This is a genomic window from Paenibacillus sp. GM1FR (genome assembly GCF_002803315.1).
GTDB classification, from domain to species: Bacteria; Bacillota; Bacilli; order Paenibacillales; family Paenibacillaceae; genus Paenibacillus; species Paenibacillus amylolyticus.
The window spans coordinates 980,414-1,038,084 of record NZ_MKZL01000011.1 but is presented as its reverse complement, the minus strand read 5'-3'; the positions used below and the strand labels follow the sequence as shown (position 1 = coordinate 1,038,084).

General features: G+C 44.6%; 55 protein-coding genes and 2 riboswitches (2 of these 57 running past the window's edge). Of the genes, 16 read left to right on the top strand and 39 right to left on the bottom strand.

Annotated features, from left to right (window positions below; genetic code table 11):
* Positions 1 to 563 carry the 3' portion of an RNA polymerase sigma factor gene (locus PAEAM_RS10400; protein WP_100527435.1) on the top strand. The gene continues 28 nt to the left of window position 1, outside the view, so only the last 563 of its 591 coding nucleotides appear in the window; the start codon falls outside the window, past its left edge; its stop codon occupies positions 561 to 563.
* Positions 541 to 1,494 carry a hypothetical protein gene (locus tag PAEAM_RS10395; RefSeq protein WP_100527434.1) on the top strand — a complete coding sequence of 318 codons (954 nt, stop codon included), beginning with the start codon at positions 541 to 543 and terminating at the stop codon, positions 1,492 to 1,494. Before PAEAM_RS10400 ends, PAEAM_RS10395 begins: the two co-directional genes overlap by 23 nt.
* A gap of 2 nt (positions 1,495 to 1,496) precedes the next feature.
* On the opposite strand, the gene PAEAM_RS10390 is transcribed toward PAEAM_RS10395, so the two are convergent.
* On the bottom strand, positions 1,497 to 2,009 hold the full coding sequence (locus PAEAM_RS10390; protein WP_100527433.1) for a hypothetical protein: 513 nt from the start codon (positions 2,007 to 2,009) through the stop codon (positions 1,497 to 1,499).
* 232 nt (positions 2,010 to 2,241) lie between these two features.
* On the opposite strand from PAEAM_RS10390, the gene PAEAM_RS10385 reads away from it, so the two are divergent.
* A complete protein-coding gene (locus PAEAM_RS10385) occupies positions 2,242 to 2,892 on the top strand; it encodes a hypothetical protein (protein WP_100527432.1) in 651 nt (216 codons plus the stop codon).
* 69 nt (positions 2,893 to 2,961) lie between these two features.
* On the opposite strand, the gene PAEAM_RS10380 is transcribed toward PAEAM_RS10385, so the two are convergent.
* The 17 genes from PAEAM_RS10380 to PAEAM_RS10300 form a co-directional block, all read right to left on the bottom strand.
* Positions 2,962 to 4,278 carry a hemolysin family protein gene (locus PAEAM_RS10380; RefSeq protein ID WP_100527431.1) on the bottom strand — a complete coding sequence of 439 codons (1,317 nt, stop codon included), beginning with the start codon at positions 4,276 to 4,278 and terminating at the stop codon, positions 2,962 to 2,964.
* A 376-nt stretch (positions 4,279 to 4,654) separates the two neighbouring features.
* A complete protein-coding gene (locus PAEAM_RS10375) occupies positions 4,655 to 6,238 on the bottom strand; it encodes a sigma-70 family RNA polymerase sigma factor (RefSeq protein ID WP_100527430.1) in 1,584 nt (527 codons plus the stop codon).
* A 233-nt stretch (positions 6,239 to 6,471) separates the two neighbouring features.
* Positions 6,472 to 6,930, bottom strand: coding sequence for a spore coat protein GerQ (gene gerQ / locus PAEAM_RS10370; protein WP_036613981.1), 459 nt, complete (start codon positions 6,928 to 6,930; stop codon positions 6,472 to 6,474).
* Between the two features lie 75 nt (positions 6,931 to 7,005).
* Positions 7,006 to 7,428: a cell wall hydrolase gene (locus tag PAEAM_RS10365; protein ID WP_076217086.1), complete on the bottom strand. Its 423-nt coding sequence runs from the start codon at positions 7,426 to 7,428 to the stop codon at positions 7,006 to 7,008.
* A gap of 160 nt (positions 7,429 to 7,588) precedes the next feature.
* Positions 7,589 to 9,274, bottom strand: a complete 1,686-nt coding sequence (locus tag PAEAM_RS10360; protein WP_133120427.1) for a hypothetical protein — start codon at positions 9,272 to 9,274, stop codon at positions 7,589 to 7,591.
* Between the two features lie 204 nt (positions 9,275 to 9,478).
* On the bottom strand, positions 9,479 to 10,228 hold the full coding sequence (locus PAEAM_RS10355; protein ID WP_017688133.1) for a glucose 1-dehydrogenase: 750 nt from the start codon (positions 10,226 to 10,228) through the stop codon (positions 9,479 to 9,481).
* 147 nt (positions 10,229 to 10,375) lie between these two features.
* Positions 10,376 to 10,768: a DUF2500 domain-containing protein gene (locus PAEAM_RS10350; RefSeq protein ID WP_100527428.1), complete on the bottom strand. Its 393-nt coding sequence runs from the start codon at positions 10,766 to 10,768 to the stop codon at positions 10,376 to 10,378.
* Positions 10,769 to 10,977: 209 nt separating this feature from the next.
* On the bottom strand, positions 10,978 to 11,547 hold the full coding sequence (locus PAEAM_RS10345; RefSeq protein WP_100527427.1) for a hypothetical protein: 570 nt from the start codon (positions 11,545 to 11,547) through the stop codon (positions 10,978 to 10,980).
* Positions 11,548 to 11,800: 253 nt separating this feature from the next.
* Entirely contained in the window at positions 11,801 to 12,511 is a 711-nt protein-coding gene (locus PAEAM_RS32475; RefSeq protein WP_100527426.1) for a collagen-like domain-containing protein, read from the bottom strand.
* Positions 12,512 to 13,175: 664 nt separating this feature from the next.
* Positions 13,176 to 13,640 (bottom strand): C39 family peptidase, encoded by a 465-nt coding sequence (locus PAEAM_RS10335; protein ID WP_243391294.1) that lies wholly within the window; start codon positions 13,638 to 13,640, stop codon positions 13,176 to 13,178.
* 323 nt (positions 13,641 to 13,963) lie between these two features.
* A complete protein-coding gene (locus PAEAM_RS32260) occupies positions 13,964 to 14,164 on the bottom strand; it encodes a DEAD/DEAH box helicase family protein (protein WP_243391293.1) in 201 nt (66 codons plus the stop codon).
* Positions 14,165 to 14,307: 143 nt separating this feature from the next.
* Positions 14,308 to 15,054, bottom strand: a complete 747-nt coding sequence (locus PAEAM_RS10325) for a class I SAM-dependent methyltransferase (protein ID WP_100527424.1) — start codon at positions 15,052 to 15,054, stop codon at positions 14,308 to 14,310.
* Positions 15,055 to 15,163: 109 nt separating this feature from the next.
* Positions 15,164 to 15,589, bottom strand: a complete 426-nt coding sequence (locus tag PAEAM_RS10320; RefSeq protein ID WP_100527423.1) for an NUDIX hydrolase — start codon at positions 15,587 to 15,589, stop codon at positions 15,164 to 15,166.
* Positions 15,590 to 15,646: 57 nt separating this feature from the next.
* The gene (locus PAEAM_RS10315) at positions 15,647 to 16,426 is read right to left on the bottom strand and encodes a phosphotransferase family protein (protein WP_100527422.1); all 780 of its coding nucleotides are present in this window, start codon (positions 16,424 to 16,426) and stop codon (positions 15,647 to 15,649) included.
* Between the two features lie 61 nt (positions 16,427 to 16,487).
* Complete coding sequence (locus PAEAM_RS10310) at positions 16,488 to 18,281, bottom strand: serine hydrolase domain-containing protein (RefSeq protein WP_100527421.1); 1,794 nt, start codon at positions 18,279 to 18,281, stop codon at positions 16,488 to 16,490.
* A gap of 419 nt (positions 18,282 to 18,700) precedes the next feature.
* A complete protein-coding gene (locus PAEAM_RS10305; protein ID WP_100527420.1) occupies positions 18,701 to 18,910 on the bottom strand; it encodes a hypothetical protein in 210 nt (69 codons plus the stop codon).
* 147 nt (positions 18,911 to 19,057) lie between these two features.
* The gene (locus PAEAM_RS10300; RefSeq protein ID WP_165789872.1) at positions 19,058 to 20,335 is read right to left on the bottom strand and encodes a WD40/YVTN/BNR-like repeat-containing protein; all 1,278 of its coding nucleotides are present in this window, start codon (positions 20,333 to 20,335) and stop codon (positions 19,058 to 19,060) included.
* A gap of 337 nt (positions 20,336 to 20,672) precedes the next feature.
* Here PAEAM_RS10300 and PAEAM_RS10295 point away from each other — a divergent pair, with 337 nt between their 5' ends.
* On the top strand, positions 20,673 to 21,602 hold the full coding sequence (locus PAEAM_RS10295; protein WP_036613729.1) for an L-lactate dehydrogenase: 930 nt from the start codon (positions 20,673 to 20,675) through the stop codon (positions 21,600 to 21,602).
* A gap of 272 nt (positions 21,603 to 21,874) precedes the next feature.
* On the opposite strand, the gene PAEAM_RS10290 is transcribed toward PAEAM_RS10295, so the two are convergent.
* From PAEAM_RS10290 to PAEAM_RS10270, 5 genes are all read right to left on the bottom strand, one after another.
* Positions 21,875 to 22,795 carry a tyrosine-type recombinase/integrase gene (locus PAEAM_RS10290; protein ID WP_047843346.1) on the bottom strand — a complete coding sequence of 307 codons (921 nt, stop codon included), beginning with the start codon at positions 22,793 to 22,795 and terminating at the stop codon, positions 21,875 to 21,877.
* Positions 22,796 to 22,894: 99 nt separating this feature from the next.
* The gene (locus PAEAM_RS10285; protein ID WP_100527418.1) at positions 22,895 to 23,974 is read right to left on the bottom strand and encodes a hypothetical protein; all 1,080 of its coding nucleotides are present in this window, start codon (positions 23,972 to 23,974) and stop codon (positions 22,895 to 22,897) included.
* A gap of 259 nt (positions 23,975 to 24,233) precedes the next feature.
* Positions 24,234 to 25,670, bottom strand: coding sequence for a branched-chain amino acid transporter BcaP (bcaP, locus tag PAEAM_RS10280; RefSeq protein ID WP_100527417.1), 1,437 nt, complete (start codon positions 25,668 to 25,670; stop codon positions 24,234 to 24,236).
* Positions 25,671 to 26,190: 520 nt separating this feature from the next.
* Positions 26,191 to 27,570 (bottom strand): amidohydrolase family protein, encoded by a 1,380-nt coding sequence (locus PAEAM_RS10275; protein ID WP_100527416.1) that lies wholly within the window; start codon positions 27,568 to 27,570, stop codon positions 26,191 to 26,193.
* A 111-nt stretch (positions 27,571 to 27,681) separates the two neighbouring features.
* Complete coding sequence (locus tag PAEAM_RS10270; protein WP_100527415.1) at positions 27,682 to 28,233, bottom strand: CGNR zinc finger domain-containing protein; 552 nt, start codon at positions 28,231 to 28,233, stop codon at positions 27,682 to 27,684.
* A gap of 143 nt (positions 28,234 to 28,376) precedes the next feature.
* Here PAEAM_RS10270 and PAEAM_RS10265 point away from each other — a divergent pair, with 143 nt between their 5' ends.
* The 6 genes from PAEAM_RS10265 to PAEAM_RS10240 all read left to right on the top strand — a co-directional run bounded on the left by PAEAM_RS10265 (position 28,377) and on the right by PAEAM_RS10240 (position 34,410).
* A complete protein-coding gene (locus tag PAEAM_RS10265) occupies positions 28,377 to 28,877 on the top strand; it encodes a DinB family protein (RefSeq protein ID WP_100527414.1) in 501 nt (166 codons plus the stop codon).
* Between the two features lie 84 nt (positions 28,878 to 28,961).
* A riboswitch (FMN riboswitch) is annotated at positions 28,962 to 29,115 on the top strand.
* 138 nt (positions 29,116 to 29,253) lie between these two features.
* Positions 29,254 to 30,234, top strand: coding sequence for a DMT family transporter (locus tag PAEAM_RS10260; protein ID WP_074095439.1), 981 nt, complete (start codon positions 29,254 to 29,256; stop codon positions 30,232 to 30,234).
* A 325-nt stretch (positions 30,235 to 30,559) separates the two neighbouring features.
* Positions 30,560 to 32,056, top strand: a complete 1,497-nt coding sequence (locus PAEAM_RS10255) for an amidase (protein ID WP_165789888.1) — start codon at positions 30,560 to 30,562, stop codon at positions 32,054 to 32,056.
* Between the two features lie 135 nt (positions 32,057 to 32,191).
* Positions 32,192 to 32,800, top strand: coding sequence for a DUF1989 domain-containing protein (locus tag PAEAM_RS10250; RefSeq protein ID WP_076250280.1), 609 nt, complete (start codon positions 32,192 to 32,194; stop codon positions 32,798 to 32,800).
* Positions 32,801 to 32,939: 139 nt separating this feature from the next.
* Positions 32,940 to 33,566: a LysE family translocator gene (locus PAEAM_RS10245; protein WP_017688112.1), complete on the top strand. Its 627-nt coding sequence runs from the start codon at positions 32,940 to 32,942 to the stop codon at positions 33,564 to 33,566.
* Positions 33,567 to 33,648: 82 nt separating this feature from the next.
* Positions 33,649 to 34,410 carry a YqcI/YcgG family protein gene (locus PAEAM_RS10240; RefSeq protein ID WP_047843355.1) on the top strand — a complete coding sequence of 254 codons (762 nt, stop codon included), beginning with the start codon at positions 33,649 to 33,651 and terminating at the stop codon, positions 34,408 to 34,410.
* 56 nt (positions 34,411 to 34,466) lie between these two features.
* Here the strand turns inward: PAEAM_RS10240 and PAEAM_RS10235 are convergent, their stop codons facing one another.
* The 4 genes from PAEAM_RS10235 to PAEAM_RS10220 form a co-directional block, all read right to left on the bottom strand.
* Positions 34,467 to 35,813 carry an amino acid permease gene (locus PAEAM_RS10235; RefSeq protein ID WP_100527412.1) on the bottom strand — a complete coding sequence of 449 codons (1,347 nt, stop codon included), beginning with the start codon at positions 35,811 to 35,813 and terminating at the stop codon, positions 34,467 to 34,469.
* A gap of 624 nt (positions 35,814 to 36,437) precedes the next feature.
* Positions 36,438 to 37,331 (bottom strand): aldo/keto reductase, encoded by an 894-nt coding sequence (locus tag PAEAM_RS10230; RefSeq protein ID WP_100527411.1) that lies wholly within the window; start codon positions 37,329 to 37,331, stop codon positions 36,438 to 36,440.
* 134 nt (positions 37,332 to 37,465) lie between these two features.
* Positions 37,466 to 38,239: an SDR family NAD(P)-dependent oxidoreductase gene (locus tag PAEAM_RS10225; protein ID WP_100527410.1), complete on the bottom strand. Its 774-nt coding sequence runs from the start codon at positions 38,237 to 38,239 to the stop codon at positions 37,466 to 37,468.
* A gap of 78 nt (positions 38,240 to 38,317) precedes the next feature.
* A complete protein-coding gene (locus tag PAEAM_RS10220) occupies positions 38,318 to 38,806 on the bottom strand; it encodes a GNAT family N-acetyltransferase (protein WP_036613700.1) in 489 nt (162 codons plus the stop codon).
* A 193-nt stretch (positions 38,807 to 38,999) separates the two neighbouring features.
* On the opposite strand from PAEAM_RS10220, the gene xerS reads away from it, so the two are divergent.
* Complete coding sequence (gene xerS, locus PAEAM_RS10215) at positions 39,000 to 40,091, top strand: tyrosine recombinase XerS (RefSeq protein WP_279303085.1); 1,092 nt, start codon at positions 39,000 to 39,002, stop codon at positions 40,089 to 40,091.
* Between the two features lie 224 nt (positions 40,092 to 40,315).
* Here the strand turns inward: xerS and mobB are convergent, their stop codons facing one another.
* Together mobB and PAEAM_RS10205 are read right to left on the bottom strand one after the other, a co-directional pair.
* Positions 40,316 to 40,861, bottom strand: coding sequence for a molybdopterin-guanine dinucleotide biosynthesis protein B (gene mobB / locus PAEAM_RS10210; protein ID WP_076317636.1), 546 nt, complete (start codon positions 40,859 to 40,861; stop codon positions 40,316 to 40,318).
* 15 nt (positions 40,862 to 40,876) lie between these two features.
* Entirely contained in the window at positions 40,877 to 42,166 is a 1,290-nt protein-coding gene (locus PAEAM_RS10205; RefSeq protein WP_076250628.1) for a molybdopterin molybdotransferase MoeA, read from the bottom strand.
* A 200-nt stretch (positions 42,167 to 42,366) separates the two neighbouring features.
* On the opposite strand from PAEAM_RS10205, the gene PAEAM_RS10200 reads away from it, so the two are divergent.
* Positions 42,367 to 42,657: an HNH endonuclease gene (locus tag PAEAM_RS10200; protein WP_100527409.1), complete on the top strand. Its 291-nt coding sequence runs from the start codon at positions 42,367 to 42,369 to the stop codon at positions 42,655 to 42,657.
* Between the two features lie 112 nt (positions 42,658 to 42,769).
* Here PAEAM_RS10200 and PAEAM_RS10195 read toward each other — a convergent pair whose 3' ends face one another.
* From PAEAM_RS10195 to lpdD, 5 genes are all read right to left on the bottom strand, one after another.
* Positions 42,770 to 43,510 carry a DUF4247 domain-containing protein gene (locus tag PAEAM_RS10195; RefSeq protein ID WP_017688102.1) on the bottom strand — a complete coding sequence of 247 codons (741 nt, stop codon included), beginning with the start codon at positions 43,508 to 43,510 and terminating at the stop codon, positions 42,770 to 42,772.
* A gap of 12 nt (positions 43,511 to 43,522) precedes the next feature.
* Positions 43,523 to 44,029, bottom strand: coding sequence for a DUF4178 domain-containing protein (locus PAEAM_RS10190; protein WP_076210134.1), 507 nt, complete (start codon positions 44,027 to 44,029; stop codon positions 43,523 to 43,525).
* Between the two features lie 23 nt (positions 44,030 to 44,052).
* Positions 44,053 to 44,454, bottom strand: coding sequence for a DUF350 domain-containing protein (locus tag PAEAM_RS10185; RefSeq protein ID WP_036613690.1), 402 nt, complete (start codon positions 44,452 to 44,454; stop codon positions 44,053 to 44,055).
* A 95-nt stretch (positions 44,455 to 44,549) separates the two neighbouring features.
* On the bottom strand, positions 44,550 to 45,221 hold the full coding sequence (locus PAEAM_RS10180; RefSeq protein ID WP_100527408.1) for a PspA/IM30 family protein: 672 nt from the start codon (positions 45,219 to 45,221) through the stop codon (positions 44,550 to 44,552).
* A 111-nt stretch (positions 45,222 to 45,332) separates the two neighbouring features.
* Positions 45,333 to 45,674: a prenylated flavin chaperone LpdD gene (lpdD, locus tag PAEAM_RS10175; protein ID WP_100527407.1), complete on the bottom strand. Its 342-nt coding sequence runs from the start codon at positions 45,672 to 45,674 to the stop codon at positions 45,333 to 45,335.
* 153 nt (positions 45,675 to 45,827) lie between these two features.
* Between lpdD and PAEAM_RS10170 the strand changes: the two genes are divergently transcribed.
* Entirely contained in the window at positions 45,828 to 46,619 is a 792-nt protein-coding gene (locus PAEAM_RS10170; RefSeq protein ID WP_100527406.1) for a polysaccharide deacetylase family protein, read from the top strand.
* Positions 46,620 to 46,726: 107 nt separating this feature from the next.
* On the opposite strand, the gene PAEAM_RS10165 is transcribed toward PAEAM_RS10170, so the two are convergent.
* From PAEAM_RS10165 to PAEAM_RS10155, 3 genes are all read right to left on the bottom strand, one after another.
* On the bottom strand, positions 46,727 to 47,401 hold the full coding sequence (locus tag PAEAM_RS10165) for a 3D domain-containing protein (RefSeq protein WP_076317631.1): 675 nt from the start codon (positions 47,399 to 47,401) through the stop codon (positions 46,727 to 46,729).
* Between the two features lie 2 nt (positions 47,402 to 47,403).
* A riboswitch (cyclic di-AMP (ydaO/yuaA leader) is annotated at positions 47,404 to 47,598 on the bottom strand.
* Between the two features lie 218 nt (positions 47,599 to 47,816).
* Positions 47,817 to 48,539 (bottom strand): amino acid ABC transporter ATP-binding protein, encoded by a 723-nt coding sequence (locus tag PAEAM_RS10160; protein WP_036613682.1) that lies wholly within the window; start codon positions 48,537 to 48,539, stop codon positions 47,817 to 47,819.
* Entirely contained in the window at positions 48,526 to 49,989 is a 1,464-nt protein-coding gene (locus PAEAM_RS10155) for an ABC transporter substrate-binding protein/permease (protein WP_100527405.1), read from the bottom strand. The genes PAEAM_RS10160 and PAEAM_RS10155 overlap by 14 nt, the downstream gene beginning before the upstream one ends.
* 182 nt (positions 49,990 to 50,171) lie before the next feature.
* Between PAEAM_RS10155 and PAEAM_RS10150 the strand changes: the two genes are divergently transcribed.
* Both PAEAM_RS10150 and PAEAM_RS10145 read left to right on the top strand, forming a co-directional pair.
* Positions 50,172 to 51,347, top strand: coding sequence for a M20 family metallopeptidase (locus PAEAM_RS10150; protein WP_100527404.1), 1,176 nt, complete (start codon positions 50,172 to 50,174; stop codon positions 51,345 to 51,347).
* Between the two features lie 267 nt (positions 51,348 to 51,614).
* Complete coding sequence (locus PAEAM_RS10145; protein WP_100527403.1) at positions 51,615 to 53,381, top strand: alpha-glycosidase; 1,767 nt, start codon at positions 51,615 to 51,617, stop codon at positions 53,379 to 53,381.
* 142 nt (positions 53,382 to 53,523) lie between these two features.
* Here PAEAM_RS10145 and glgA read toward each other — a convergent pair whose 3' ends face one another.
* Positions 53,524 to 54,966: a glycogen synthase GlgA gene (glgA, locus tag PAEAM_RS10140; protein WP_100527402.1), complete on the bottom strand. Its 1,443-nt coding sequence runs from the start codon at positions 54,964 to 54,966 to the stop codon at positions 53,524 to 53,526.
* The gene (gene glgB / locus PAEAM_RS10135; RefSeq protein ID WP_100527401.1) at positions 54,963 to 56,969 is read right to left on the bottom strand and encodes a 1,4-alpha-glucan branching protein GlgB; all 2,007 of its coding nucleotides are present in this window, start codon (positions 56,967 to 56,969) and stop codon (positions 54,963 to 54,965) included. The genes glgA and glgB overlap by 4 nt, the downstream gene beginning before the upstream one ends.
* A 193-nt stretch (positions 56,970 to 57,162) precedes the next feature.
* On the opposite strand from glgB, the gene PAEAM_RS10130 reads away from it, so the two are divergent.
* On the top strand, positions 57,163 to 57,671 hold the beginning of the coding sequence (locus PAEAM_RS10130) for a glucose-1-phosphate adenylyltransferase (RefSeq protein WP_100527400.1). Its footprint extends 718 nt past the window's final position; 509 of the gene's 1,227 nt are visible here — the first part of the coding sequence; its start codon is at positions 57,163 to 57,165; the stop codon falls past the right edge of the window.

Below are 57,671 nucleotides of genomic sequence, written 5' to 3'. Positions count from 1 at the left end.
CCTCAGATTTCCATAATTTAGGCTCTTCACTTCAAGAAGAAGTGTATTATGAATATTATAATATGGTACATGGTCTTATCGTTTATATCATCAAGGAGCGTGCTGCAGCAGAAGATATTATTCAGGAAGCTTTTATCAAAATCATTAAAAACAAACCCATCTTTGAAGACGAGGTCAAACTGAAAGCCTGGCTCAAGGTTGTCACACGGAACACAGCTATTAATTATCTGAGAAAAAATAAAAATAACCGTAACCAATTGGATACGGATAGTGTTTTTATAGATATGGAGACAATGAATCAGACGGCAGCTTCCGTGGAAAGCATGGTAGAAACGCAGATGATGGAAGAGTCCATTGAATATTATCTCAGACAGCTCAAACCGGAATATCGTGTATTGGTGGAGTTACGGTGGAAAAAAGGTCTCTCCTACCGAGAGATGGCTGAACTGCTGGATACCTCCGAAGACATTGTGAAGCAACGCTTGTTCAGAGCCCGTGGCAGTATCAAGAAGAAATTACATAAGGAATGGGGTGGAAGCATTGAGCAAAGGCAAGTCCGATAAAAACGTGGAGCAATTCGATTCAGAGCTGGAAGACGAATATTTCGACGCTGCGTTTGACCTGGCTTTTGATGAAGCTTTCCATCAGGCCGTCTCTGCCCCTTCCGCCTCCCATACCGAATCCATGCAGCAATCCTGGCAGAAGGTAAACAGGGAAATTAACAGAATCGGTTTACGTAAAAAAAGAATACGTACCTTGCGACTTTCAATTGTCGTAGCTACGTCCGTGACCATCGGAGCCGTTATTTTCAGCCTGCCGTCCGGTACGCAAGCGGTGTCCCCTTTTGTGCAATCCATCAAAGATTGGGGTAATGGCATGAAATCCATTGTCATCGAGGATCGCACGACCCATCTGGGGGCTGATCCGTCAACAGCCAAAACGCCTCCACCACCGGAAACCAGCTTAGACGACATTCTTAAAGTACAAGAAGAAGAAGCTCTTAATACACCTTCGTATGAGTTATCGAGCCATCTGTTTCGTCCAGTACTTGTTACGGAAGATATTGCACGCGAAGGGTTCATGGGTGACTTTCTGTTATCCAATGCCATTCCCGAGCGATTCAACAAGGTCAAATTCGAACTCGTGCTTGATACTGAAAACCCTGTGAATCCAGACGATTATTATGAGTCCAACCAAATGAGAGTTCAATATACCAGTGAAGGCAAGAGCATAGAGGATGAGATCATCCAGTTTGATTATGTCCATGTCATGCCTGGCGAGAAAATTGAAGGGGCCATGCTTCGTGATATGAGAACCGTAAAGCTGGCGGATGGCTCGGAAGCACTGATGTATATCGGCCCACCCTATAACTCCTTTCAGTGGATGATGGGTTCCAACAATATGAGTCTGTTTGGCACCCTTTCGGAAGAAGAAATGACTGCTATTGCCAACGATTTTCAAGAGCAGAAGTTTCCAGGCAGCACCCGTCGATAAGATCAGAATAACACGGTGCCAGAGACATGTTTGCTTGTTTCCGTGGTACTTCCATCATACGCTGTATGAATACTGGTAACGCGATAATAATATCCTGGCATAACGGTCCAATCCGATGCGGCATTCAGTAAGTTTGTATTCGTTGCATTGTTGGAACTCGTTTTGAAAGTTACCCATGCTGTTCCTGTCCAGCGCTCAAGTCGATAATCTACGGCAAGTGTCTTCATTGCTGTATATGTCATGGTCTTGGTATTGACGATAGCCGATAGTCCACCCCCAGGAATGACTGCACCGACCGCTTGATAGATATGTCCAAGTTCTCGAGTGTTAGCAAACGAATGGATGGATGGTTCTGGCGGTGGCGGAGCTGTAAGGGCACCAGAGGACACGTTGATCATCGGGCTTGCAACGGCTGGTTCGGACGTAGGTATAGCCAAGATTGTTGGCACCATTAACAAGGCAACAAGGGTTATTTTTAGTATAGATGCTGCACTCTTCGTTTTCATTTTCCGCATATTGATCCATCCTCCGGTTCCATATTTGATTTTGTGTAAGGGTATAAACGGACGGATCGGGTGACAGGTTTCAAAAAAAATTAGACGCTCCGATGTTTCTGTCGGCAGCGTCTTTTGTCTATGCTTGCATCTCCAGCATGGTTGAAACCTAAATTATTCCAGCCCGTATGTATTGGGTAATGGATACACGAAACCATATTAACCAACAAGATTTGCAAATGAGGGGTATAACTTGAGTAAATTTCAATCCAAATCCAGAAGGCATCGTCACAGCTCCAATCCGAATCAACTACATATCGAAGTTTCCGGCTCGTTCAAACGTTGGCTTGTTATCTTGGTGAGTGCGCTTACCGCAGGGACCTTAATATATTTCTTGGCTACAGCTCGGGAAAGCTGGATAAGCATGGGGATTGAACGCTATGTATTGCCCTTTATGATCTGGGGACTTGTACTGTCCCCCGTCCTTGCTTTTCTTTTACTCAAGCAGAGCGGACGAACCCTTTCCCATGTCAAATTTTTACGTGTTTTCGGGATTGCTTTCTGCCTTCTGCCTCTGGTACTTCTGTTTTATGTGTTACCCGTAACACTTGGCATGGTGAATGATCACCTGACCCAGTTTAAGCAAAATCCCGTGTTATCCACCATTAAGGTGGGGGACTACAATTCTCACGAGGTTACTTTTGTCGATACGCCTATGTACGCCATCATCACCATTAAGACACCGACAACAACCCAATCCACTCGAAAAAAGCTGAATATCCAGTATGATCTTGCTCCGGGAGAGAATGTTTACGTCACTTATAAGCGAATTTCTATCGAGAACAGCTTGGTCACGGAGAATCGTTACGCCGATATTGTCATTCATGCACCCAAAGAATCATGAACATGCAAAGAAGCTGTACGATGACCATTACGTCAACATACAGCTTCATTTGTTACAATTTCGATCCGGCTACGCGCCTTCTTCTTCAACCAACAGTTCCAGCTTAATCACATTCACTCGGGAAATCCGCTTATGCTCTGTCTCTTGAATGACAAATACATAACCCCCATACTCAACCGATTGACCGACCTCAGGTGGAATGGCATCTACTCTGGAGTATAACCAGCCCCCGATGGTATCGTAATCGGCACGATCCATCTCCAGTCCGAATCGTTCGCTGACTTCTTCAATCAGCATCAATCCATCAATAGAGTATTCCATCTCATCCACTTGTTCAATGACAGGACGCTCATGGTCGAATTCATCCTGAATCTCGCCTACGATCTCTTCCATGATATCTTCAAGTGTGACAAGGCCGGAGGTTCCGCCGTATTCATCAATCAAAATCGCAATCTGTGTCTTGCTACGCTGCATACGTTTGAGCAGATCACTGATTAGCGTGGTATCTGGCACAGCCAGGATGGGCCGGATCACGGAGATGGTATCCGTAAGTTGGGATCGCATCAGATCCTTAATGTGAATAAAGCCGATAATATGATCCTTGTCTCCGTTATATACCGGATACCTTGTTCGCATACTCTCACTGGCAATCTCCAGATTCTCCAGCATGGACTCATTGGCATTCAGACAGATCATTTCCGTCCGCGGAATCATAATTTCACGGGCGGTTGTATCCGTAAAATCAAATATATTATCAACAAGTGCTAATTCAGTGTTATCAATTAAACCGCTCTTATTGCTTTCTTTCATCAGAATGCGTATTTCATCTTCGCTATGTGCGGAGTCCATCTCCGAAGCTGGTGCCATTCGGAACAGTCTCAACAAGCCGTTAGCCATACCGTTCAGTGCCCATATGAATGGATACATTAACTTGTAGAAGAACGTTAGCAAAGCCGCAGACCACAACGTGATCGTCTCAGACTTTCGAATTGCCATCGTTTTGGGAGCAAGTTCTCCCAGTACAATGTGCAAGATCGTAATAATCACAAATGCAATGGCAATAGAGATTCCATGAACGTAGACTGGTCCCAGTCCCAATGCGGTAAACATCGGCTCTAACAGATGTGCAATTGCCGGTTCTCCCAGCCACCCGAGTCCCAGTGAAGCCAAAGTTATACCTAGTTGGCAAGCTGACAGATATGCATCCAGATTACGTACGATATTGGAAGCATAGATGGCATTTTTGTTGCCTGTTTCCACCAAAGCCTCAATCCGGCTTCCACGAACTTTCACCATCGCAAATTCCGCCGACACAAAGAAACCATTCATTAATACAAGTAAACCAATGATTACTAAATTTAAAATACTCGGTAAGGGGTCACTCAAATTTTCATCCTATTCGCCGTCATTCTTCGGCAAATAGGTCCACCTCCTTCGAAAATGTAGGATATTTGCCATTCTGCCGCTCATATGCAATTTCAACTTCCCAATGCTTCCACCTCCACCTTGTTCTGTCGAATAAAAAAGATATGCTTCTTTTATTATATAATTCTAAACTACACAGTCAATCCGTGTCCTATGACAACGAAATGGCACAAACGCCTTTTTTCTTTAACAAAAGTCTCGATTACGCTGTTTTTTTAACATTTCACAAACAATGATCTACCAGAACCAAACCAAAGAGAGCATCCTCGCTCATGCTTCCGCATGGCTGGATACTCTCTTTTTGTAATACGTTATTTCCTCAGATTCTATCCGTTAATTACGATGTCGACTCAATCTCCACTACGGTTTCCGAAGCGGTATTCCAACGCCATCTGGCTAGTTTCCCGCTTGGGTTATACAATCCACCAATCCAGAATTCATCCTGCTTCAGTAGTGCCCAATCGACTTCTCCATTCAACACCTGAATTCCGAGTTCCGTTAGCGACAGGACTCCGTCACGGAATTTTTCATCATGCTGCTTGAAATTAGGAAAAGTGGTTGCACCGGTCATCTGAAGAAGGGCATGAGGTCCTTCTGTCATTCGCTTCAGATGTGCCCAGTATTCAAGATCACCCATCCCGAGAATATGCAGCTTGTCCCCTACCTCGCGAAATAATGGATACGGATGCTCCACACCTGCTCTTATGGTCTCCAGTGTTGTCTGTTCAATGAGTCCCAGACCGTTCGATACAGATGGCAGACGGGACAAATGTGCCTTAAAGGCAGCTTTCGCAAAGGGTAGCGCAGAAGTGTCTGCCTGCAAGTAATTCAGATGATGCCGGAAATCAGTCGACGTATAGGCTTCCCAGAACTGCGCACCGGCTTGTAACTCGTTTTTCTCAATCACATGCCAACTGCCGGACAGACGTTCAATCTGTGTGGAGGTAAGCTGTCCCAGTCCTCTAAAGTGCTCAATCTCTGGATACGAGTCAATACAGAGCAGATTCAGTTTTGTATTCTGGAGTGCTTGTCCTCTGAAATAATGCAATAGATACGATAACATCGTCTGATCATAGAGATCGTATTCGAACCATAAAACAATTTCTTTGTATTTTTGAAACGAATGCACCTTGAGTTCAAGCTCCTCAATCTTCAAGTATTCCGCCTGTGGAATGCCCAACTGCTGCTCTAACACGGAAGCCCGATTCTGCCGCTCTTTCGTATCTCCCATCTCTTTGGCTACCGGGCCGAACGTATACAACTCTCTCCATACCAGGATGTCTCCCTGAATTCCACTTTCTCTTAAACGATTGGCAGCGTGATCCCCATTCATAATGTGTAACAATCCTTTTCCCCCTTCATACAAGTCACTGAATACAGACACCAGATCCCTTACTGGCATAGAGCGCTTAAGTTTGGATCGGGCATCGAACAGTCTTTTCTTTAATGCAGGTACCTTCACCCCGAGGAAATCCGATATTTCCTTGAGCGAGTATCCTTCCAAATAAAACAGTTCAACAGCAATCCGCATCGATGATGGCAGTATTGCAATAGAATCACGCAGCGTACGATGCATTTCGTTTTGCACCGCTTGTTTTTCCGGATTATGCGCCTGATCCTCTTCATGGAATACATGCTCCAGCTCCTGAACTGGAATCATGGTATGTTGCTTGCGTCTTAGCCAGCGATAACATTGCCTCTCCACGATCACCTTGAACCACCCGGGAAAAGCCTCAGGAGCTTCCAGCTTGGACAGATTGCCAAAGGCTTCAGTAAACGCCTCCTGTACGACATCTTCAGCCCAAAATGTATCTCCTAAACGATTGTAGGCAACAGCAAGAGCCATCCCGCGATATTGAGACATCAGTTGTGCGTAAGCTTCGGTTTCGCCCTTCATCGCTCCTTCAATCCATGAATTCAATGCTATGGACTCCCTTCATATAAGCATGCTGCTTGTTCTATTCATGTATAAGTGCCATGTTATCACCAAAAGGTTACGTATAACTCTAAACCTAGAGTAACCTCCGTATATATGTTTATGTAAAAAGCTGTCCTGTCTGCGGATTACCTCCACATTCAGGACAGCGAAGTAAATCAGTATGTGTTAGACATGTGACATGTCAGTTATCAATCAACATGATGAGGTGCCAATGATTATCTGCTTGGAGCTTGCGGGTAATTGCCTACTACGCCCGGATATTGATACAACAACGGCTCATCAAATGTAGCATAGTCGAAGTTGACCATCAACAGCATGATTCGTCTACCTGTCTTTGGGTCACTGATGATAATATGGTCACGTCCCGCTGCTTCAATGATACCTTGGAATATGCGAGCGTTCCATTCTTTGTTGCCTTCATATGTCATGTAGAATGTACCGAATTTACCAAGATTCAAACGTAAAATATTCTCAATGTATGACTGCTCAAACTGTGGAGCCGTTGTTGTAATCACTGCACCTGTTGGTGTCATTGGGCTTCCACTGGATACGAGTGGGGGTACACTTGTGGAGCTTGGTGATACCATCCCTGGCGTTGGTGACATGGCAGGCATTCCGTTACCGATTTTGTAAGACGTACCTTGAACCTGAGAATTGGCTTGTTGACCCAACACGGAATTCGCTTGCTGACCCAGTGTTTGAGTTGTTGGTTGATAAGGCTGATTAATCATGATGATTCCTCCCAAAATTTAATATACTTCCGGACAGTCTTCGCCTGAAGGACTGAAGAAACAATGCGCTTTGAAACGTCCTGTATTTTGCTGGTCATACCACGTTGCCGGACACTCGGCCACAGGTCGGAAGAACCACAATGAATTGCTGGCAGGCCAGAAGCGCTCTCCATTAATCACCCGTTGTGCGAGACGAATCTCGGACTGTCTTGCCCGTTGGTAAAAGTACCCCTTCTGTGTTGACTCGTAGCCTCCTGGATTCTGGAATACCATACGATTGATATCGCGAATATCCTTGAAATCCAGACAATCCACCAGCACCCGGTTCACACTTACATTGCCTACAAGCAACATACCCTGTTCGCCGTCACCTTCAGCCTCTGCCCTCATGAGCCTAGCCAGCAGCTTGACGTCCTCTGAGTTGGCTTTAATAACAGCCATAGTCTGTTTCCTCCCTTGTTTCAGCTGTTCATCACCGTACATCGTATTGTGCAGGAGCCCATTCGGTGACACGATTCCATCTTTTTTCCATAAAAAAAAGCCCGGAACCTCACCCAAGGTGAAGTCCCGAAGCAACTCGTTTCTTATAATACTCGCCTGTTCAGGGCTTGGCTTCAATCCAATAATCATAGGCATGAACAATGTTGCCTTGGTAAGCCTGATATTCGGCCAGCAGATCCGGAAGCTTGGCAAGCTGAAGTTCCATCTCCGCTGCCCCTTTTTCATAAAAAGAAATATGAGGACCTTCGTGGTTCTGCTTCATTTCGACCGAAATCATCAACCTTTTACCGATACGATCGGCGATCTCCATCTCCTGACTCACAACAGCAGCAATCCCATTGAAACCTTCGGCGTTGTTACGGAAAGCCATCAGCGACACATGATCGAGTGTACCGATCATAAATTCAGCCACAGATATATCCTTTCCTGGCAACGCGAAGCTATCCAACCATACAGCAAGGTCTGCGCTTGTTTCGAGATCACTGTCCTTCTTCGTTTCTTCCTGGAAAAATGTAATATTGGCAGCCCATTCGGTCAATAAGGTGTCCCGACTATTCTCCCACTCTGGCAAAGTGTAAGGCTCAATATCCAGATGGATGCCTTCAAATCGTTCATCCGGCTCGGATTCAGCATTATAGTTTTTCACATAATCAATCAAGCGCTGAATGCGTGGACGATTCTCCTTCTTGCCCCAGATGGGGTGTCCACCCATCGCATGGATCTCAATGCCCTGCGCTTTTGCCCGTTTCACAAAACTGCGATAGCTGGAATAGGGTTGATCCAGGTCCAACCGGACATACAACCAGTTAATATTCTGCTCTCTAGCAAATGCTAGTATGTGCTCTCCCCCGTCATTCGTCACCTGAGAGGCCTCCCAGATATACGTTCCCCGAATCTCTGGCTGATTGGATGGAATCTCCGGTGATGGCAGTTCCGACGGCTCCAGTTGTCCCCAGTATACGATGTCATGTACAGCAGAACCTGCATAGGAACTATGCTCGCCGAATGCGGAGGCAACTTCTTCAATAACACTTTCCAGTTGTGCTGCACCTTTCCCGGCAAATGACGTGAACTCCTCGCCAGGCATTGGCTTGGTGTTCAACCCAACCGTGACGCTCACATTGCTGGCATCTGCCCAGTTCATTTCCTGTTCAATCAAACGTATGATACCATTGTTCCCTTGCGCGTTGTCACGGTAAGCGAGTAAAGTGACATGCTCCACTTGTTCAATGAACCAACGTGACAATGGTTCGTTATCTGCATCCTCAGAAACTCTATTTCCTGTGACGGTATAGGAATCCAGCCAAAATGGCAGGTCAATATTCACTGTAACTGCGCCATCCTGTCTCACTTGCTCAAATAACAGATTCATATTGGCTACCCAGGATTGTACCAGTGGCTTAGCATCTTCTTTCCAGGCTGGTAACACATAGGGCTTGATATCCAGATGTATGGCATCAAATTGCTCGTTGGTCTCAGCAGCTTGATTGTAATCACTTACCCACGACGCTAATCTGAGCATGGGGCCTTCACGGCCACTGAGTGCCCAGGATGGATCGCCTCCCAGCGCTTCAACCGCAATACCTGCACGGCTTGCTTTGGCTATAAACGTCTGGTATACCTCCTTGGACAGCGTCATGTCTACATTCACGTACAGCCTGTTTATCTTATGTTTAGCTGCATTGGCCAACAGCTCATCTCCGTTGCTAACAGACTGTGCCTGCCATACCCAGGCCGCCCGTATATCTGCGCCATCAGCTTCAGCAGGTGACTCATTCCCTATCATTATCATCCCTCCGATCAGCAGTAACAGCCAAAATACCTTCCGGGATTGTTTCCCGAACATATACTCCCTCCATTCCTCTACTGTTGTAAAATCACATTTATTATAGCAACCGAGTTATTAAAAACAAATAAGCCCAAGTGCTTAACTTGGGCTTATTACTCTTATGTTGGATAATCTTAGGGCTTGCCCGAGTCAATCCCGGTTCTAGTCCTCATATATCATTTTTCGGGTCATGCCTCCATCAATAACGAGGTTGGTCCCTGTGACAAAGGTATTGCTTGGGTCAGACAAATATAAACAAGCACGGGAGATATCCGAAGGAACACCCACACGACCGGAGGGATGCTGTTCATGATCCTCCTTTTTCAATTTCTCCACGTCTCCTGTCTCAATCCATCCCGGACTGATACAATTGACCCGAATTTGGTCCTTGCCCAGTGAGACCGCCAGCGCATGTGTCAGAGCTACAATCGCTCCTTTGGATGCGGCATAAGCTTCGGTATCCGGCTCAGACATCAGCGCACGAGTTGAAGCCATGTTGATAATGGCACCCCCATGTTCATTACTTTTCATATGTTTGGCTGCTTCCCGACTCGCCAAAAAGCAACTTCTCACATTGGTATTGAGTACATCGTCCCATTCTTCCAGCGTCAGCTCATAGGGTGACTTCCACTTGGCGAGTCCTGCATTATTCACCAAAACATCAATTTGTTTGAATTCTTCCACGGTTGTCCGAAACAGATTCGTAATATCCTGCTCGCTCCGAACATCACATTGCACAAAGATGGCTTCTCCACCTTCATTACGAATGGAAGCTGCCGCTGCCGCCCCTTCTGCTTCCTTGTAGTCGGCAAGTACAACTTTGGCTCCAGCGACTGCATAAGCCTCGGCCACACTTCGTCCTATTCCCTGAGCGGCCCCGGTTACAACAACGACCTGATCTGTAAATGACATATTGATTGCCTCCTCTATGGTAATGATCCTTTGATCATAATCTTATTAAGCCTCTTCTTATATAAAAACACGTTAGGCCCATTAAGAAACGCTTGTCCAGTAAATAATCAAAAAAAGCTCACGCCATTCTGGCGCAAGCTGCTCAGTTTAACCCCGTAGGTGTTCAGAATATACGCGATTATATCGCTCGAAGCCTACATAACGCGTTCCTTTGAACGAGAGCCGTCCTTCATCCCCCTCAGCACACAAACCATACTCTTCGCCATTGACTTTGAATTCGAGCCGATCTCCACTTTCTACTTCAAAGGTGACGTAGTATAACGTTCGTGCTGTACTACCCGGTTCAGATTGCGACTGACTCATCTTCATCCGTCTGCTGGTGATACGTGAAGGCACGGTCAATAGCGGCTCCGAGTTGTTGCGTCCCCACCTCCATACCTCCTTTCCCATCGACAGAAGGACTATACCTATAATCAGAACAAATACAACCGGAAAGACGGTTCCAAACAAATCAAACATCCAGGATGATTCAATGCCCATGTCTCTCCCTCCGTTCATACAACTTAGGACAGCCGGAGTCTTGACCCGTCTCCTGTAATGTATATGCACGTAAACAAGGAACTTGTTATCCGGATTGAAATCGAACGGTGTGAAGGGAAAAACCCTCCGGCAGAATACCGAAGGGTTGCTTCATACGAAAAATAAGTACTATTTCATTATCTAATACCCTGCTGCCTAGCAGCCATGTTTTACTTAAAGGTTGTTGCAAATCGTTGATCCGACAATATAACCTGATTAACCTGTCCCTCTTTTGTCAGCATAAACGATGCACGATAGATAGCCAAATCATCTTTTTCCGCTTGCAGCGACTTCTCATCCAGGAATGTTTCCTTCTGAATATTATAGGCATAATCGATATTACGTTCAGATTCGACCAAAACATGTTCCTTGCCATACAGATCGAGAATCTCTTGATGTGTCATCCCCGCCTCTGCCCCGCGAGCGGTCTTAAAGTACCCTTTCGAGTCCTTATTCAAGATGATACTAACGACATTGGCATCCCTATAACCAATCGTGATTCCGTTATTGTATTGATAGGATTGACCCACACCGGTTGATGTTCCCTCACCGAGGATTTTCTCCGCCTCTTCCTGACTCATTCCATACGTAATCTTATCCTCACTGTCGGTCTTCGTCACAGCCAGATCCTGTTCTGAAAATTCATTTGGATTGAATTTGCTATCGCTGCAAGCCGTGATCATGATTAATAATAATGCCGCAACAACCCATGTTATTTTTCTCCAGTGTCCATTCTTCATGTACTCACCTCTGAGGCTTTTCCAATATTTTATCATATTATCTACTGAAAAAATAATTTAGTAGTGACGTTTTCACCATTCCTCAAAAACAAAAAGGGTATCCGATATGTACTTACTCCTGTACCATTATCCGCTCCAACTGAGATAACAGCCTCAGGTAAAGCACTGCTATCTCAGTTCAAGCAAACCCGTATTACCAATGTGGATGCATATTTAATAAAGCTGAGGAGAGTTTGCTAGCCTGTTAACGGATTCACGCTATTTGTGTGATCACAAGATGTGCCGATACAGGTCTTGTTCCGCCTGCAAGAGGCGTCATGGTTAATGCAGTGGAATTACCTGCTGGATTTCGTACGGTTAGAATTGAATTTATTACTGTTGTTTGCACGAGAGCCATTCCTGGCATCTGACTTGTACCTGTTGCCCGTCCCACTACTGAATTGAAAAGATCAGCACCATTGAGTGTTAACATAAGTTGCCCAGCTTCATTCATACTCCCCTGGAACATAACTAAATACGTACCAATGGCTGCCAAATTGAATGAACTAGGGCCCGTGCGAGAGATCGTCGTTCCACTTGTTGGACCATCTTGAGGGAAGTTAACATCTGCACCTGGAGCAACCGTTGCAGCATTATCAGGTGGCATCAGGGCGAAAAAGTCAGCGAACCCCAATACGCCTCCAGCTGCTCCTGTCGCACCTGTAACTCCTGTGGCTCCAGCGGGACCAGCTACTCCAGTCGCACCTGTCAGGCCTACTGCTCCCGTTGCACCTGCTGGTCCTGTCGAGCCAACTGCTCCAGCAGGGCCTACCGCGCCTGCCGGTCCTGCTACTCCTGTCGCCCCCGTCGGCCCAACAGCTCCAGGAAAACCTTGAGGTCCAATTGCTCCGGCAGGACCTGGATTACCTTGCGGACCTTGTGGCCCTACGGCCCCTGCTTCTCCCGGAATCCCCTGTGCTCCCATAGGTCCAGCAGGTCCGACCGGACCTTGAGAACCTACCGCTCCAGCAGGACCAGGCTGTCCCTGAGGTCCTTGTGGTCCAGGTGGCCCCCCCGCTGGTCCTTGAGCTCCAGTTGGCCCTTCAACCCCTTGTTTACCTGGAATACCTTGTACGCCCTGTACGCCTTGTATACCTTAGGGTCCTGTTGGTCCAACAACAGTAGGGGTAGATATATTCACTTCTGGAGGCGGACATTTTACTTGAACGAACTTTTTAACCACTTTTAATCGGCGGTCTTTTCTTTTAACTTTACACGGATGGCATGTTGCCTTTTTTCTCTTCACACGTTTCTTCACTTCTGAATGACTCACAGTGTGGACACCTCCCTATAGACATAGTTTAACGTACGTATGTAGATGAATAGATGCGTGGACGAACAACCATTTTAGTAAAAAACTCAGCTAATTCCCAGAAAAAACAATAAAATGGATATCACACCGCCCATACGGTTGATCTATTTTGTTCAAAACCATTAATTGAGTCGAGCTGGTTTACGTGAGGAGATTTGTTCAAAAAAACTCATGCCATTTGGGCATGAGTTGCTTGGTTTAACCACTCAGACGTTCCGAATAAAGCAGATTAGTTCGTTTAAAGCTAATAAATCATGCCCATTGAAAGAGAGCCGTCTTAAATCTGCGTCGGATGGACGACGATATAGGAGTTTTGAGAAAAAGGTAACCACGACCTCCATAACGCGTTGAGTTCACTTATGCTGATTTTTCGATTGTAATATTCTTCATCACAATTAATCTTGTGGTCTAACGATTCTGCCAAGTAAAAATGCGTTTCATCATAGCCAACGACGGGAACAAAATGCAAATAACGTTGTTTGGGATGTACTCTAATAAATAAAATAACAGGCACACCCTGGCTGATCTGTTTTTTCAACGTATTCACATTTCCTCGTAAGTACATTGCCTGATATCCTAGTTTTCTGAAAAAAACAACGACCGCTTTGGGATATACCGTCCCATCCAGTAATTTGCGAGGATAGGTTTCATATAGCTTTGTTCCGTTGGACTCCAAACCGAAATGTCTCAAGACAAACGCACTGGAAAATGCAGCGCATTCGTAGTTTTTCTGAATATCCAACTGATTTGAAGATTGAATGTAATATGTGCTCGGCACATTGACTGTGTACATGCGATCTTTCTTAGGGAAACTGAAATAAAGGGAGATCACCCAGAGAATAATCAACCAAAGTAATACATTGAGAAACAATTCGTGACCTCCTTCGTCTCATCAGACGATGTCTTTTAGATGTTCATTCAACACACCAGTTCTTTAGAACCCATTCTTTAATTTGTTCAGCTACTCCCACTGCTGTAAGCTCTGTCGTATAAATTGTTTGCATTGGCGGGTCAAACGTAGTTTCCGAATTCTGGAGTAACCAGTTGGCAAAACTTTTGTGATCTTCAACCAGGTTCTCGTCCACTTAGCGATATGTTATACGCAATCCTCAACCAATTCTCTTTGGCAATCTGCCAATCCACGTTATCGATGATATCCATGTCAAAGACGTCAAATTCGGGAAGTTGCTTGCGAACAAGCGAAGAGATCGTTGTTTTTCCTGTCCCACTTGCGCCTGTCACTATAAACAGCGGTAATTTTCTCATAACTAGCTCCTTTAGTTAAAATAAAATTTGATTTATTACGTTCTCCATTGATCTGCTTTCAACCCATAAATAATAGCGATATATAGGTAGCAGTATCCATTTGATATTTAAACATAGCCCACTCTCCGATTCATTTCATTTAATCACCGTTTTCTTGCTTTAATCACAAAGGATACAGGTAACATCTTCGCTCTTTTAAGGAGACTATCGCTATTATTATGTAATTGCATGATATCCTCATCGGATTCTTCTATCATTTGTTCAATGACAAATCCGGCTTTCGCTAACGCATTGACATAGGTTGATAGTTGACGATCAGCCAAGTTTAATTCACCCTGACAAAAGTCAGGAGATATCGCATACCACGATTCATCAGAATATGGCTTATTGAAGACAAATCTATCATTTTCTTCAACGACACATCTATGAATTGGATGAGACCAACTGAAAATAAAAATACCATCTTTCTTTAAATAAGAAGCGATTCGGCTGAAAGTACCTTCAAGATCGGTTGTCCAACCTATGGCATAAATCGAATACACAGCGTCAAAATAATTAGTAGGAATCCCACATTCCTCTTCCATGGGTGAACATATCAATGTTGCAGGAATTCCGTATGTTCTCAAGTGTTGTTGTGTCTTTTCTATCTGTTTCTGGGATATATCCATACCCCATAGCTCGCCAGCTTTGCGGTCTCCATGATACTGCAAGGATTGACCATTTCCACAGCCCACCTCTAACATCTTTAATCCTGAGACATCACCAAAAAGTTGGTGTTTTTCTTCTGAGTTAAATGCTCCATAATGTGGAAGCACGATTGCACTCAAAAAGTCATTCCCTTTTGTATCCCAATAAAAGCTGTTTGTTTCATAAACACTGTACTTGTTCATCTGATAGCCTCCTTTATACACTACATTCAGAACATCACTTGTTACCTTCGTTGAAATATGTAATCTACATCGACTCGTTTCATTGATTGAACTTCCTTTCCGGAAACTTTTAAATATTATTCTTATCACTGAACTCAATGCAAAAAGGTTGCATCTCAGGTTTTAAGCAATACTCTATTCTTTCTCTGAAGTTTTTCCATTCGACTTTTAAAATGGCTTCTTCGATCGGAAAGAAACCAGACTCTAAGCTCTCCGATGTTGTCGTTAATTCTCCTCCAATTGGTTTGGCTAGAAATAATGTGTTACATATTGAATTTTCGATATTTTGAAATATTCCACAGAATTTGATGATTTCAATGTCGATTCCGGACTCCTCTTTCGTTTCTCTGATCGCAGCTTGACTTAGGGATTCTCCTTCTTCTACTTGACCACCTGGCATTTCCCATCCTCTTCGTGGTCCTTTAATAAGTAATAATTCATTTTGTTCGTTGATCACGATTGCAGCGGCAGATAAGATATGTTTTGGAGGGCTCATTTATTCGACTCCTTCTAGAGAGATTAATATACGTTTGAAGAGCAATTTATAGCCAGACTAAAAGAAGTTATATATCCCATCTTCAAAATAATTATATTCTTCATCCGTTATTCTTAACTTTCCATACCCGTTATAAAATATTTCTCTATCTCTTTCATTATCAAACGCATTATGTTTCGGTCTAATGGCTAATGCTACATCATATCTTGGATCGCCATAAGCTGCTCCTGCCCAGTCAATAACTCCAACAATATTGCAATCATTAACTAGCACATTATCTATAGTGAAATCTCCATGAATGAGAGTGTTCTCTATTGGTTTGGGTCTTGCTTCTTTCAACTGTTGAAGTAGTTCTTCTGATCCGTCTACAGCAAAGTGAGTTAGATTATATTCTGCTTTGTTAAGCATTGTATCTAACCAAGGAGTGTTATTGTTCAATAATTCAACAGGACAAGAGCATTCATGTATTTTCTTTAAACAAAGCCCAAAGTTAAAAATCGCTTTTTCTTTACTTTGGAGGTCAGGCATCTTAGAGAGAAATTCTCTTAAACTTATCCCGTCAATATAATCCATCAGAAGCCATCTCGATGTGTCCTCAGTATGAAATGAGTATACCTTTGGAACAGGGAGTCCCGTATGGTAAAGGTATTGGAGCACCTTATATTCATCGGATAACCATTCATTATAAAGATCGTTTTCTGTCTTCTTGATGATGTACTTTTGATCGAACGTATCCAGAATAGCCACAGTAGAAGTATGACCTTGCTTAGGAAAAGTGATTTTCTGGACTTCCCCTATATGTTCTTTTATTTCAATTGGAAGATCTTGAATGTTCATAGTTTAGTCCTTTCTACAATTTCATGCCCTTTCTGATAACGTTCTCGTCGATAATTCCGCTCTAAAAGTATAAATCCCATCCCATAATAAAAGCAGCAAATAGGAGGGCCGACATGCCAGACATGATGTATACCGCCTTTTGCTTGTTACTGTAGCTTCTCTTCAGCAGTTTGTAGAACAACAAGACAAGATACGCCACAGCTAGAATCACATAAACCAGGTTCAAAATGAGATGTATGCGTAACGAAGAATAAGGGGCAAAGCCTAAGGCGCGCATGAACAATAGGATCGTATTTAAAATTAATGCCAGACTGGCAATATTAATAACCATATGATATTTATCAAATCCCGTACCTGGTCTTTCCCAGTTTTTTATTTTGTATTTAGATAACAGAATAAAATAGCCAATTATCGCTCTCAAACTGAGTAGGATGGCTACTGCAAGAGCAATAAAAGATGCTTTGATCAAGTTTATCGTTAAGTTGGATACGGGCAAAAAGTCATTATAAGGGATGGAGACCTTCTCAATAGCACCGTTACTCTCAACAACATTTGCAAAGTTACTAAGGTCAAATGTGGTATATTTCTGTAGACTTAACATCGAATATGCCTTCGTAAAACCGGAAACGACCCGGCGCGCAGGCAGATAATATCCTCCACTCTCAGATTCAACTGAATTCGTGCTGAAACTACTTCCAAACACCTTCTGGACAAGACCAACGTTATAAGCCATTTCATTTGACTGGTTTGTCATGACTACTAACCCAAAATTAGACTCCGGGTCAAAAACAAATTTACTTGAAAATCCCGCCGTACTTCCAGCGTGTTCCAGTGCAGGCACCCAGTACTCTACTTCAAAGAAGCCATGTGCAATTCGTGGAGTAGAAGTCCCATCGTAATATAGACTTGTTGACAGCATCTCGTCTAACGTGTCCTTGTTCTCAAACAATAAATTGCTACGATCCACAGGCATCAAGGCTGCGAGAAATTTAGCTGCATCCTCTGCTGTTCCAATGGCGCCCCCCGCAGGGTATAAGCTTATGTATGCTCTGTTCTTAGGAATTAGTTTCAGATTCGTAGTGTATCCTTGAATCTCATTTCTTCGTTTCAAGACGTTTAGATTATCATACTGTGACGGGTGAATCGATGTGTCTTTCATGTTCAGTTGTTTAAATATATGTTCGTTGACATATTTGTAAAAGGGTTGTCCGCTTTGTAATTCAACGATGTAAGCAGCCATAGCGGTACCATAGTTTGAATAAGCAACAACACTCCCAGGTTTATTGATCTGCCTTGGTTCAAATTTTTGTAAAGCTTCACCTAATTCCACAATATCACTCTCGGATGAATACCATAAATCGATCAATCTATCCTCCCATCCTGCGTTATGATGCATAAGGTTCATTAGGGTAATGGGAGCATCGTATTCAAGCTTCTTTAGAAATCCTTCCGGCAAATAGTCCTGAATATCAGTATCCAAATCAAGCTTTCCCTGTTCTACAAGCTGCATAACACTCGTCCAGACCAATAATTTAGAAGTTGAACCCCATTCAAATACAGTAGAGGTGTCTGCCTTTCTCTGTTGCTCAAGATCTGCGTATCCATAGGCCTTATTCACAATAGTCTCACCGTTCTTGATAGCTACAACCGAAACGGCAGCGGTATTCTTCTGATTCGTGGCCACATATGAATCAATCGTTTCCTCTAACGACGACAACGCAATTCTGGAGGGCGTAGTCTCTACATTCTCTACCTCAGCGTTTACAGGTACCGCACATGTCGTAATGATGAATGCAAGTATCAGAACACAAGCGATTACTTTATTAACATAGTAATATTTTCGATTAATCTTCATTAGCTATCCCCTTATTGTTCTACTATAGTTTTCGTGCCTATATCACATAGGTTGCAGGGAGCATATTTGCTTTATTGGCAAAATCATCATTCTGCAGTCGCATCAATTATCAAAGTAACATTTTTTAAAAACAAGTCTATCCTCTTCTGCAGCAATACATTTGTGGATGACAAAAGTTGTCCTTTGGTATCCCAAAACAAACCATTGGTTTAATGAATACTACGTTTATCCATGTCACCTTCCTCCAAACTAAGAGTCAATAAACAATTCCACATTTTGATTAATTTACCTTAATTATTTCTATAATAACCCATGCTGCAATATTTGCGAAGTGAATTTAAAGCGTATACATTTCTCTTTAAATCAAAAAGAACCCTCCCGCAGGAGCGTTCTCCGTGATTGATCCGTGTATCATTAGCCTAAGCGTACATTAGATCCATATACCCGCGAGTTACATCTCCACCTTCGGCTGGTTCGGGCTGGTCTGCCTGTGCGTGTTCTGCCATGCAAGCCTTCACTGCTTCCTCTGTTGTACAACGATTCGCATCGTCACATGTGTAGCATAATTGAAGCATATATCTGGTTAATTCATCCGCCTGCGTGAATTGAGTTTGACCGTTGGTTCTCATCTTCATCACTCCTTCTCTTGTTGAGTTAAATATATCACCTTCTAGTGGATTTATTTGTGATTTATTTCACAAACTAAGCAAAAAAAGAAAAGGAACCCTTAGGCGCCTCTCCTTTCTCCTATCTATTCACATCGATAACACTCTACTTTAGAGTACTTTCCAATGAACACCGCCATCTACCGTTTGCAATAACAACGATCTTTTGGCATCTGTATTTTCAACCAATATCCAGCCAAGCTTGGGGGTGACCATCTGCATCTTCACAATTTCCGGATAATCTTCGAGAATTTTCTCCAGTACACTGCTTGCAGGAAGAGCGCTCCACGTTTTGCCCGCATCCTTGGTGTGGTAGGTTATGCCCTTTTGCATCGCCCAACCTTCCGATGCGTTCAGAAATACTGGTGAAAGGTTACGATTCGGACCCGTTTGTTTGTTTAAAGTGAAATTGGACAGCTTCCAGCTCTTTCCGCCATCGGTGGTAAAGAATCCATTAAATGTCGTGCTCTCCCCTTGAGAACAGGACATTGACATCCAGGCTGATTGCGCTTCACGTCCAAAAAATTGTGGTGAACTAACACTGAAATTACCACACCCGTTGAATTTGTTTCGATCAAAGAAGGATGGTCCAGTATTCCAGTTCTCTCCGCCGTCTGATGTTACATACAACTTCGGTGTGCCGAACTCCAGCGCTGTTAAGAAACCATGTTTTGGATCCGAGAAAGTCATGCCCGTGGTGTATCCACGTTTGGAAATCTCTTCTGCTTCCTGTTTGCCATCTTCATCACTGGATGACATCCGATTCCAGGTAATTCCACCGTCCTCGGTGAAGTAAAGTTTCTTGTCCTGTTTACCAATAGCGGTATCAACCGTGGTGAGAATCCAGCCTTTCTCAGGAGATACAAATGAGATCGCAGTCACTTTATCCGTCTTGGACAGAGAAGACAGGCTCCAAGTTACGCCCCCATTGTTGGTGCGAAGCACCATGGTATCTGTTCCACCCATACCTTCACGAACAATCCAACCATGTGCACGATCTACAAAATAAATGCTTTGTCCATATTTAGGGTTAGCCGGAAACTGTACATTTTCCGAAGGTGAAATATTGGTCCAGGTCTTTCCCTGATCCTGAGTGTAGTACAGGCGCAGCGCATTCCGCGTCACACCCCACGCCAATCCTCCGTTGTCATTGAGCAACTGAAAATCGGTCAAACGGGTCTGTATCTGGTACTTAGCCATATCTGCAGATTCTGTACTGTTCACAGGGGGAACGACAGTTAATGTCTGCCCTGTATTCCCGGCGTCCTCCTGCTGCTGCGGAGGTTCTGCTACCGGAGGTTGATCTGAGTCGGTGCATGCAGCCAATACAGCTGCTATACCTATAGACAGCAATGCTGTCTGCGCGATTTTAATCCATTGCAAACGCAAGTGGGTTCCACCTCTCTCATCCAATATACAGGCGCGCATGCCTGTCCTATGGCGTTTTATTTACGATTCATCAGAATCCACTGCTCCTATTCTACCACAAACCTTATGTAAAAGGCTCATTGCCCACTCATGGTCGGCCCGCTCCCTTTTTCCAGCTCATACTCTGGGCTATAGGTCGCACATTTATTGCCATTAATTTTATCCTAAACTGTTTTTCGACGGAATAATTGGTAAAAAGACATGAAATGTGAACTATTTTATAGACAACACTCGCTTTATATTCTCTAATCCCTTAATATGGATGGGAGTATAACCCAAAAAGGAGAGGATATTGAACATGACAAATAGTGCAGCTCTGAAACCAAGTCGTGTCGTGATTGTAGGCATGGGTGCGGTGGGAACAACAACGGGATACACGCTAATGTTGAGACAGCGTTCGTCCGAGTTGGTATTTGTGGATGTGAATCATGATAAAGCAACCGGCGAAATGCTGGATATGAACCACGGTCTTCCATTTACGGGAGGCGTGAAAGTATGGGCTGGCGATTATTCCGACTGCAAAGATGCAGATATCATTATTATTACAGCCGGTGCTTCCCAGAAGCCGGGCGAAACCCGGATTGATCTGCTGAAGAAAAATGCAAGCATTTTCAAAGATATTATTGAGCGCATTACTGAAGTGAATTCTCATGGTATTTTGCTGATTGCAACCAATCCTGTAGATATTTTGTCCTATACTTCGTGGAAACAAAGCGGATGGCCTGCTTCCCGTGTCATCGGTTCAGGTACATTGCTCGATAGCGCACGTTTCCGTTACCTGATTGGTAAGAATAAAGGGATCGACCCGCGTAGTATTCACGCACACATTATTGGTGAGCATGGAGATTCCGAAGTACCGGTATGGAGCCTGGCTAACGTTGCAGGAACAGATCTGGAATTGGATGAAGAAACACAACAGGATATCTTCGACCGTACCAAAAATGCTGCGTATGAGATTATTAATGCCAAAGGAGCGACTTCCTATGCAATCGCCCTTGCTCTGGACCGCATTGTAGCTGCAATTCTCGGCAACGAAGGCTCCGTTCTGAACGTATCCACGTACCTTGAAGATTACAATGGTGTATCGGATGTTTATCTGGGTGTTCCATGTGTTGTCGATCGCAACGGTGTACGCGAAATTCTGCCTCTTCCGTTGAATGAAACCGAAAAAGTGGCTTTCCAGGCTTCTGCTAACAAATTAAAAGAACAGATCGCTGGACTCGAGTAATTCAATCGCGCAATCATTCATATCGTGAACGATTCAGCACGTTAAAAGTTGTAAATTAAGATATCTGTCTTAGCCAAAAGGGCCATTTGTTTCTTCTAAAGAGAAGAGGCGAATGGTTCTTTTGTTTGATTTCTATTATAGGCCTATTTAGATATCAGATTTTAGTTTACATAATATTAATTATGTTTAAATCTCCACCATCCAAATCAATAACAAAAAAAGCCTGTCACTTGGACAGACTACTTTTCGGATTAAATATTGGCTTTTTTCTTCTAATATGTCGGAAGTTTTACGTCCAGCAGAGCCATAGCCTCTTCTTTCTCCCTACTGGTGACGTGTGTGTACACGGTTGTTGTTTGAATCGATGCATGACCAAGCAGTTCCTGTACCGTACGCAAGTCGGCTCCACGCCGTAACATCATGGTCGCGAACGAGTGACGCAGCTTATGACTGGAGTAGTTTTGACGTTGATTGGCTGGTGATTCCTGCTGGAAGCGTTCAAAGGTTTCCGTAGATATGAGCTGGATGCTGCGAATCGACAGTCTCTTCCCTTTTTGCGAGACAAATAACGCTTCCTCTTTTGGCCGCCAAGGATCGAGACGCTCAGCCATCGCTTGAGATAATACTTTTGCCACAGTCTCCGGTACAGGGAGTGAGCGCCATTTACGACCTTTACCAAATACATCTAATGTACGCCGCTCCGCATTATAGTCTTTGCAATCCAACGCATGCACTTCTCCAACCCGTAATCCCATATACCCCATCAATAGAAAAACAGCCAGATTACGTGTACGATACTTGCCTTCTACCGACTCCAGGAAACGTGTCAGCCCACTTTCATCAAGGAAAACGGGCGCACGGTTTTTCTCGGTTTTGGATTTTTTGATCCCAAACGCCGGATTATTGGTTAACAATTCGAGTTCAATGAGGGACTTGTAAAAACAGTTCACCGCCGCATGTTTGCGATTTCTCGTGGCATCACTAACCCCACGCTCCCGGGCACGGGACAGAAAAGACAGCACATGCAGCTTTTTGACCTGCTCCAGTGACTTCCCTTGAATGGAGACCAGGAATTCCACTACGTCACCCGTGTATGATTTTACCGTATGGCCTGTATATCCGGCATCCTTCATCCATATGTGAAAAGCTTCTAGCTCGTCCGCATATTGCTCCTGAATCTCCTCGGTCATCATCTGTCTACGTCACCTCAATTCGGTTCTTTATAAATTGACTAAGATTATTTACACGGGCACTGCGATGACAGAACAACCTTCTTAAGCTGAACAGAGCCCCTAGGCTTCATCCACAATGACAACGTCGATCAGCGGAATGATCACTTCGGGTTTGCCTTGACTACGGGTAAGTACAAACGATGGCAATGGATTCTCGTGCAGGCCATTCACGGATTCACAGATCTGAGTATATAAATCCATGTGCAACGTCTCGCCTTCACCAGCCACATCAATAACAGGCCAATCGTTCTGAACGCAGGCAGGCCAGTAAGCTAGCTCATTCGCAGGTACGATACTTAATTGTTGAATGGACGGATCGAGATGGTAGATCCCTTGCCGTTCAGGTTCATCGCCCAGCTTGTCCACGGCGAGTATTCGAGCAGACTGCTCATCTGGTGCAGAATAGAGTGAATAACACCACGGAGTCACGCCCCAGGCAATTGCCATCAGCCCCTCATCCAGCAAAGTATCCGACAAGTTTCCTTCAGCAAATTGTTCGATCAGATTATGGTTACCCGGTCCCATCAGTTCCTCTACACGTTCAGCGAGTCGAGGCAGGTCAGCGAGAATAAATCCCCCTCTGCCATAGGAGTCAAACACATGATGGTTTCTGCTCCACACAGCTTGAGATGGTGAACTCAACGACGCTGCTTCTGCCGGGAAAAGCGATATATATACGGTGATAACTTGCGCATACTTAACCATTGCAAGTTGTTCAGGTTCGAGTGTACCTTCAGCAATACGAGGTGTTTTCATATGCAGGGAGATTCGAAGTTCGTATTCCCCCTCTGTAAATACTGACCAACCAAGATTAACAGACTGTTCAACGCCTTCAATAGATGCAATGGAGATTGAGCTATCCGGTTTCAGGTTAACAGCATACTGCACGTATGCCAGCTCCTGACCATAGATGATATTGGCATCCTGACGATTGACCGGTGAGTCCAACTGTTGTGCAATGACAGATACTTTACGTCCATCCTTCAGAAGGCGCTGCGGATCAATATCTAACTGTAGGTCACCTGCACCTCCTGATTGTGAAACAACTAATTGTGCCTCTGCAAGTACGGATGAGTCAGCTAATGCAAATCCAAAAGCTGCATTTTGATGATCTGAATTCGTATGTAATGGTGTGTTCATGATACATCCCCTCTCTTATGTCTGATGGCATGTCACATCCCCAAATATATTTCATATTTGGCTTAGCCGCAACCCCGCCCCCGTGATTAAGTTCGTCACGTCCCTTATTACTTACCCATATATGAAGAAAATCCCAACCTTCCCCTGCTGTTATCATCCTTTATCTTTCTATATAAAAAAATCCCCATCCCGCTTCGCCTAAGCGATACGAAATGAGGAAAAATGAAGATATTCTCGGTTAAAGATGTTCTCGACTAATCTAATTATCCTTTGCTCTGAAAGCACTCGAGATCCGGCGTTTCGGATTCAGATGACTGTAATGCCTTCCATACGCAAAGTAGATAATTAATCCAATGATCAACCAAGCAAAAAACGTAATCCATGTCAGCGCTGCAAGGCGTGTCATTAAGTATACACAACCCAAGGCACTCAGAATCGGAATCAGCGGCACAAGTGGAACGCGAAATCCGCGTTTGAGATCCGGGTTATTTTTACGCAATACGATAATGCCCAGACTTACAACTGCAAAAGCAAACAACGTTCCGATGTTCGTAAGCTCCGCCAAATGTCCCAACGAGATGAACCCGGAGAACAGAGCCACGATAATGCCTGCAACCCATGTCCCTACCGCAGGTGTCTGACTCTTGCCACTAACTTTGGAGAAGACAGGTGACAGCAGTCCGTCACGAGACATGGAATAGAGCAGACGTGTCTGACCATACATCATGACCAGCAATACGGTCGTAATGCCGGCAATCGCTCCAAGAGATACAATCCAGGACAATCCCTTCAATTGAACAAATTCAAATGCAAACGCAACTGGATCACTTACATTCAACATGTTATAAGGCACAATCCCTGTGAGGATCAATGATACAACAATGTAGAGAACGGTACAGATTGCCAGTGACGCAATAATTCCAATCGGCAAATCCCGTTGTGGCTGCTTAACTTCTTCTGCCGCTGTGGAGACCGCATCAAATCCGATGTAAGCAAAAAATACGGTTGCTGCTCCAGCTGTTACACCTGAGATACCAAAAGGCAAAAATGGCTGCCAGTTGGTTGGCTCTACATAGAAAACACCTACACCAATGAAGATCAGCACCACGATAATTTTAATCGCTACCATGATGCCATTAGCACGAGCCGCCTCCTTCACCCCTCGGGTAAGCAGAAAAGTGATAATTAACGTAATGACCGCAGCTGTGATGTCAAAATAAGTTCCCTTTTCCGGGCTGAACGCACTCGTAAGAGCATGTGGTAACTCCAGCCCGAATCCGGACAACAACGTTTGAAAGTATCCAGACCATCCACTGGCTACCGCCGCACTCGCAAAACCATACTCCAATATCAGATCCCATCCCAGAATCCAGGCAATCACCTCTCCAAAAGCCGTATAGCTATAGGTGTACGCACTGCCCGAGGCCGGTATGCTTGAGGCAAATTCCGAGTAACATAATGCCGCGAATGCACATATGATACCTGCCAGCAAAAATGACAGTACAAGTCCCGGGCCGGCATACGTTGCGGCAGCTACACCAGTCAGCACAAAAATGCCCGTACCAATAATGGCACCTACCCCAAGTGTGGTTAAGTCCAACGGACCGAGCGCCCTTTTCAATGCACTGCTGTTATCACCCGCTGAGGCAATTGGTTTTTTACGAAATAATGAAGATCGTTGTTTGTTCTCACGCATAGTCATGTTCCTCTCGTCATGAATCTTGAATGTGCTATGGATGTAGCAGCGATTGGATGGCTTCCCAACTGTTCTATGAAAAAGTCATTTGTTCTATCTTATCGATCACCTATAAAAACCTATCGAATTCTACACGTTATCGCGTTGCTTGGTTAAATTTATTTTTGTAGATCACTTATTTTGTTCTTTTTCCGCGAAATTTATCATGATCTGTTGCACGTGGTTGAATATGAAAATCGATTTAAAACAAAACTGCGTATAATTTATATTATGCGCAGTTTTTATGAGCCTATTTTTCCGTAAAAAACATCTCATATACCTTGTTATCTGAAGTTAAGAAAAAGAGAGCTCTTTTCGTCTTTTTCCGCTGTATCTTCCTCCCTTATCCTGTCTAATTCGACGATATGAAGGCATGTAAAAGAGCCACATATCATTATGCGGCCCTTCATTTCTTACTATAGGTAGAATTGTATATAAAAATACAAACTGACTTCATTTCAGGTTTCTATGAAAAAGTAAATTATGAGAAAGCAATTCTCTCTGCATCTGACATCCTGTATTGGGTTAACAAATAATCTTTGCTTTGCATCGCTGCATGACGAATCGCATCCAGATCAACATTCAACAGTTTACCCTCTCGCTTCACGAGTCTACCTGCCACAAAGACCGTATCCACGTTGGATGGATTGGCAAATTGCACAACAGCGCCGATTGGATCATGAACGGGGAACATATTCAGATCGGTGGTACGAATCATGATCAGATCCGCTTCCTTCCCTGGGGTCAACGTACCCACCTTCTGCTCCAATCCCAACGCTTGGGCACCAGCTGAAGTTGCAAATCTCAGCACTTGGCTGGACTGCAAGTTCAACTCACCAGGCATCTCACCCTGCTGTAAAAGTTGTTCATTGGCTCTGGATCGTTCAGCCTGAAGTGCAAACTTCATCTGCGAGAACATATCTCCGCCTGCAGACGTCACTACATCTATACCAAGTGTAGGTGTTCCTCCATGTTCAAGAAAATAGCCGGTGGCCGGATATCCATGCCCCATCATCATTTCAACCTCAGGTGTGACCGACAAGGAAGCGCCGCTATCTGCCAGCATTTTGTATTCATCCATGCCCATGGTGTTACCATGAACGATATTCACCCGTGGACTTAAGAGTCCGGCTTCGTACAAGTGACTGATCGAGCGATCCACAGATCCCCAACTGCCAAATCCGGCATGCATGGAACAGATCGCATCCAGTTCTTGTGCTAGTTCAATCTCTTTCACGGTTGTATCCCAATGACTGAACTCCGGACCACGAATGGCAAGCCCATAAGTAAGCAATTGATCCCGTGATGAAAAATATCGTTCTTTGACTCTTCTCACATCATTACTCGAATACGTGAGTTGACTATCCCGATTCCAGTAGTCCGTCTCACCAGGGACTCCGTGAGCAAATACCGCCCGAATGCCAGCATCCTGAAGTCCACGAATCAGTTCATCCGTATGGTCAGGGGAATATGGCATGCTCCAATCCATTACTGTCGTCACTCCTGCGTTAAGCGCTTCCAAGGAACCGAGCAGATTGGCAATATAACTATCTTGTGGGCGGAGCTTGCTTCCCATCGCACCATAATAGAGATTTTGCAAATAAACTGGTAACGACCAGTTGGTTCCCGCTGTTTTGACAAGTGATTCCCACATATGCCGATGTGTGTCCACCAGCCCAGGCATAATAATCATCGATGAAGCATCAATGATCTCCGCATCCGGAATATCCAGGTCGGGCTGAATAGCCATGATTAGTGAATCCTGAATCAGAACGTCCGCCCTCTTATACTGTCCAATTTTAGCATCCATCGACAACACACAGCCATTTTTCAACAGATAACTTGTCCGCACAAGAAACATCTCCCATCTATTTTGGTTTGAAAGACGATCACATCCTGCTTACGAATCCGTACTGCTTCTGACTATTTTTTCGCTAGTATATATACATTATATAGTTATTGTTAGTATTTATCAATTTTGGGATTTGCGTTTTGCCCGAAATCTTCTAACCTTCATCAGATTGCCACACATCTTATCATCACAGTACTTCTGTGTTCTGCTTCGGGTATCATCATAGAACATCCAGCGACAATCCGAATTATCACAGATCCGGATCCTGCCGCCTTCTCCCTCTACCAAAGTCAAAGCAAAGTCAGCAGCTACCTCAGCTATAACCTGATGCCAATGCGCTTCCACAGCTATCAGTTGGAGTTTCAGTTCCTGATCAATTGTAGTCAATGTTCTTCTCACATGCCCTGCTTCCATAACGTCGTTCAACCATTGTTTTTCTACATCTGTTAATAATGCTCCAGAAGACAAGCGGGCTCCAAGAGCTATCAATTCATTCCTGAAATTTCTCATCGACAACTCATCTTCTGGAGATGCAGGGACAGAAGCGTTAAGTTGCCATCGTTCCAGAAAATCTTGCTGCCAGCTCGCCTTCCCGAGTCTGTCCTCCGATCGATCTCCCCCACGCCAGTCGTGATAATCGCTGTTTACAAAATCGGTCCATAACCTGTCCATATATACCTCCGTTCAATGTAACCATCTAATTAAATAAAGAAGGTTACAACTCATCTTTGATGTGTTATATTGAGTGTAACCTTATTAATCAGTTTTAGCTAGTTACATCACCTATCACAATTATACGCAAGGAGGAAAAGGCAATGACAAAAACAACAGCACTAGATGTGTTACTTATTCAAAAGGATGATACTTGGGATCAATGTAATTGGATTGTACCTTTGTCGAAATCCTTGGAAGGTCTTACAGCAGAACAAGCAGCCTGGATTCCACCCTCAGGAGGATTAAGCATCTGGCAGTTGGTTAACCATATGTATTATTACAACCATCGCTTATTATGTCGCATGCAAGGTAAGGAGCCTACCCTTCCTGCTGTAGACTCCAATGAATACACATTTGGTAATCCGGGAGATGCAACGGATGCAGCTGGTTGGAATACACTGATGCAGGGTACAACTCGATTAGCCCAGCAGTTGCGAGATCAATTAGCTGCACTACAAGAGTCTGATCTTGAAGCCGCATATATGGACTCCGAAGAGAAATGGGCACACGAACTAGCTCGCTGGGTACTCCATGATGCGTATCACGCAGGTCAGATCGTGCTCCTTCGCAGACAGCAAGGAAGCTGGAAAATCGTTTTCTAAAAAAAATGCTTGAACTGCTAGCGCTTACAGGAATAAGATGAACTTATTAATGTTACAGCTTGTTCAACACACTATATAATTGAATAGGATCTTCGGGGTAGGGTGCAATTCCCAACCGGCGGTGATGTTCTTCGGAACCAGCCCGCGACTCGCTAATTGTTCTTAACGAAGGACATTCAGCGACTGACTTGGTGTGAATCCAAGGCCGACGGTACAGTCCGGATGAGAGAAGATCAACACATTGACATGCCGTTCACGGGAAGGCCTCTTTCCTGACGCATGTCCTTGGATGAGCCCCCGTGGTATATACCAAAACGGGGGCTTTTGTCGATTTTGCCAACTGAAGATTCCGTGTTCTGACGAAGGAGTCCTGAATATGGAAAAGACATCAGCAGCATCACCTGTTTACCGCAAGGAACGAAGTAATACCGGATTCTGGCTTGTAGTTCTCGGCGCCGCCTTATGGGGGGTCGACCCACTCTTCCGAATTATTTTGCTAAACACGATGACATCCACGCAGATTGTACTGGTGGAACATATCATCGTCAGTCTTATTGCCATTCCCGTGCTGTGGAAATTCCGGTCTGACCTAAAAAACCTGCGCGCTCGCCACTGGATTGCCGTGATTTTTATCTCATGGGGAGGATCAGCACTCGCAACGGTATTGTTCACCATGGCGCTTACACATAACGATCCGAATACGGTGCTTTTATTGCAAAAAATGCAACCACTCTTCGCTATCGTGCTGGCTAAACTGTTATTAAAAGAGACGTTACCACGTCGCTTCGGTGGATTGTTCTTCATTGCATTAGCAGGAACGTACCTGCTTACATTTGGCTTCACATTGCCATTAGGTAACTGGGACAACTGGATTCATGCTGGAAGCTTGTTATCCCTTGGGGCTGCTGCCTTATGGGGAGGTTCAACCGTTATGGGACGATTGATGCTGGGTCAGGCGCGTTACGAAACCGTCACCTCTCTGCGCTTTGTCGTTGCTCTCCCGCTCCTGATCTTTATGACGTGGAATGAAGGTGCGGCATGGACGTTTCCGTCCGGAACGGGTGAACAGACTGCTGTCATCCTCAACATTCTCGGTCAGGCATTGTTACCAGGTCTGCTCAGTCTTCTGTTGTATTACAAAGGTCTGTCGTCAACCAAAGCTTCTGTTGCAACACTCGCAGAACTTAGCTTCCCGATGGCGGGTGTGTTGGTGAACTGGATTGCTTTCCGTACACTGATTACATGGGAGCAGTTGCTTGGTTTTATCCTGATCTGGGTGGCCCTCTTCGCCATTTCCAGACAGCAGGAAAGATCATCAACTGCGGCCGATGCTGCACCAAAGCTGCGTACAGAATAAGTAGATATATCTGAGGTTCACATATAAACAAATAGTCAAATATAAAATAAAACCATTGCACATCAAATTAGATGAGCAGTGGTTTTTTTATTTCCATGACTCGATATTACTCGTTCATTTTCTCACTTAGCAATATGAGCTATTGACCCTGTGCTTTATTTCTATATCGCATATGCAAATACTCCCCCTCTTTTCCCTCCAACCTCATAACGAGTATGCATATCATCGCACTACGATTCTTCTATGTTTTGTCTTTTGTCTAATCCGGTGGTACGATGACATATGGAATAAACAGATGAATTATATTCAGAGAGGAACGATCATGATGTCTTCATTCTCATATACCTCCTACGACGCCGTAGGTTTGGCTGAACTGATCCGATCCCGGGAAGTATCCCCGGTTGAAATGCTTGAAGCGGCGTTTGCACGCCTTGAAGAAGTGAATCCGCAACTTAATGCGGTTATTCGTACATATGAATCTCGCGCACGTGAGGAAGCCGGTTTGGTTCTCCCTGGAGAACAACCTTTTGCCGGTGTTCCCCTGCTCCTGAAAGATATCTCGCAATCCTTGGAAGGTGAATTTCTGACTTCAGGCTCACGTTTGTTCAGCGAGCATCGGGCATTACGCAATTCCAATTTTGTCACTCGACTCCGTGATGCAGGCTTTATCTTCATAGGACATACCAATACGCCTGAATTTGGTTTAAAAAATATTACCGAGCCCCGTCTTCATGGTCCAACTCGCAATCCATGGAATATCAATCATTCCCCAGGTGGTTCAAGTGGTGGTGCCGCTGCCGCTGTAGCTTCAGGTATTGTTCCTCTTGCGGGAGCCAGTGACGGAGGAGGTTCGATTCGTATCCCGGCTTCCTTTAGCGGATTGTTTGGATTAAAACCAACGCGTGGACGGACACCTGTGGGGCCTGGAGTTGGTCGTCAATGGCAAGGCGCATCGATTGATTTTGCCCTCTCTCGCTCGGTTCGGGACAGTGCTGCATTGCTTGATACGTTACAAGTCATTCAGCCCGAAGCTGCGTTCCATGCTCCACTCTTTCCAGGCAGTTACTTGGCTGATATGAGCTATCCACATCAACGCAAACTGAAAATTGCATACACAACGGATTCGCCCGTGGGAACACCTGTCAGCGCAGAAGCCAAAGAGTCTGTATACAAGCTCGTTCGCTGGTTGGAAGATCAAGGTCATCATGTTGAAGAAAAACTGAGTCCAGTCAATGGAGTTCGGTTGATGGAGAACTATTACATGATGAACAGCGGTGAGATGGCTGCGATGATCTCTTCCATGGAACGATCCATGGGCCGGGCTCTGACCTCCGATGATATGGAGATTGAATCTTGGGTTCTGGCTGAAGCAGGCAAAAAGGTGTCCGCTGCGGAATTTGTACATAGCTTAGCTGAATGGGATGTAGCTGCAGCCCAGATGTCCACTTTGTTCGAGCGTTATGACTTCTACGTCACACCTGTTAATGCTTTTCCTGCGCCTAAGATTGGTGAATTAACGCCTCATGACGAACAGATTCGTAACCTAATGCGGATTAGTGAATTGGACAAGACCCAGCAGCAGCAACTCATCTATGAAATGTTTGAGCCAAGTCTTACGTATACACCGTTCACCCAGCTTGCGAATCTGACAGGTCAGCCTGCGATAAGTGTACCTCTGCATATGACACCTGAAGGGTTGCCAATGGGCGTTCAAGTGATGGCAACCAAGGGACGCGAAGATTGGTTATTACATCTGGCTGGACAGCTTGAACAATCAGACCTCTGGATCGGGATGAGAGGTAATCCACTGTTCCCAGCATAAAGGCATATAATGTGGTTTGTGTTTAAATTCACCATTGGATGTTCCTGCCTGAGTAGAGTACGGCGCCATAACAGTGCATGAAAGCTTCATCTGCTCCGCATACTGAAAGCAAAAAGTAGCGGAGGAATGTGACGGATGAATACGAATCAGCGCCATAAACAGTCTTATCGTATCCCAGCCAAAACGGGATATGCCCTGAAAGTAAGCAAGGGTTCTTTACTACGCATAACGGATCTGGAGGGACAGCAAGTCATTGATTTTGTGGCATATGATGCTACGGATGCTAACCATCGCTTGGATCCCGGCGTGACAATGGACGTATTGCGTACTTATCGAATTAAACCAGGACAATTTGTATATTCCAATCAGTATCAACCTTTACTCAAGATTGTCCGTGACACCGTTGGGGTACATGATTTCTTCAACTCTGCTTGTCGTCCAGAGATGTATGAGGTGTTATACGACAAAAAGGATCACGCCAGTTGTTATCACAATCTGAACACGGCACTAGAACCCTTCGGAATCTTACCGCCGGATCAACACTATCCATTTAACCTGTTTATGAAGTCCGTTGTAGACAGTGAAGGCAAGATTGATGTTGTAGCTCCCGACTCTCGTGCAGGTGATTATATCGAGATGGAGGCATTAATGGATCTCACAATTGGGCTCTCCGCCTGTCCTTGTGAAGAAAGCTCATGCAACGGATATAACTGCACCCCTATTCAATTGGATGTGGAACTTTAACAGAATGAAAAGGCCTTGACACAGTATGAGATAAAAGTAGTTTGTTCTAATTCGCTCCTTGCGGGAATACGATGACTTGTACCCATTTTCTGTGACAACTGGTACAATTCATCGAACCCGTTAAGGAGTGAACGTGTTTATGTCTGTACTGTTCAGTTATATCATTCTGGGAATATCATTGTCCGCTCCAATCGGTCCGATTAACGCCGCCCAACTCGACCGTGGAGCCCGCCACGGATTCATGCATGCTTGGATTCTAGGACTCGGAGCTATGTTTGCAGATTTGGTGTATATGCTGCTGATTTATTTTGGAGTTGCCCATTTTCTGGACACGCCGTTCATGCGCTCTTTTCTCTGGTCATTTGGCAGTTTTATTCTGATTTACACGGGAGTGGAAACGCTCTCGAAGCTAAAGCAAGGCATTCAAGGTACATCTACTGCGGAAGCAACTGTTCGAAAATCTTTTATTTCCGGATTTTTGATGGCCCTGTCCAATCCACTGAATATATTATTTTGGCTGGGGATCTACGGCTCTATTCTCGCGACAACTGTGAAACATACGGATACTGCTCATTTGCTGCTCTACAGTTCAGGCATATTCATTGGTATCCTGGTATGGGATGTCATTATGGCTGGAATGGCCAGTCGATTCCACAAACATAGCAGTGAGAATGTATTACGCTGGATCTCTATCATTTCGGGAATCTGCCTGATCGGATTTGGTTTGTATTTTGGGTACGAAGCTGTACGTTCCATTTTTTTCTGACAACAAAATCAGGCTGGACAGTCACCCAACTTCCCCCACATTAATACTGTAACGGTATCATGTGGAATGGAGTTGGGAATCAATGGCGGAGCTGTATAGTGCCGACGAAATAAACACCTTGTTTGAGCGTCTTCCATCTTGGCAGCAGGACGCTTATTCGCAATTTGCAGATATGATCGCCGATGAAAATAATACGTATCCGTGTGTACCTGGACGAATGGGATTTCTGTCAGGGCATTTGAGGTACGGCTTTACGTGTGACCCCCGATCTGAACATGCTGCCGAAGATATGGCCGATCTGCTTAGACAATATGGTCCTGTCTCCAGAGACACTGGTCATTACGCTTCCATGGTTGTGATCTGTGAGACGCCAAGTGATCTGAAAGATCATACAACGGTAGAGCAATATCAGACGTTATTCTGGCAAATGCTTAATCGGGTAAGTTCACACGATACCGAGCCGTGGCCGGAACATATTTCAACCGATCCTCATGATTCATCATGGGAGTTTTGCTTTGGTGGAGAGCCTTACTTTTGTTTCTGTGCAACTCCTGCACATGAACTCCGAGCCAGCCGGCATTTTCCTTATCTCATGTTTGCTTTTCAACCACGGTGGGTATTCGAATCCATTAATGACAACACCCCTCTTGGCCGCAAAATGAAAACCTTAATTCGCAAACGTCTCGCTGCGTATGATGCTGTACCTGCTCACCCTTCGCTGATGTGGTATGGTCAGCAGGATAATCTGGAATGGAAACAATATTTCCTGCCTGATGATGAGCAGACACCTTCCAAATGTCCATTCATGCGGATGAAGCAAGCCCTAGGCAAGTTGACGAAATAATCTTAAAGCACTCATTAATCCGTTGTGCGACCTCCACGAAAGTTGCTGAAAGGTACTTATGGTTTGGATGGTGCTGACTGCGGTGTTTTCGAGCCACGTACCTTATGAACAACATACGTGATGATCCCAAGGAACACCAAAAGTCCCACACTTGCCAGCAGACCCGTTCTGCTGGCTTTTTCCATCGCTGTCCCAGCCACAGCAGCCACAATTAATACTATGGCAATCCACACTTTGATGCGATTCCACTTCACGGGCTTCATTTTTTTAATGTACGTGATGCAGATGAGCAGCCATGTATACATTAATACCAGACTACCTGCTGTCGTCACATATTCAAACAAACTCTTGGGCATCCATAATGCCATCAACGTAGACAGGACTAATCCAGCCGCTGTACAACACAATGCCTGAAGTGGCATGTCCTTTTTTCCCCGGGTCTTCGTGAACAACTTTGGTGCATCTCCATCTTCCGCGAGTTTCACCAACATGGACGTAATGGCATATAACGAAGCCACCATTGTCGAGAATCCGGCTATAATCAGAATTCCGTTGAGAATGTGGACCACAACAGTGAATCCAATGGTTGACATGGCTTTGACAAGCGGACTTTCATCTGGAGTTAACTGAACTGAAGGCACAAGCAACAGGATCAACGCAATTGCAATCACATAGAGTGTACTCACCGTCAATAGCATTACTCGACCTGATTTCACTGCATCTTTTGGTTCTTTCAGGTTAGCTGCCATCAAACCCATAACCTCGATCCCGGCAAAAGCAAAGAATGCATAGATGAAACCGGTCCATACGCCTTTACCTCCATGCGGGAACCATTCATTCTTCAATTGCTCGGGTGTGACTTTTACAGGTAACCAACCCAGACAAGCCGCTCCTGCTATAGCTATAAATGCAACCGTTGCAGCAAGTTTGATTACAGCAAGAATATTCTCCGTTTTGGTTAATCCCTTCGCTCCCAGTGCAGCAATGAACAGACCTATAGCGGCATAGATCGCAACAAATGCCCATAGCGGAAACTTGGGAAACCAGAATTGAGAGAACAGCCCAAGTGCCGTTAATGAGCTGCCCATGATGAGCATTTCAGAGAACCAGTACATCCATCCACTACCAAAACCAGCCCAAGGTCCGAATGCTTCGCCCGCATACGTTCGAAAAGCACCTTCCTTTGGATCTTCTGCGGTCATCTGTGCCAGCGCACCAAATACAAAGTAAGTACCTGCCGCCGCCAGCACCAACAATATAAGTACGGATATGCCTGCCCAATGAATCGCGAGACTGGTTCCTAGAAAAAATCCCGTTCCCAGTGTGCAACCCGCGCCAAACAAGGATAGGCTGACCCAACTTAATTTTTCGTCGTCGTTTTTACGGTGTTGCTGACTTTTCATGAAGCTCCTCCTTCTGCCTTATCCCCTTACGATTTACAGGTCATGGAGGTTTTATGTCTGTATTACCAAAAGAATTATTATAGTTTACATAATAATTAATATGTTAAAATTTTTCTGATAATGAATTTAAGCTGTATGCTTTTAGAGATTATTCATAAAGATATATATTCAATTTGATTAAAATTCGTAAAAAAATTGGTTGACTTCAATCGCTTAGAATGGTTTCCCTTTTAAACTTGGTGGTGTGTCAATGTGGCTGTATGAGCGATGGTAACTAAGGTGAGAAAATGATCTTTCTATTGTGAATTTTTCATATGTTGAAATATTATAAATTAAGTCTTTATTTCTATTATCTCGAACGCGGACTGCCCATTTTTCGTATTTTCTCAATATCTTCGTCGTTTTTTATAAATTTAGTCGCTTATAAGAAGGGATATTTCCTGGGATTTTTCCTCTTTCATCCTTTGTCACCCGTTTTGAACTAAGCTGACGTATAGACATTATTCCCTAAATTTTTTTGCAGCCCCTGATCCGAAAGTTGTTATGAATTTTTCATATATTGAAAATATTTTATGTTTATCATAAAAAAAACCGCCATATGGCGGCTTCGCTAATATTTCTGATTTAAGTCCGGCCAGTCCAATCTGCTCCGGCGATTTCTTTCCATCGTGCTCTAATCTCATCATACAGTTCCTGGAGGAGTGGCCCTTTAGCCACAAGATCAGCATTTTGCTGCCAGCGATTGGGCTTGGCTGTTCCTACAATAGCTGTGTCTACACCTTTGGTACTTAGCGTAAAACGCAGTGCTGTTTCCACCGCTACCTGGGCATCTTCACCCAGAAAACCATAGTTCAGTTCACTTAAGCGCTTCCAGTATATAAATGGATAAGCCTCTTCTGAAAGTGTATCATACGTCCAGGCCGCATTGGCAATTGGTCTTTTGGCGATGACACCCATGTTTCTTTTTCTTGCCTCAGGCAACGTAAGATCAATTGCTTCCTGATCTGCGATATTTAATGAAGTCTCCAGGCTGTCAAATACTCCGGTCTGAATCGCATATAGCGCATCTGTTGTATCCCCACTGTATCCGATAAACCTAGTCTTACCTGATTCCTTGGCACGCTGTAGCACTTCGATCACTGCTCCTTGTCGGAGTACTTCTTCGGAGCAGCTATGCAAATGGATAACATCCACATAGTCCGTTTTCAGCCTTTTCAGACTGCGGTCAATCGTTTGCTCCAGTACTTTGGCATCCCAATCCGGACCTTCGATCCCGGTAGCATGTCCACATTTGGTGAACAAATAGTAGTCATCACGCCGATGTGACAACACCTCGCCGATTAATTCCTCGCTGTCACCGTAACATTCAGCCGTGTCTATCACGTTTAATCCAGCATCCAGGGCACTATTCAGCAATGTCGCTACATCCGTTTTGGATACATTTTTGCCTATTTCCGCTCCGCCAAATCCAAGTGTACTTACGTTCATGCCAGTATTACCGTACTTGCGCGTTTCCATGGTTATCTTCCTCCAAGTTCAGTGAATTGGGTACAGATAAATAGAAATACAGATTAACTTCAATTTCCCTTATGTTATTACCCATGATTTGGTTATGCCACCCACTTTTCCAAACTGCAACCAACTTCATTTATTTAAAAGCCATAAATGGACATTCCACCGTCAACCAATAACGTCTGACCCGTTATGTATCCCGCTGCATCTGATGCCAGAAATACAACCGGCCCTACCACTTCTTCCAGTTCTCCCACTCGCTGTAGCGGTGTGCGGCTTACAATTTCCTGCAAATACTGGGGATCATCCAGCAGTTTTTCAGTCAGAGGTGTTCGGAAATACCATGGCCCTACTGAATTGACACGGATTCCATACTTGCCCCATTCCAGTGCGAGAACTTTGGTCATATGAATTAACGCAGCTTTGGTCGCACCATATACAACCCCTGTCCGCAAAGCCGTATGCCCACCTACCGAAGAGATGTTAATGATCTTCCCAGTCCCACGTTCTTTCATATGCTGACCCGCCAATTGCGAAGCAAAGAAAGCAGATTTTAAGTTTGTCTGCATGATGGTCTCCCACTGCTCGTCTGTTACTTCAAGTGCTGGTGTCCGTATGTTCATACCTGCGTTATTCACCAGAATGTCCAGGCTACCCATCTCCGAGATCGCCTCTTGAAACGTCTCTTCCATTTGTTCTTTTGATGTCACATCCGCAGTCAGAGCGAGCGCTTTACGCCCTGTCTGTTCATAGATGTAGGCTGCTGTCTCCTCAATTTCTTTCATCGTTCGGGATACAAGTACAACGTCACTGCCTGACTGGGCAAGTCCAACCGCAATTGCTTTTCCGATCCCTCTCCCTGCACCTGTCACCAGTGCTGTCTGTCCATCGAGATGGAATGTGGGTACGTTCATGTCACTCACTCCTTCATCAGATTCTTTATTTCAGCATTCAAGCAGAATGCTTTATATGTAGGTAAACCCCGATGGGAATCAGGTTACAAAATACTGGCTTGGATTGCCCAGTTCCGGATGGAACTTTTCTCGAAAGCGGCCTCCGGTATAATCCCCTATAATTTTTCTCCAGAACGCCTGCGCAATAACATTGTTCCGAACTTGGGTCACTTTCCATCTTCCTGGAAAACGTTTAAACAGCTCATATGCTGCTCGAGTGCCCACTCCACTGCGCCGATATTTTTGCATCACAAAAAACTCAGTCAAATAGTAGTCGTTATCCTTACTACCAGGCTCCAATTTCTCCACCAGAGCAAACCCTGCAGGTGCCCCATCACTTGTAATCAAAAAAGGAAACTTACGGTCCTTTTCTGCCCAGAATGCCTCCAGACCGGGATATTCCGGAAAAATGCCGTTACTGTCCACATCAATATTCAGGTATTTGGTAAAATCATATAAATAAAATTGCATTAAATGCCGAATCACCTGACTGCGTTCCCGGGGAACCAGTTCTATTTTCATATTCATCCGGTTCACCTCCTCTGCTCTACGTATACTAATTACTTTAAAGGTTTACGCGCCGAAGGGCAAGGAAGCATACCCTACTTACTGCCTGCTTTGGTGAACAAGCTGTTAGCATGTAAATTATGGTACACTAGAGCATAGAATACTATTAAATTGAATATTAATTTTATATGTTTTTCACATGGAGGTGTCGAACTTGACCAACGTGCAAAAAGAGATTGATCGACGCAAGCTGGATGACAAACTACCTTCCATGCCTTGGTTCGTTCAGCAATTCATGGACTACAAGCTGCCTGACCTGTCCCCCTCTACTCTGCTCGAATATCTGAGAGATTACGAAGCTTTCTTCGGATGGTTGCGAGCAGAAGGGCTCTCCGAGGCAAGCTCTAATAAAGAAGTTACCTTGACTGAACTGGAAGTCCTTCGCATGGATTCGGTTACCGCCTATCGGTTATTTCTCACAACCAAACGAGAAGGAACCAATTCCAGAATTACCGTCTCCCGCAAGCTCTCTTCCCTTCGCTCCCTTTTTCATTACCTGAGCCAAATTGCGGAAGATGAAGACTTTTATCCTTTGCTGAAGCGGAACATTATGGCCAAAATCGAGATCAAGCGTACCCATAAACCCAAGGACACCGCTGCCAAACTCAAAGGTAAAATCCTGGAGGAAGAGGAATTACTGGAATTTATCGGCTATATTCTTGAAGGTTACGCTGTCGATATGGAGAAGAACAAGCAGGCCCTATACTCCCATGAAATCAACAAAGAACGGGACGCCTGTATTGCCAGCCTGATTCTGAATTCAGGTTTGCGGGTGTCGGAGGTTGTGAATCTGAACGTCGATGACCTTGATCTGAACAACAAACTCCTGTATGTCTATCGCAAAGGTAATAATGATGAGACGTACAAAACACCCGTTTATTTCAGGGAACAGGCCAAGGACGAACTCGCGACTTATATGAACCTGCGGCAATCACGTTACCGTACGCCCAAGCGGGAGAAAGGTCTGTTCATTGCTTTGCGTAACGGAGATTCAGAAGGCAGTCGAATGACCAAAAGAGCGATCCAGGCCATGATTATGAAATACGCCAAGCGCTTTGGCAAACCATACTTGACCGTGCACAAATTACGCCATTCATTCGCAACCGACTATTATTTGCAAAATGATATATACAAAACGAAGGAGCAACTCGGACACGCTTCTACGGAAACGACCGAGATCTATGCTCACCTTACCGACAAAACGATGTCCGAAGCCATCGAACGTCGTACCGAAGACGGGATGTAACATCCCGAACAACATAAAAGCAGCAAGCCACATCAAGGATTTCGATCCGAGAAAGGTCTGCTGCATTTTTTTATTTTTTTGCATCATTAAAGGAGAAGAGTACAAGCAGAAATAATTTAGTTTACATAATAAATATTACGTTGTATTAAAAAGAATTAATCACGCTCTCTGTACATTCAATCATATCCAGCGATCATAATATCCCACTTTTGACGTTTCTACCATTAGACTTCACCATTCTGCCTACACTCGCTCTCAACCATCGCTAGCAACGCTTTGGCTATATCCTCCGTTTCATGAACCGAGTACCATGTTATATCTCTGCTTACGGTACTCCGCTCTATAAACTGCTCTGAAGGTAACCATGAGATTATACCCACTACCCCTTTAAGTTGATTAACCAAGGTCAGATCTTTCTCTTCTCGAACCATCACAAATTTGGGATAAGAAGCATCCTTGAATCCTTCAACAACAATCCAATCATAATCCGATAGATAGCTCAGCATATCCTCCAGCTTGGTTGCCTGTCGCTCCATAATCGCAGTACGTTTCTCTGACATGATAACCACCGCCGAAGCCCCAGACTCTCCAAATCGATAAGAATCCGTTCCTTCTTGATCCATCTCAAAATGATCATGACCATCATGCTTAATTGCTGCTACTTTAAGTCCCATAGAAGAAAAGTGCCCGATCAGCGCGGCTGTCAGGGTTGTCTTGCCTGTGTTTTTGTATCCAACAATCTGTATGATATGTGGCTTTGTATCACTCATTGTAGTCATCCACCACTACCTCACATGACCTGAGGGCAGTTTGAGAATACGTACCTGCTCACCCGCAGGAATGCCTTTTTTCTCAGGTGGAACAACAATCAGGCAATCACTGTCCTTAATGGTGATCATCACGCTGGATTCATCTACACGGGCGGCAGCCGGTATTGCGTACACCATGCCGTTGCGGATCTCCGTGCGTCCACGGACGAACCGTGTGAAATTATTAACTTTGGTGTACTCTTCTTCCAAGATCGCAGTCCATTCTTCCATATAAGGATGAGCATCCGCCTGCATGGAACGTATGGTTGGACGAACAAACAAACCAAAACCTACAAAACAAGCCCCCGGGTTACCCGAAAGTGCAAAAAGCAATTTATCTTTATATATAGCAGCTGTGGTCACACTGCCTGGTCGCATCGTCACTTTGTTAAACAACATCTCCACATGTTCTTCCAGCACAAGTTCGCCCATAATATCATAATCCCCGACGGATACACCGCCTGTGGTCACCACGATATCATTATCTTGAATGGCTTCTTCCAGTTTGGCCCTTGCCGTATTCACATCGTCTGCAATAGAACCGTACATCACAGGCTCTCCACCTGCTTCAACAACCAGAGAGCGCAGCATGTAACTGTTGCTGTTCCGAATCCGACCTGGTTGTAATGGCTCATCTACATCAAGCAATTCCGTGCCGGTTGCGAATATCGCCACCTTTGGACGTTGAAATACAGGAACTTCTGCTATGCCAAAAGTAGCTAACACGGACTGCTCTCCTGCCCTGATGATCGTTCCTGCTTCGAGCAGTTGCTGTCCCTCTTGGACTTCCAGTCCGATTGGGGTGATATTAGCACCCGACAATATGTGCCGTTTCAATGCAATCCACTGTTCTCCATTCTCTACCTTGCTCTCGGTCATCTCCATCATAACTACCGCATCCGCACCTTCCGGAACCTGTGCACCGGTCATGATACGAGCCGTCGTACCTGAAACAATGGTGTGATCCGAGGTGTAGCCGCAAGGAATTTCATCAATTACTCGAAACCAAACTTGATGATCACTCGATGCATCTATGGTATCTGTACTTATAATCGCGAATCCATCCATACCTGATCTCCGAAAGAATGGATACGGATGAGGTGCCTGAATCGTCTCTGCAAGTGTGCGGCCATGAGCAGATTCAAGATGAACTTTCTCTATGGAGCCTACAGTAACTCTTGCAGCTATTTTGGCTTGGGCATCCGGTACCTGTACAGCTGTACGATTGAATTTGGCAGTTGTCATATCATGGGAATGTGAGTTCATTTTCAAAAGTATTCTTACCTCCTAAAGACTATCATCCTTTAAGAAAGTGTAGCCCGAATACTGTAAGATAACAAGTACATCACTTATTGAATCCTGTGACAAAATCTTATTTCTTACAGGTGTAACATTCCTTGACCTATGTTCAACATGAAAGGCATCTTGTCTGCCCATAATATAAGTGACAAAGGGAGGCGATGATCATGAGTAATCGATGTGAATTATGCGGAAGAGAACCTGTGAATACGACCGTTCATCATCTGACACCCAAAGAAATGGGCGGAACATTTCTGCCAACGGCCAACCTGTGTATCCCCTGTCACAAACAGATTCATTCGCTATACACCAATCTCGACATTGTAACCCTTGGTCTCACGGATCTGCAATCCTTGAGACAGGATGAACGAATGATTCCATTTATCCGCTGGATTCGCAAGCAGCCTGCTACAACGATTCCCCGCGTACGCAAGTCCAATCATGTTCGCAAATCGTAAACCAAAAAGAACAGTTCCAAGGTCATATGCCGGCGAGGTGAATCCGCCTTCCCTTGTCACTGTTCTTAAATGAACTATGCGATTGGCAGCCATCCTTATGATTAGATGTTTATTATCTTCGCCTCTTAATTCGGCCGCCGCCCACTCTGGTTTTTGGTTTTTTATAGGATTTCTTAGGTGAATCAAACAACCCACCACTGCTCTTGTTGCGATCAATGGTTCCCTTGCTCTGATCCTTGTTGCGGTTGAATAATCCTCCGCCAGATCCCACGCTTGAATCTTTATCGCTTCCGCGCCTTGTAATCGTACCTTTCCGATCAACAGTAATAGGTGGAGCAAGCTTCTTGTCATTACTTGTTGGTGCACGATAAGATCCTGCACTCGGTTTATACGTATCTTTATTGGTATATCCTCTATAGTTGCCATAACCTCGCCCGCCAAAAGAATCGAACAGATTACCAATTAATGTAGCGGTGAGGTAACCTTGTAAAAAAGATGAATCGTAGTTCTGCCGAACATATTCCTTGGAGTCCACCTCAACCAAGGTATCCTCCGGCTTGTTCGGATCTTGTTGCAGGTGATAATACTCGTCCTGATACACGAGGAACATACGCTCTGTGTTCTCTGCCGAGATCTGATCCGGTTGCCGCTGGTCAGACAATTCCTGAGCCACTTCCGGAACGGTACGGTCCGAAGCCCGGTACACATAGGACGTTGAGTTACCACTGCCGTTAACCGATTCAAGCGGATAGGTGTCCTGAACAGAAGGTGCTGCTCCGCACGCGGACAACAGAGACATCACAAGGCTGAGGACCAGCATTAATTTTAATCCATGTGCCAAGCGTTTTTTCATTGGGAACCTCTCCTAGCTCGAACGAATCACTTTGATATCCGCAGGAAGAATGGACTCACCCTCATACAGTGTAAATCTTCTGTCTTGCCACTCCACCCGAAGAAGCATATTATCATCCGACTGATACTGCCATACCAATTGTTCTCCAGCCTGGCCATATGGAGTTCTACCTGCCGTTGATACCATGCCTCCATACTCTTCCTCCAGATGAAATGCACGTCCATCCAGGTCCAGCAATGTAGGCACCTCATCAGGCGCATCAAGCCTGCCATCAATTGGTGTATATAGGGCGTAACGTGTGAGTTCCCGTTCTTCGATATGCAAATATCGAAATGCGGTACCATCTTGTAGCGTGAGCACAACTGCATTTCGAGCACGATTTTGTACCCGACCAACGACTTCATAAGTGACCAGAGAAACCTCACAGATATCACCAGGTGCAAGCTGAAGCATCGTTTTCTCTGCCTGCGGTGGTTCAGGTTTCGTTAGTATTCCTTTAATTCGTTTCCATACACTCATGAGAATTACTCCTGTTCCTTATCTTATAAACAAGCTGCAATAATCAGTGCGCCCACGATATGTAAAGCGCCAGAGAACAACCCGTATCCTGTCTTCCCTTGCTGAATTCCCGTATCCAGATCCAGATTGGCCCATTTGCGAATCATAAAGTGTACAACACTCTCCAGAATCAACAAAATAATAAAGGATACAACGGAGACCAGCAGTGCTTCTCCCAGGTGACCGGCCGTAGAAATGGACGTAGCGAGTACATATCCTTGTGCAAATAATTTCATAACCATACGTGTCGTAACGGCCATATTGCCGGCCTTAACTTCAGCAAAATCCTTATATTTCGTGAACAGTGAATCAACATACATCAGGACAAACAGCAAAACCGAACCAGATCCGGTCCAGACCAGCATCGCCAAAATGTTCAAATCCATTTACACAGCCCCCACATATCAACATGAACCGCATTTAAAAGCGAAGGAGAAATACTCTTCTCCTCCGCTGGTTAACCTTGCTGACAACCAAGGTATTAGTTCTTATTATCGTACTGTTTCATCAATGCTGCGAGTTCGTCTTCAACAGCCTGATCTTTACCCAACTTCTCGAACTCATCATCCAAAGATTTTCCTTTGGAAGACATTTCGTTACTTGCTTCGGCCTGTGCTTCCATCTGCATCATTTTCTCTTCCATACGCTTCATACCAGCACTTGCAGTATCAGAGCCAAACCCATTCAACGCTTTGTTGATTTCCGTTTGGGCTTTTGCTGCATTGTAACGGGCTACCAGCGTTTCGCGTTTGTTCTTCATTTGAGTCAGTTGCTTACGCATCTCGTCGAGCTTGCCACGCAGGTTATCTGCAGAAGCCTTGTTTTGGTCATAGCTGGTTTTGTACTCAGCCATCTTCTCTTCAGCAGCCTTTTTCTCTTCCAGAGCACGTCGAGCCAAATCCATATTCTGAGCACGTGCCGCCGTATGCGCCTGCTCTTCACGTTTCTTCACAAGAGCTTCCTGCTCTTCGAACAACTGCTTGAATTTCTTCTCAATGGCGATCTGTTGAGCTACTGCTTTCTCCGCATCTTCCAGATCCTCTTGCATGTCACGGATATATTGGTCCGTCATCTTGATTGGATCTTCCGCCTTGTCAATAATGGCGTTGATGTTAGACATAGTTAGATCACGCAAACGTTTGAAAATGGACATTATGTTATTCCTCCTAGTCGATATTACATCGTATATAAACATACATACGTAACAATCTACAACTCGTTTCAATTTTAGCAAATAAAATCAAAACATTCGATGGCACTTATGTCAGGAAGATCGTTTATCTTTGTTCAGATGATTCTCCATCAACCTCTCTGCAGTCTGCACGATTTCGTCGATCTGCATCCGCGTGATGGAATCAAAATGAATACCCATGATCACCGTAACGGTTACTTTCAGCTGCAAGGCAGCCTTTCGGGCAAGCCGCTCACACAGCTCTTGTTCTTTATGCCCAGGAATATGTACCGTCGTCCCGCTTACGCGCTCATGATCCACATAGAATGTGGCTACGGCGCCAATATGCGCCTTTCCTCCGGTAACGAGAAAAACCTTATCTTCTCCTGCTTCAATCACCTGTAAACGTATGGATTTCAAATCATATGTACTCATACCCATCCACCTATCCTTTTCTATATGTTATATATGGAGGAATTATGGCTGTCATGAGCTAAATCCACAATGAAACTTCTCACACTGCGCATATTTTATGGAGCCCCCGGGCATACCAAGGAGAACGTCATTTTGGAAAAGGAGGCCGTTATTATGCGCGTACGCCTCATTATGCTAATGGTTATCGTTATTTTTCTCGGAGGATATCATGCTCCAGTTTCATCGCGGGATGTTTCAAGCCCATCAAGTGAATCAGTATCAGGTTCGGATTCTGCAGAAGAAGAACAACTGACATTGGGACAGTTACGTCAAAAATATGCCGATACGTTCAAAACCAATGGTCCTTCAACCAAGAAGGTTGCACTGACTTTTGATGATGTACCTGATCCACGGTTTACTCCACAAGTACTGGATGTATTGAAGAAGTACAATGTCAGAGCTACATTCTTCATCGTGGGTAGTCGTGCTGAGAAACATCCGGATCTGGTGAAACGCATTGTTAAGGAAGGGCATATGGTTGGTAATCACAGCTACAATCATCCTGAATTCAGTAAGCTGTCGATGAATGCCTTTCGCAAACAAATTTTACATACCGGGGATATTATTCAACGTTTGGCGGGTTATACGCCCAAGATGATTCGGCCACCTTATGGAGACATTAATGAAGAACAGCTGAGATGGGCTGCCAAACAACACTATAGCATTGTGAACTGGAACGTAGACTCCCTGGACTGGAAAGGCCTTTCAAAGGAACAGGTGAAAGATAACATCCTGTCTGCCGTGAAACCTGGCTCCATCGTTCTGCAACATGCTGGAGGCGGTGTAGGGTCAAACCTGAACGGCACGATTAAGGCTTTGCCTGAAATTATTGAGGAACTACGTAATCGGGGATATGAACTGGTCACCTTGGACGAAATGCTGGGATTGCCAAAGGCCAAAGATTAGGATGACCGTGATAACAAATAATGAGAATATTAAAAGGGTGCTGTTCAATCGCGAATTAGCGACTGGCAGACACCCTGTTTGAATTCATTTTAAATGTTATTTTCTCTCTACTTCAGAATGTACAGCTCGATATCCTGAAATCCAAATGTGCTTACGGACTGTTTGCTACCCGGGATGAAGATATCAATCCGGTGACCTTTGATTGCACCGCCCACATCACGTGCTGTGGCTACAAAAGCTTGTTTTGGCAATCCTGGATGGCTGTGACCAGTTACCAGTACTTTAGTTCCAAGTGGAATCACACTTGGATCAACCGCAATCGTACCCAGTTCAAGGTCATTCCCGAAATAATCGACTGCACCCCAGCCTCCATTTTCAGACGGATCTGCAGAGTATGCCGTTGCTTTTACGTTCACAGCTTTGCTGTAATCGAATGTCTTACCCCAGGCTTGAACCACTTTGTTATCTGCGTTAACGTCCAAACTTGCTGTGGTAACCGTTTTGGCTGGGGTCTTGCTCTCCGTTGCCGCAGCGGCTGCAACATTGTTTGCCTTACCGGGAATCGTAATTTTCAAACCACCATAAATGTTGTAAGCCGAAATGTCGTTGTTTGCTTTAACCAACGTGTTGAGTGCTACTCCATATTGTTTTGATAAGGTGTAGAAGGTATCCCCTTCTTTGGCCACATGAACTGAATCGGCGTGAGCCGGAACGGCTTGAATGAGCATTGCTGTTGTCATTAATGCTACTGCTGTTTTGGCTATACGTTTCTTGTTAATCATGGTCTTCCTCCCTCATTGTGCCTGCGAAGTTAGTTGTCGGATTCGGATGAGGAGCCCACCCTATAGGTTATTCGTTACATTTGAAACGTTATGTACCCAATTCACCCCAAGCAGTGTGCCGTAGATCTTCCCCCTGCACAATCTGCATCGTTACATCCCCCGCACTCCCTGTCCGGAAGTTTCGGCAGAGTTCAATATATCACAATTTTGTAACCTGAACTTGTAGTAATTCTTACCAAATGGTTTTTAGCATGTAAGCATTTGTAAGAATACTGGTTAATTCAGAAAATTTGGTTGACCCGATTCCTTTACATTTGGTAACAGAATAGTTACTTTTCCGAATCCATACGTCATTATTATCCATAAAAAATAGCGTTACCGACTCGAAGTCAGTAACGCTATTTGATCACATCGTTTAGAGTACTTTCGCAAGAAAATCACGTGTACGTGAATTTTTGGGTGCTCCAAACACCTCATCAGGTGTTCCCTCTTCCACAATAACCCCGCCATCCATGAACAGGATTCGGTCTCCCACTTCACGTGCAAAACCCATCTCATGCGTTACGATGACCATCGTCATCCCGCCTTCTGCAAGACGTTTCATGACATCCAGCACTTCGCCGACCATCTCAGGGTCCAGTGCCGACGTAGGCTCGTCAAACAGCATCACATGCGGCTGCATGGCCAATGCTCTAGCAATGGCGATCCGCTGCTTCTGTCCACCAGACAGCTGATTCGGGAATGTATCTTTTTTATCGTACAAGCCTACGGTGTTAAGCAGATCAGCGGCAATTTTCTCCGCTTCCTGAGTGGATTGTTTCTTTACTTTAATCGGAGCAATCGTAATGTTTTGCTCTACCGTTTTGTGTGGGAACAGGTTGAAGTGCTGGAACACCATGCCCATTTTCTCACGAGTTGCGTTAATGTTATGCTTGGGGTCCGTGATTGACACGCCTTCAAAATCAATCTCTCCTGAGGTAGGCTGTTCCAGCAGGTTCAAACAACGCAAGAACGTACTTTTACCTGAACCGGAAGGACCGATAACCACGACAACCTCACCTTTGCCAATCGTCACGTTTATGCCCTTAAGCACATCGTTATTTCCATAAGATTTGTGTAATTGTCTAACGTCTATCACTTGCACTCAACTTCCTTTCCAGTCGTCCCAGCAGCTTGGACAAAATGAACGTCATTACAAAGTAGATGGCTGCTGCAATCAAAAATGGACTCAAGCCTTGGTACGTAATGTTCTTGACTACACTTGCCTGATACATAATATCCACCATACCGATAACGGAGATAATGGAGGATTCTTTGATGATAGTTATGAATTCATTACCGATCGCTGGTAATACAGCTTTGAAGGCTTGTGGCAATATGATATAACGCATCGCGGCGCCTCTTCCCATACCTAATGAACGCGCTGCCTCCAACTGACCACGATCCACACCTTGGATACCTGCACGGAAAATCTCCGCCAGATAGGCACCACTATTGATTGAAAGTGTAATGATACCTGCCTGAAGTGCAGTGAAGTTAATGCCAAAGCTCAGGGAAAAACCATAGTAAATAATCATCAATTGTACCAGCATCGGTGTGCCACGGATCACTTCAACGTATGCCGTACCGATCCAGCGCAAGATTGCAGCGTCATGCAAACGGAACAAACAGATGATCAATCCAATAATTACCCCGAAGATAACCCCAAGTGCAGACAACAGAAGTGTGTATCCTACACCTGTAGCATAGAAACTTTTGTACTCCCAGAATACTTGGAAAATATTTTGTGATTTGTTCGCTTTATCCGCCATCAAGAGGCTGGCGTCCGTCACCATCTGATTGATTTTATCTTCGCTTTTCAGTCGCTCCAGGGTTCCATTTACTGCAGCTAGCAGCTCGGTATTACCTTTACGAATCCCGATTGCCGCTTCTGCTTGCTCTTCGTCCGGAACAGCAGCAGCAAGTCCAGTGATATCGTCCAGATAACCTGCAGCAACGGTATCTTCAACGATTGCCGCATCAATGCGTTTTGTTTGCAGTTGAAGCACGATATCCGAGATTTTATCCAGCGCAGTAAGCTTCGCCCCTGGAATACTCTGTCCGATCGTTTCCTGAATGGAGCCTTTCTGAACGCCAATCTTCGCATTTTCAAGTTCTGCCATAGTTGGATATTTGTCTTTATCCACATTTCGAACCATAATCACTTGTTTTGATTTATAATAGGTGTCGGAAAAATCGATACTTTTCTTCCGCTCATCCGTCGGCGTCATACCTGAAATCACCAGATCAACACGCCCGCTCTGCAATGAAGGCAGGAGACCGTCGAAGCCCATATCCTCAATCACAAGCTCAGCGCCAAGATCTTTGGCAATCTCTTTGGCGATCTCAATATCGAAGCCAACGATTTCATCTTTGCCATTAATCACTTTATGGAATTCATATGGTGCAAAATCGGCACTTGTACCGAGCACCAGCTTTTTACTGCTTGAATTATCTGTAGTTCCACTTGCAAGTGCCACAGGAACGGCAGTCGTCAGCAGAATAACAAAGGTCAACAGCATCATGGTGTAACGACTTATTAATTTCAACCTTTTTCTCTCCCCTTACAATACTTTGTATGCTTCTCATGTTGATGACTGAGTCATTATAAAGTACAATGCATGATTATGCAATGCATTTGTCAATACAAATCTTGACTTGTTTCTGAAAAAATAAAGCAAACATGATATAATCAATGAATTATTTTCATTTTTGCATAAGGAGTTTACTAATGACAGCTAACAAATCACAAATTCTGACGGTTATTGATCAATATGCTTCCCGTTTTAAAGCCATTTCATCATATATCGGTGCCAACCCCGAACTGGGAAATGAAGAGTATCTCGCTTCTGCCCGTTTGAAAGAAGAACTGCTCTTCCACGGTTTCACTGTAGAGGCTCCAATCCTCGGTCTGGAGACAGCCTTTATCGGAACCTATTCAGCCGCCAAACCCGGCCCTACCGTTGCTTTATTGTGCGAATATGACGCCTTGCCGGAGATCGGTCACGCTTGTGGTCACCATCTGATCTGTATGATGAGTCTTGGGGCCGCTGTTGGGCTAAAATCTATTCTGGATGAAGTAGGTGGAACCATTAAAGTGTTTGGTACCCCCGCTGAAGAGACACGTGGTGCCAAAGTTCCGATGGCTGAAGCAGGTTTGTTCGATGACTGTGACGTCGCTCTCATGGCGCATCCGTATTATGCCTACGAAAAGTCAGGCAGCTCGCTGGCGATTGACGCTGTGCAATTTGAATTCCATGGCCGATCTTCACATGCTGCTGCAAGTCCGCACGAAGGCATTAATGCTCTTGATGCCGTCATTCAAACGTTCAACGGGATTAATGCATTCCGTCAACAAGTGAAAAGCACCGTTCGGATTCATGGTGTGATCAACAACGGAGGTCAGGCAGCAAATATCATTCCTGACTATGCTTCTGCGCAATTTTATGTACGGGCAGCAACTCGTAAAGAACTGAATATCCTCACAGAACGTGTGATTCAGATCGCTGAAGGTTCTGCTCTCCAGACAGGATGCAAGCTGGTGACATCCAACTATGAAACGTCCTATGACGAGATGGTTACCAATGAAGCATTCTCAGTTGCGTTTAGTCAAAATCTGATGGAACTTGGAATCCCGCAAGAAGAGATTGTGAGTGGTAATGATCACGGCTCTATGGACATCGGTAACGTTTCCCTGAAATGTCCTGCAATTCATCCCTACATTCGTGTTGTAGACGAGGTGCATACACTGCACTCCATAGCCTTCCGTGACCTTGCACTTCAGGAGCGTGCGCTGGATGGCATGATTCTGGGAGCCAAGGCACTTGCAACAACAGCCTATGACGTACTGAGCCAGCCAGAGCTCCTTCAAACCATCCGCACGGAGTTCGAGCAAGCTATTCGCTAAAATTCACTTTCAACATGTTATATAGGGGTGCCCTGAACAATCTTGAATTCCAAGCTGTTCAGGGCACCCTTTTTTCTAAATTAGCTGTAAGTATATTCAGCACAAAGCTGGAAATGCTGTGAAAGAAACCTTTGAAAACGATGAAAATAATACATTTTATTACAGTAAATGTGATTCGTTTGCTGGCTAACTTGGTTAATTATAACTATAAGTGCGTGTTCTAAAGACTGGTTTTCATAACTTATCCTATATTCAGGAGGTGCTGTCATGCTGCTCGAAGCCATGTATCATGTTCCTCGTGACAAATGGGCTTATGCTTATAATTTGTCTACCATACATCTGCGCGTACGAACCAAACGTAATGATGTGCAATACGTGACTGCACTGACCGGAGATAAGTACGATTGGAATGGAACGTACAAGGAAATTCAATTGGAGAAGGCTGCTTCTGATAACATGTTTGATTATTGGGAGGCTGCCGTCAAGCCACAATTCAAACGTCTCACTTATATATTTCGGATAACTGCCGGTTCAGAAGATGTTTTTCTTGCGGATAACGGAATTCATTATGAGACCCCCTATCCAACTGGAGGATATTATGAGTTCTCGTATATACATGAAATTGATGTGTTTAAAGTGCCCGAGTGGGCCAAAGAAGCCGTCTTTTATCAGATCATGACGGAACGGTTTGCTAATGGAGACCCCAAGCTGAATCCAATAGAAACGCATGACTGGGGTGGCAAACCTGAGTTAGACAATTATTTTGGTGGAGATCTGCAAGGTGTGCTGGATCATCTGTATGACTTAACTGAACTTGGCGTGAACGCCATTTACTTTACCCCGTTATTCCAGGCCAATTCCTACCACAAATACGACACAATTGATTATAAAAAAGTCGACCCCCATTTCGGTGATAATGCCCTGCTTAAACAATTGACAGAAGAATGTCATCGCCTGGGTATACGTGTCATGCTTGACGCGGTGTTTAACCATTGCAGCGAAGACTTCCCTCCTTTTCAAGACGTTCTCCAGAATGAAAAAAACTCTAAGTATGCCGATTGGTTCCACATCAATGAATATCCGGTTCAGATCAAGGATGGTATACCAACCTACGATACATTTGGGTTCTATGGCAACATGCCCAAGTTCAATACAGCCAACCCTGAGGTTAAGGCATATCTACTTGATGTAGCTGAGTACTGGATCAAGGAAATTAAGCTGGATGGGTGGCGTCTGGATGTAGCAAATGAGGTGGACAACCACTTCTGGCGTGATTTTCGCAAGGTCGTTAAGGCAGCGAACCCTGAAGCCTATATTGTTGGTGAAGTATGGAGCGACTCCTTGACCTGGCTTATGGGAGATCAATTCGATTCCGTCATGAATTATCCATTTGCCGACAAAGTGCTTCAGTTCTTCTGTGGTTCAATGGACGGTTATAACTTTGCCAACGAGATGGGTTCACTGATTATGCGCTATCCGCAACAAACCAACGAAGTGATCTTTAATATGCTGTGCAGCCACGATACCCCACGACTGCTCAGCCGGTTAGGAGAAGACAAACGCCGTTTAAAGTTGTCGGTTGTATTTCTTTTCACCTATATCGGTACACCTTGTATCTTCTACGGCGACGAAGTTGGGATTAGTGGTGATGCTGACCCGGATTGTCGAAAATGTATGGAATGGGACCCGGACAAGCAAGACAGAGAATTGTATGATTTCTATCGTCTGATGATCGATCTACGCAAAAGCAATGAAGCCCTGCGCAAAGGACGCTTCCGATTCCTCAAGGCGGATCACAATGATCCCTGTATCGTGTACGAGCGTGTGGATGACAACCTTCACTTTACCGTATGGATGAACAATACACCTCAAGATCGAACGCTTTCTCATCCCATGGAAACAAAAGACTGGAAAGATGCATTAACTGAAGAGCCTGTGTTTCCAGCCGATGGAATGATGAACATTAAGCTTGACCCCTATGGGTATCGCATTTTGTACAGACAGCTTGATCCGGCAACTATCCAACACAACTGAGGTTTAAATTCTAAACAGTCATATAAAAGAAAAGAAAAACACTTCCACCGTCTCAGATGATACTTCATTCTGAACTTTGGAAGTGTTTTTTTGGATGAGAAAAAGCCACAGCATCATGTGCTGTGACTCATTCAAGACTACATCAATTTACAGGGTCAAGTGTGATCCGACGATAAATATCCATATATTCTTCAGCTGAGACATTCCAGCTGTATTCTCCGCCCATTGCATTTTTCACAATTTTCTTCCAGTGTTCTGGCTGTTTGTAGATCTCCTCAGCACGCCGAATGGTACTCATCATGTCATGAGCGTTAAAGCTTGTGAATGAGAAACCATTACCTTCTCCAGTAAACTCGTTATATGCCTGCACAGTATCGTTCAGACCGCCTGTTTCCCTTACGAGAGGCACACTACCGTACCGCAGAGCCAGTAACTGACTAATACCACACGGTTCGAATCTGGATGGCATCAGGAAGATATCACTGCCTGCATAAAACCGACGGGATAACCCGTCGTTGAACTTGATCTGTGCAGACATTTTAAGTGGATAACGATTCGCGGCTTCACGGAACCAGTGTTCATAGGACTTCTCCCCTGTTCCAAGTACAGCGAATTGAATATCATCATAATACAACAATTCATCCAAGATACGGCAGACCAGATCAAGTCCTTTAGAGTCCACGAGCCTTGTCACCATCACCATGAGTGGTACATCAGGGCGAACAGGCAATCCAAGTTCCTTTTGCAGTTCAATTTTGTTCTCCGTTTTCTTGGACAGACTTGTTCTGTATTTCACTGGAATTTTGGTGTCCGTTGCCGGGTTGTAGCTCTTGGTATCAATCCCGTTCACAATCCCGCTGAAACGATCTCCAAGTGAACTGAGCAGTCCGTCCAGGCCGTATCCGTAATAAGACGTTTGCACTTCCTGTGCGTATGTTGGGCTTACGGTTGTCACATGGTCAGCATACACAATTCCTGCTTTCAAGAAGTTGACATTACCGTAATATTCGGCTCCATCCACGGTGAAATATCGATCGTCCAGCTCAAGGATATCACTGAATAACTCATGCGGGAATACCCCTTGATACAACAAGTTATGTATGGTGAATACCGTACGAATATCACTGTAGAATGGATCGTGTCTGTAGTGTGCTTCAAGCACCAAAGGAATCATTCCTGCATGCCAGTCATGACTGTGCAACACGTCAGGCTTGAACTCAATCTGTGGCAACACTTCGAGCACTGCACGGTTGAAGAAGGCGAAACGCTCGCCATCATCCATATAACCGTACACTCCATCACGCCCAAAATAATACTCATTATCCACAAAATAGACTGGAATCCCATCATGAACCAGCATTTCTATTCCACAATAGGGTCTACGCCAGCCAAGAGGCACATCCGTTGTAATTACGGGCTGTAACGCGTCTTTATACTCATCGGGAATCCCCTTGTACTTAGGCATAATCACCCGCACATCTGCCCCGCTTTTCTTCAAAGCAAACGGGAGAGCACCGATTACGTCAGCAAGGCCTCCTGTTTTGATAAATGGATGTACTTCAGCAGCAGCAAATAGAATATTCATGCCTTTGTCCTCCTCTTCGGTTTGAGCGTGTTGCTTTCATTTTTATTCTTCGTTTTTGAACTGACGGAAGTTATACTCGCAGGTGATTCATCCGTTTTCCGACGTGTGTTCTTTTTTAGAATCACGATGCTAAGCGGAGGTAATACCAATTCGAGACTATGGGGATGCCCATGAAAAGGAATCTTTTCGGTAGGCAGTTGCATATCATTAGTAATGCCTGAACCGCCGTAAACGGAATGGTCACTGTTCAGAACTTCGGTATACATACCGGGACGCATGACACCAATCCGGTAACGCTCCCGCTTGACCGGCTGAAAGTTAATGAGCACAAGGAGTGTATCCGCAGGTTTTTTTCCTTTGCGTACGTATGAAATGACACTCTGGTCCTGATCATCCGGAGTGATCCATTCATAACCGTCCAAGGAATGATCAAGCTCCCACAAAGCTTTTTCACTCAAGTACAGGTTAGACAGCTCACGCTCAAACTTATGCAAATTGCGGTGACTGTCATAATCCAGCAAGAACCAATCCAGTTGATCCTCATCTTTCCATTCGATGAACTGGCCAAAGTCTCCACCCATAAACAACAGCTTTTTCCCTGGGAAAGTCATAAAATAGCCCAGAAAAGCACGCATGCCGGCAAATTTCTGCTCATAGGTTCCTGGCATCTTGTCGAGGAGCGACTTTTTGCCATGAACAACCTCGTCATGTGACAGAGGTAGCACATAATTTTCAGCAAAGGAGTATACGACCGGGAAAGTCAGCAAATGATGTTTGGAAGGACGCTCATGAAAATCAGATTCCATGTAATCAAGCGTATCGTTCATCCAGCCCATGTTCCATTTGTAGTTAAAACCCAGACCACCTTCATCTACAGGTAAAGTCACCATAGGCCATGCACTGGATTCTTCAGCCATCATCAACGCATAAGGGAAATACTTGAACACCGTCTCATTCAGCTGCTGCAAAAAGGCTACAGCTTCCTTGTTCTCAAGACCTCCTTCATCATTGGTACGATATTGTCCTGGCTGCTTCTCAAAATCAAGCCGAAGCATACTCGTAACCGCATCAACACGGAGTCCGTCAAAATGATACATCTCCATCCAATATAATGCATTGGAGATCAGAAATGAACGAATCTCAGGTTTCGAGTAGTCAAAGCTAAGTGTACCCCAGCCCGGCTTCTCTGCTAACATCGGATCTGCATACTCATACAAAGGCGTACCATCAAACATACGCAACCCATGAGCGTCTTTGGCAAAATGTGCAGGTACCCAATCCAGCAATACGCCAATCCCAGCCTGATGTAGTGTATCCACTAGATACATCAGATCTTTTGGATGCCCATAACGACTGGTTGGCGCATAAAACCCTGTGTTTTGGTAGCCCCACGAAAGGTCATATGGATGCTCACTGAGGGGCATCATTTCAACATGTGTATATTTCATTTCTAATAAGTAAGGAACAAGCAAATCAGCCATCTCGCGATAACTATAGAGGCTTCCGTCTTCTTTGCGCTTCCAGGTTCCCATGTGCATTTCGTAAATATGTAGAGGTTTGTTATACATGGCACGTTGTTTGCGTCTCCAGGCTCCATCATTCCATTTGTACCCTTCGATTGAACTGGTGACAGAGGCTGTCTGAGGTCGAACCTCTGCTTGAAACGCATATGGGTCCGCTTTGAGCAATTCTGTTCCATCTTCCGTTAATATACGGAACTTGTATAAAGTTCCTTCGCTGATTTCCGGAAAAAAACGACTCCAAAATCCTGATTCGGGTATCTTATATAAAGGTTCCTTTTCGCCTTTCCATTCATTGCGGTCCAGAGCCAGTCCTACTTCTACGGCATTTGGTGCCCATACGGTAAAGCGATACCCCCGAAGGCCATCGCAAGTCTCAGGCTGCGCGCCCAACATTCGATAACTGTGATGAAGGTTACCTTCATGAAATAAATAAATATGCTCCGGCAATATGTCCGGGTGTGCTAACGGTTGAATGGCCAAGAGATCACCTTCTTCTCAAGAAAATAGATATAACAGTAACCATTACCCCAGTCTAGCCAAGTTGAAAAGAAAAATGCGGTGGTTTAGAAAATGTTGTCTTTTTTCTGAATTTTTACAGTAACAATCGTTTCATCTGCTCTACTTTGCGTTAATGATGTACTACAATGCACAATATTTTGGGAGGGAAACGATTATGTTTAATAAAGATTGCATCGCTATGCTGTTGGCGGGAGGAGAAGGGAAGCGATTAGCCCCTTTGACCTCGAGTATCGCAAAACCCGCTGTACCGTTTGGCGGGCACTACCGGATCATCGATTTTCCTCTCAGTAACTGCGTAAACTCAGGGATCGATACTGTAGGAGTATTGACGCAGTACCAAGCGGAATCTTTACACGATCACATCGGTGGAGGAGAACCATGGGGACATGGCAACTCAAGTGAGGCAGGAATATCCTTGCTTCCATCTTATCATACAGGAAATGACGAATACTTGGGAACGGCGGATGCTATTTATAAAAATATCGACTATATTGATCAACAAAACCCCGAAAATGTTCTAATTTTGTCGGGTGACCATATTTATCATATGAATTATCGCGATATGTTGGAGGCTCATCAAGCCAATAATGCCGCAGCAACGATTTCAGTTATGGAAGTTCCATGGGATGAAGCACATCGCTTTGGGATCATGGCTGCCGATGC

What these genes read in the sequence shown, in the direction of transcription:
- PAEAM_RS10390 (WP_100527433.1), bottom strand. Translation starts at nt 2,009, where the DNA reads ATGCGGAAAATGAAAACGAAGAGTGCAGCATCTATACTAAAAATAACC.
- PAEAM_RS10365 (WP_076217086.1), bottom strand. Translation starts at nt 7,428, where the DNA reads ATGGCTGTTATTAAAGCCAACTCAGAGGACGTCAAGCTGCTGGCTAGG.
- PAEAM_RS10360 (WP_133120427.1), bottom strand. Translation starts at nt 9,274, where the DNA reads ATGATAGGGAATGAGTCACCTGCTGAAGCTGATGGCGCAGATATACGG.
- PAEAM_RS10355 (WP_017688133.1), bottom strand. Translation starts at nt 10,228, where the DNA reads ATGTCATTTACAGATCAGGTCGTTGTTGTAACCGGGGCCGCTCAGGGA.
- PAEAM_RS10350 (WP_100527428.1), bottom strand. Translation starts at nt 10,768, where the DNA reads ATGGGCATTGAATCATCCTGGATGTTTGATTTGTTTGGAACCGTCTTT.
- PAEAM_RS10345 (WP_100527427.1), bottom strand. Translation starts at nt 11,547, where the DNA reads ATGAAGAATGGACACTGGAGAAAAATAACATGGGTTGTTGCGGCATTA.
- PAEAM_RS32475 (WP_100527426.1), bottom strand. Translation starts at nt 12,511, where the DNA reads ATGGGAGCACAGGGGATTCCGGGAGAAGCAGGGGCCGTAGGGCCACAA.
- PAEAM_RS32260 (WP_243391293.1), bottom strand. Translation starts at nt 14,164, where the DNA reads ATGAGAAAATTACCGCTGTTTATAGTGACAGGCGCAAGTGGGACAGGA.
- PAEAM_RS10325 (WP_100527424.1), bottom strand. Translation starts at nt 15,054, where the DNA reads ATGAACAAGTACAGTGTTTATGAAACAAACAGCTTTTATTGGGATACA.
- PAEAM_RS10320 (WP_100527423.1), bottom strand. Translation starts at nt 15,589, where the DNA reads ATGAGCCCTCCAAAACATATCTTATCTGCCGCTGCAATCGTGATCAAC.
- PAEAM_RS10315 (WP_100527422.1), bottom strand. Translation starts at nt 16,426, where the DNA reads ATGAACATTCAAGATCTTCCAATTGAAATAAAAGAACATATAGGGGAA.
- PAEAM_RS10310 (WP_100527421.1), bottom strand. Translation starts at nt 18,281, where the DNA reads ATGAAGATTAATCGAAAATATTACTATGTTAATAAAGTAATCGCTTGT.
- PAEAM_RS10305 (WP_100527420.1), bottom strand. Translation starts at nt 18,910, where the DNA reads ATGAGAACCAACGGTCAAACTCAATTCACGCAGGCGGATGAATTAACC.
- PAEAM_RS10295 (WP_036613729.1), top strand. Translation starts at nt 20,673, where the DNA reads ATGACAAATAGTGCAGCTCTGAAACCAAGTCGTGTCGTGATTGTAGGC.
- PAEAM_RS10290 (WP_047843346.1), bottom strand. Translation starts at nt 22,795, where the DNA reads ATGATGACCGAGGAGATTCAGGAGCAATATGCGGACGAGCTAGAAGCT.
- PAEAM_RS10285 (WP_100527418.1), bottom strand. Translation starts at nt 23,974, where the DNA reads ATGAACACACCATTACATACGAATTCAGATCATCAAAATGCAGCTTTT.
- bcaP (WP_100527417.1), bottom strand. Translation starts at nt 25,670, where the DNA reads ATGCGTGAGAACAAACAACGATCTTCATTATTTCGTAAAAAACCAATT.
- PAEAM_RS10275 (WP_100527416.1), bottom strand. Translation starts at nt 27,570, where the DNA reads ATGTTTCTTGTGCGGACAAGTTATCTGTTGAAAAATGGCTGTGTGTTG.
- PAEAM_RS10270 (WP_100527415.1), bottom strand. Translation starts at nt 28,233, where the DNA reads ATGGACAGGTTATGGACCGATTTTGTAAACAGCGATTATCACGACTGG.
- PAEAM_RS10265 (WP_100527414.1), top strand. Translation starts at nt 28,377, where the DNA reads ATGACAAAAACAACAGCACTAGATGTGTTACTTATTCAAAAGGATGAT.
- PAEAM_RS10260 (WP_074095439.1), top strand. Translation starts at nt 29,254, where the DNA reads ATGGAAAAGACATCAGCAGCATCACCTGTTTACCGCAAGGAACGAAGT.
- PAEAM_RS10255 (WP_165789888.1), top strand. Translation starts at nt 30,560, where the DNA reads ATGTCTTCATTCTCATATACCTCCTACGACGCCGTAGGTTTGGCTGAA.
- PAEAM_RS10250 (WP_076250280.1), top strand. Translation starts at nt 32,192, where the DNA reads ATGAATACGAATCAGCGCCATAAACAGTCTTATCGTATCCCAGCCAAA.
- PAEAM_RS10245 (WP_017688112.1), top strand. Translation starts at nt 32,940, where the DNA reads ATGTCTGTACTGTTCAGTTATATCATTCTGGGAATATCATTGTCCGCT.
- PAEAM_RS10240 (WP_047843355.1), top strand. Translation starts at nt 33,649, where the DNA reads ATGGCGGAGCTGTATAGTGCCGACGAAATAAACACCTTGTTTGAGCGT.
- PAEAM_RS10235 (WP_100527412.1), bottom strand. Translation starts at nt 35,813, where the DNA reads ATGAAAAGTCAGCAACACCGTAAAAACGACGACGAAAAATTAAGTTGG.
- PAEAM_RS10230 (WP_100527411.1), bottom strand. Translation starts at nt 37,331, where the DNA reads ATGGAAACGCGCAAGTACGGTAATACTGGCATGAACGTAAGTACACTT.
- PAEAM_RS10225 (WP_100527410.1), bottom strand. Translation starts at nt 38,239, where the DNA reads ATGAACGTACCCACATTCCATCTCGATGGACAGACAGCACTGGTGACA.
- PAEAM_RS10220 (WP_036613700.1), bottom strand. Translation starts at nt 38,806, where the DNA reads ATGAATATGAAAATAGAACTGGTTCCCCGGGAACGCAGTCAGGTGATT.
- mobB (WP_076317636.1), bottom strand. Translation starts at nt 40,861, where the DNA reads ATGAGTGATACAAAGCCACATATCATACAGATTGTTGGATACAAAAAC.
- PAEAM_RS10205 (WP_076250628.1), bottom strand. Translation starts at nt 42,166, where the DNA reads ATGAACTCACATTCCCATGATATGACAACTGCCAAATTCAATCGTACA.
- PAEAM_RS10200 (WP_100527409.1), top strand. Translation starts at nt 42,367, where the DNA reads ATGAGTAATCGATGTGAATTATGCGGAAGAGAACCTGTGAATACGACC.
- PAEAM_RS10195 (WP_017688102.1), bottom strand. Translation starts at nt 43,510, where the DNA reads ATGAAAAAACGCTTGGCACATGGATTAAAATTAATGCTGGTCCTCAGC.
- PAEAM_RS10190 (WP_076210134.1), bottom strand. Translation starts at nt 44,029, where the DNA reads ATGAGTGTATGGAAACGAATTAAAGGAATACTAACGAAACCTGAACCA.
- PAEAM_RS10185 (WP_036613690.1), bottom strand. Translation starts at nt 44,454, where the DNA reads ATGGATTTGAACATTTTGGCGATGCTGGTCTGGACCGGATCTGGTTCG.
- PAEAM_RS10180 (WP_100527408.1), bottom strand. Translation starts at nt 45,221, where the DNA reads ATGTCCATTTTCAAACGTTTGCGTGATCTAACTATGTCTAACATCAAC.
- lpdD (WP_100527407.1), bottom strand. Translation starts at nt 45,674, where the DNA reads ATGAGTACATATGATTTGAAATCCATACGTTTACAGGTGATTGAAGCA.
- PAEAM_RS10170 (WP_100527406.1), top strand. Translation starts at nt 45,828, where the DNA reads ATGCGCGTACGCCTCATTATGCTAATGGTTATCGTTATTTTTCTCGGA.
- PAEAM_RS10165 (WP_076317631.1), bottom strand. Translation starts at nt 47,401, where the DNA reads ATGATTAACAAGAAACGTATAGCCAAAACAGCAGTAGCATTAATGACA.
- PAEAM_RS10150 (WP_100527404.1), top strand. Translation starts at nt 50,172, where the DNA reads ATGACAGCTAACAAATCACAAATTCTGACGGTTATTGATCAATATGCT.
- PAEAM_RS10145 (WP_100527403.1), top strand. Translation starts at nt 51,615, where the DNA reads ATGCTGCTCGAAGCCATGTATCATGTTCCTCGTGACAAATGGGCTTAT.
- glgA (WP_100527402.1), bottom strand. Translation starts at nt 54,966, where the DNA reads ATGAATATTCTATTTGCTGCTGCTGAAGTACATCCATTTATCAAAACA.